51 protein-coding genes, 1 tRNA gene and 1 rRNA gene are annotated in these 57,671 nt (G+C 34.6%); 49 read left to right on the forward strand and 4 right to left on the reverse strand.

Going from position 1 to position 57,671, the window contains the following annotated elements:
• The 22 genes from QVA17_RS02635 to QVA17_RS02740 form a co-directional block, all read left to right on the forward strand.
• Window positions 1-392 (forward strand): 23S ribosomal RNA (locus tag QVA17_RS02635); the annotation flags it as partial.
• A 273-nt stretch (window positions 393-665) separates the two neighbouring features.
• On the forward strand, window positions 666-1,562 hold the full coding sequence (locus QVA17_RS02640; protein WP_027431767.1) for a chemotaxis protein: 897 nt from the start codon (window positions 666-668) through the stop codon (window positions 1,560-1,562).
• A 247-nt stretch (window positions 1,563-1,809) separates the two neighbouring features.
• Window positions 1,810-3,888, forward strand: coding sequence for a hypothetical protein (locus tag QVA17_RS02645; RefSeq protein ID WP_287386260.1), 2,079 nt, complete (start codon window positions 1,810-1,812; stop codon window positions 3,886-3,888).
• A complete protein-coding gene (gene hisH, locus QVA17_RS02650; protein WP_027431768.1) occupies window positions 3,885-4,490 on the forward strand; it encodes an imidazole glycerol phosphate synthase subunit HisH in 606 nt (201 codons plus the stop codon). Before QVA17_RS02645 ends, hisH begins: the two co-directional genes overlap by 4 nt.
• Window positions 4,491-4,540: 50 nt before the next feature.
• On the forward strand, window positions 4,541-5,299 hold the full coding sequence (hisF, locus tag QVA17_RS02655) for an imidazole glycerol phosphate synthase subunit HisF (RefSeq protein WP_027431769.1): 759 nt from the start codon (window positions 4,541-4,543) through the stop codon (window positions 5,297-5,299).
• Window positions 5,300-5,540: 241 nt separating this feature from the next.
• Window positions 5,541-6,218 carry a uracil-DNA glycosylase gene (locus tag QVA17_RS02660; protein WP_027431770.1) on the forward strand — a complete coding sequence of 226 codons (678 nt, stop codon included), beginning with the start codon at window positions 5,541-5,543 and terminating at the stop codon, window positions 6,216-6,218.
• Window positions 6,219-6,278: 60 nt separating this feature from the next.
• Complete coding sequence (locus QVA17_RS02665; RefSeq protein ID WP_027431771.1) at window positions 6,279-6,755, forward strand: COG2426 family protein; 477 nt, start codon at window positions 6,279-6,281, stop codon at window positions 6,753-6,755.
• A gap of 284 nt (window positions 6,756-7,039) precedes the next feature.
• Window positions 7,040-7,111, forward strand: a tRNA-Glu gene (locus tag QVA17_RS02670).
• 181 nt (window positions 7,112-7,292) lie between these two features.
• On the forward strand, window positions 7,293-7,760 hold the full coding sequence (gene rimP / locus QVA17_RS02675; RefSeq protein ID WP_027431772.1) for a ribosome maturation factor RimP: 468 nt from the start codon (window positions 7,293-7,295) through the stop codon (window positions 7,758-7,760).
• Between the two features lie 23 nt (window positions 7,761-7,783).
• Window positions 7,784-8,947 (forward strand): transcription termination factor NusA, encoded by a 1,164-nt coding sequence (gene nusA, locus QVA17_RS02680; RefSeq protein ID WP_034246216.1) that lies wholly within the window; start codon window positions 7,784-7,786, stop codon window positions 8,945-8,947.
• A gap of 44 nt (window positions 8,948-8,991) precedes the next feature.
• Window positions 8,992-9,267 carry an RNase P modulator RnpM gene (rnpM, locus tag QVA17_RS02685; protein WP_027431773.1) on the forward strand — a complete coding sequence of 92 codons (276 nt, stop codon included), beginning with the start codon at window positions 8,992-8,994 and terminating at the stop codon, window positions 9,265-9,267.
• A gap of 13 nt (window positions 9,268-9,280) precedes the next feature.
• A complete protein-coding gene (locus tag QVA17_RS02690; protein WP_027431774.1) occupies window positions 9,281-9,580 on the forward strand; it encodes a L7Ae/L30e/S12e/Gadd45 family ribosomal protein in 300 nt (99 codons plus the stop codon).
• Window positions 9,581-9,595: 15 nt separating this feature from the next.
• Window positions 9,596-12,406 carry a translation initiation factor IF-2 gene (gene infB, locus QVA17_RS02695; protein ID WP_287386267.1) on the forward strand — a complete coding sequence of 937 codons (2,811 nt, stop codon included), beginning with the start codon at window positions 9,596-9,598 and terminating at the stop codon, window positions 12,404-12,406.
• Window positions 12,407-12,505: 99 nt separating this feature from the next.
• A complete protein-coding gene (rbfA, locus tag QVA17_RS02700; protein ID WP_027431776.1) occupies window positions 12,506-12,883 on the forward strand; it encodes a 30S ribosome-binding factor RbfA in 378 nt (125 codons plus the stop codon).
• 23 nt (window positions 12,884-12,906) lie between these two features.
• On the forward strand, window positions 12,907-13,863 hold the full coding sequence (locus tag QVA17_RS02705; protein ID WP_287386268.1) for a DHH family phosphoesterase: 957 nt from the start codon (window positions 12,907-12,909) through the stop codon (window positions 13,861-13,863).
• An 18-nt stretch (window positions 13,864-13,881) separates the two neighbouring features.
• Window positions 13,882-14,814 carry a tRNA pseudouridine(55) synthase TruB gene (gene truB, locus QVA17_RS02710; protein ID WP_027431778.1) on the forward strand — a complete coding sequence of 311 codons (933 nt, stop codon included), beginning with the start codon at window positions 13,882-13,884 and terminating at the stop codon, window positions 14,812-14,814.
• Between the two features lie 26 nt (window positions 14,815-14,840).
• A complete protein-coding gene (locus QVA17_RS02715; protein WP_074521082.1) occupies window positions 14,841-15,767 on the forward strand; it encodes a bifunctional riboflavin kinase/FAD synthetase in 927 nt (308 codons plus the stop codon).
• Window positions 15,768-15,900: 133 nt separating this feature from the next.
• Window positions 15,901-16,167 carry a 30S ribosomal protein S15 gene (gene rpsO, locus QVA17_RS02720; protein ID WP_027431780.1) on the forward strand — a complete coding sequence of 89 codons (267 nt, stop codon included), beginning with the start codon at window positions 15,901-15,903 and terminating at the stop codon, window positions 16,165-16,167.
• A gap of 315 nt (window positions 16,168-16,482) precedes the next feature.
• The gene (locus QVA17_RS02725; RefSeq protein WP_287386271.1) at window positions 16,483-18,567 is read left to right on the forward strand and encodes a polyribonucleotide nucleotidyltransferase; all 2,085 of its coding nucleotides are present in this window, start codon (window positions 16,483-16,485) and stop codon (window positions 18,565-18,567) included.
• A gap of 103 nt (window positions 18,568-18,670) precedes the next feature.
• A complete protein-coding gene (locus tag QVA17_RS02730; protein WP_027431782.1) occupies window positions 18,671-19,090 on the forward strand; it encodes an HIT family protein in 420 nt (139 codons plus the stop codon).
• A gap of 81 nt (window positions 19,091-19,171) precedes the next feature.
• Entirely contained in the window at window positions 19,172-19,915 is a 744-nt protein-coding gene (locus tag QVA17_RS02735; protein WP_027431783.1) for a YebC/PmpR family DNA-binding transcriptional regulator, read from the forward strand.
• A gap of 78 nt (window positions 19,916-19,993) precedes the next feature.
• Window positions 19,994-20,689 carry a PilZ domain-containing protein gene (locus tag QVA17_RS02740; protein ID WP_287386274.1) on the forward strand — a complete coding sequence of 232 codons (696 nt, stop codon included), beginning with the start codon at window positions 19,994-19,996 and terminating at the stop codon, window positions 20,687-20,689.
• Window positions 20,690-20,864: 175 nt separating this feature from the next.
• On the opposite strand, the gene uxaC is transcribed toward QVA17_RS02740, so the two are convergent.
• A complete protein-coding gene (uxaC, locus tag QVA17_RS02745) occupies window positions 20,865-22,283 on the reverse strand; it encodes a glucuronate isomerase (RefSeq protein WP_027431785.1) in 1,419 nt (472 codons plus the stop codon).
• A gap of 322 nt (window positions 22,284-22,605) precedes the next feature.
• Here uxaC and QVA17_RS02750 point away from each other — a divergent pair, with 322 nt between their 5' ends.
• The 13 genes from QVA17_RS02750 (at window position 22,606) to QVA17_RS02810 (ending at window position 35,563) form a co-directional block, all read left to right on the forward strand.
• Entirely contained in the window at window positions 22,606-24,105 is a 1,500-nt protein-coding gene (locus tag QVA17_RS02750; protein ID WP_330635149.1) for a tagaturonate reductase, read from the forward strand.
• Between the two features lie 135 nt (window positions 24,106-24,240).
• Entirely contained in the window at window positions 24,241-25,728 is a 1,488-nt protein-coding gene (locus tag QVA17_RS02755; protein ID WP_287386276.1) for a UxaA family hydrolase, read from the forward strand.
• 149 nt (window positions 25,729-25,877) lie between these two features.
• Window positions 25,878-26,585, forward strand: a complete 708-nt coding sequence (locus QVA17_RS02760) for a LytR/AlgR family response regulator transcription factor (protein WP_287386278.1) — start codon at window positions 25,878-25,880, stop codon at window positions 26,583-26,585.
• Complete coding sequence (locus tag QVA17_RS02765) at window positions 26,564-27,796, forward strand: sensor histidine kinase (protein ID WP_287386279.1); 1,233 nt, start codon at window positions 26,564-26,566, stop codon at window positions 27,794-27,796. Before QVA17_RS02760 ends, QVA17_RS02765 begins: the two co-directional genes overlap by 22 nt.
• Before the next feature lie 112 nt (window positions 27,797-27,908).
• Entirely contained in the window at window positions 27,909-28,340 is a 432-nt protein-coding gene (locus QVA17_RS02770; RefSeq protein WP_287386281.1) for a hypothetical protein, read from the forward strand.
• A gap of 36 nt (window positions 28,341-28,376) precedes the next feature.
• Window positions 28,377-29,141 carry a hypothetical protein gene (locus tag QVA17_RS02775; RefSeq protein ID WP_287386282.1) on the forward strand — a complete coding sequence of 255 codons (765 nt, stop codon included), beginning with the start codon at window positions 28,377-28,379 and terminating at the stop codon, window positions 29,139-29,141.
• 18 nt (window positions 29,142-29,159) lie between these two features.
• Complete coding sequence (locus QVA17_RS02780) at window positions 29,160-30,011, forward strand: hypothetical protein (RefSeq protein WP_287386283.1); 852 nt, start codon at window positions 29,160-29,162, stop codon at window positions 30,009-30,011.
• 1 nt (window position 30,012) lies between these two features.
• Window positions 30,013-30,612: a hypothetical protein gene (locus QVA17_RS02785; RefSeq protein WP_287386285.1), complete on the forward strand. Its 600-nt coding sequence runs from the start codon at window positions 30,013-30,015 to the stop codon at window positions 30,610-30,612.
• A 12-nt stretch (window positions 30,613-30,624) separates the two neighbouring features.
• Window positions 30,625-31,257 carry an ATP-binding cassette domain-containing protein gene (locus QVA17_RS02790; protein ID WP_287386286.1) on the forward strand — a complete coding sequence of 211 codons (633 nt, stop codon included), beginning with the start codon at window positions 30,625-30,627 and terminating at the stop codon, window positions 31,255-31,257.
• 300 nt (window positions 31,258-31,557) lie between these two features.
• Window positions 31,558-32,025: a hypothetical protein gene (locus QVA17_RS02795; protein WP_287386287.1), complete on the forward strand. Its 468-nt coding sequence runs from the start codon at window positions 31,558-31,560 to the stop codon at window positions 32,023-32,025.
• Between the two features lie 32 nt (window positions 32,026-32,057).
• Window positions 32,058-32,834: a hypothetical protein gene (locus tag QVA17_RS02800; protein ID WP_287386289.1), complete on the forward strand. Its 777-nt coding sequence runs from the start codon at window positions 32,058-32,060 to the stop codon at window positions 32,832-32,834.
• Window positions 32,835-32,868: 34 nt separating this feature from the next.
• Window positions 32,869-33,669, forward strand: a complete 801-nt coding sequence (locus tag QVA17_RS02805; RefSeq protein ID WP_287386290.1) for a hypothetical protein — start codon at window positions 32,869-32,871, stop codon at window positions 33,667-33,669.
• A gap of 175 nt (window positions 33,670-33,844) precedes the next feature.
• Window positions 33,845-35,563 (forward strand): carbon starvation CstA family protein, encoded by a 1,719-nt coding sequence (locus QVA17_RS02810; RefSeq protein WP_287386291.1) that lies wholly within the window; start codon window positions 33,845-33,847, stop codon window positions 35,561-35,563.
• A gap of 409 nt (window positions 35,564-35,972) precedes the next feature.
• On the opposite strand, the gene QVA17_RS02815 is transcribed toward QVA17_RS02810, so the two are convergent.
• Entirely contained in the window at window positions 35,973-36,932 is a 960-nt protein-coding gene (locus QVA17_RS02815) for a bifunctional 4-hydroxy-2-oxoglutarate aldolase/2-dehydro-3-deoxy-phosphogluconate aldolase (RefSeq protein ID WP_287386293.1), read from the reverse strand.
• A gap of 237 nt (window positions 36,933-37,169) precedes the next feature.
• On the opposite strand from QVA17_RS02815, the gene QVA17_RS02820 reads away from it, so the two are divergent.
• From QVA17_RS02820 to gltA, 5 genes are all read left to right on the forward strand, one after another.
• On the forward strand, window positions 37,170-38,267 hold the full coding sequence (locus tag QVA17_RS02820; protein WP_027431800.1) for a sugar kinase: 1,098 nt from the start codon (window positions 37,170-37,172) through the stop codon (window positions 38,265-38,267).
• A 278-nt stretch (window positions 38,268-38,545) separates the two neighbouring features.
• Window positions 38,546-42,436 (forward strand): Ig-like domain-containing protein, encoded by a 3,891-nt coding sequence (locus tag QVA17_RS02825; protein WP_287386296.1) that lies wholly within the window; start codon window positions 38,546-38,548, stop codon window positions 42,434-42,436.
• 212 nt (window positions 42,437-42,648) lie between these two features.
• On the forward strand, window positions 42,649-44,265 hold the full coding sequence (locus QVA17_RS02830; RefSeq protein WP_287386298.1) for a chitobiase/beta-hexosaminidase C-terminal domain-containing protein: 1,617 nt from the start codon (window positions 42,649-42,651) through the stop codon (window positions 44,263-44,265).
• A gap of 366 nt (window positions 44,266-44,631) precedes the next feature.
• Window positions 44,632-45,522, forward strand: a complete 891-nt coding sequence (locus tag QVA17_RS02835) for a sulfide/dihydroorotate dehydrogenase-like FAD/NAD-binding protein (protein ID WP_027431802.1) — start codon at window positions 44,632-44,634, stop codon at window positions 45,520-45,522.
• Window positions 45,523-45,564: 42 nt separating this feature from the next.
• Window positions 45,565-46,950 carry an NADPH-dependent glutamate synthase gene (gene gltA, locus QVA17_RS02840; RefSeq protein WP_027431803.1) on the forward strand — a complete coding sequence of 462 codons (1,386 nt, stop codon included), beginning with the start codon at window positions 45,565-45,567 and terminating at the stop codon, window positions 46,948-46,950.
• 800 nt (window positions 46,951-47,750) lie between these two features.
• On the opposite strand, the gene QVA17_RS02845 is transcribed toward gltA, so the two are convergent.
• Together QVA17_RS02845 and QVA17_RS02850 are read right to left on the reverse strand one after the other, a co-directional pair.
• On the reverse strand, window positions 47,751-48,410 hold the full coding sequence (locus QVA17_RS02845) for a thiamine diphosphokinase (RefSeq protein WP_287386299.1): 660 nt from the start codon (window positions 48,408-48,410) through the stop codon (window positions 47,751-47,753).
• 32 nt (window positions 48,411-48,442) lie between these two features.
• On the reverse strand, window positions 48,443-49,426 hold the full coding sequence (locus tag QVA17_RS02850) for a C39 family peptidase (protein ID WP_287386301.1): 984 nt from the start codon (window positions 49,424-49,426) through the stop codon (window positions 48,443-48,445).
• Window positions 49,427-49,633: 207 nt separating this feature from the next.
• Between QVA17_RS02850 and QVA17_RS02855 the strand changes: the two genes are divergently transcribed.
• The 9 genes from QVA17_RS02855 to QVA17_RS02895 all read left to right on the forward strand — a co-directional run bounded on the left by QVA17_RS02855 (window position 49,634) and on the right by QVA17_RS02895 (window position 57,664).
• Window positions 49,634-50,491, forward strand: coding sequence for a hypothetical protein (locus tag QVA17_RS02855; RefSeq protein WP_287386303.1), 858 nt, complete (start codon window positions 49,634-49,636; stop codon window positions 50,489-50,491).
• Window positions 50,492-50,749: 258 nt separating this feature from the next.
• Complete coding sequence (locus QVA17_RS02860; RefSeq protein ID WP_287386305.1) at window positions 50,750-52,198, forward strand: acyl-CoA carboxylase subunit beta; 1,449 nt, start codon at window positions 50,750-50,752, stop codon at window positions 52,196-52,198.
• Between the two features lie 18 nt (window positions 52,199-52,216).
• Window positions 52,217-53,056 (forward strand): OadG family transporter subunit, encoded by an 840-nt coding sequence (locus QVA17_RS02865; RefSeq protein ID WP_287386306.1) that lies wholly within the window; start codon window positions 52,217-52,219, stop codon window positions 53,054-53,056.
• 53 nt (window positions 53,057-53,109) lie between these two features.
• Window positions 53,110-53,475: a biotin/lipoyl-containing protein gene (locus QVA17_RS02870; RefSeq protein ID WP_074521106.1), complete on the forward strand. Its 366-nt coding sequence runs from the start codon at window positions 53,110-53,112 to the stop codon at window positions 53,473-53,475.
• 24 nt (window positions 53,476-53,499) lie between these two features.
• Entirely contained in the window at window positions 53,500-54,651 is a 1,152-nt protein-coding gene (locus QVA17_RS02875) for a sodium ion-translocating decarboxylase subunit beta (protein ID WP_103951974.1), read from the forward strand.
• Window positions 54,652-54,668: 17 nt separating this feature from the next.
• On the forward strand, window positions 54,669-56,102 hold the full coding sequence (locus tag QVA17_RS02880; protein ID WP_027431809.1) for an oxaloacetate decarboxylase subunit alpha: 1,434 nt from the start codon (window positions 54,669-54,671) through the stop codon (window positions 56,100-56,102).
• A gap of 231 nt (window positions 56,103-56,333) precedes the next feature.
• Window positions 56,334-56,663, forward strand: a complete 330-nt coding sequence (locus QVA17_RS02885) for a hypothetical protein (protein WP_287386308.1) — start codon at window positions 56,334-56,336, stop codon at window positions 56,661-56,663.
• A 200-nt stretch (window positions 56,664-56,863) separates the two neighbouring features.
• On the forward strand, window positions 56,864-57,130 hold the full coding sequence (locus tag QVA17_RS02890) for a hypothetical protein (RefSeq protein ID WP_287386310.1): 267 nt from the start codon (window positions 56,864-56,866) through the stop codon (window positions 57,128-57,130).
• Window positions 57,131-57,226: 96 nt separating this feature from the next.
• The gene (locus QVA17_RS02895) at window positions 57,227-57,664 is read left to right on the forward strand and encodes a hypothetical protein (protein WP_287386311.1); all 438 of its coding nucleotides are present in this window, start codon (window positions 57,227-57,229) and stop codon (window positions 57,662-57,664) included.
• Window positions 57,665-57,671: the final 7 nt, after the last annotated feature.

A 57,671-nucleotide genomic window follows, 5' to 3' on the forward strand; every position in this document is an offset into this window, starting at 1 on the left:
TCGGCTCATCGCATCCTGGGGCTGTAGTAGGTCCCAAGGGTTGGGCTGTTCGCCCATTAAAGCGGTACGCGAGCTGGGTTCAGAACGTCGTGAGACAGTTCGGTCCCTATCCGGCGTGGGCGTAGGATATTTGAGAGGAGCTGCCCTTAGTACGAGAGGACCGGGGTGGACTGACCTCTGGTGTATCGGTTGCATTACCAAGTGCATGGCCGAGTAGCCAAGTCGGGACGGGATAAACGCTGAAGGCATCTAAGCGTGAAGCCCCCCTCAAGATGAGATATCCCATACGAATGTAGTAAGACCCCTTGAAGACGACGAGGTTGATAGGCAAAAGGTGGAAGCGTGGTGACATGTGGAGCTGATTTGTACTAATAGGTCGAGGGCTTAACCAAGTAAGGTTAAGGTTTGGATAGAGAGTGAGAAATCACTGAACAAAACGAGGGTTATTCTTTAAGGATAATCAAACGGATGAATATATTTAATGTGCAGTTTTGAATAAACAAGAACTTAAAGCTTAGAGTTTTTCTCTAAGCTTTTTTTTTCTATAGGTAATTCCAAGAACTATATTGAAAGTAAAAAAATTATATATTTCGATTGAAAAATATATATTGTTTTGTTATAATATTTACATAAGTTGATCGTGAAACAATATGGAGGAATTAAATATGGAAACTAACATTTTACTAGATAGTGGAACTAACGAGCTAGAAGTATTAGAATTTATCGTTGGTGGAAATCATTATGGAATTAATGTTGCTAAGATAAAGGAAATCGTTCCATTTAATACTGTTACACCAGTTCCAAACTCGCATCCTTGTGTAGAAGGAATTTTTATGCCAAGAGATCTTATGATTACTGTTGTAGATTTGGCAAAGGTAATTAATAGAGAACCTTCAGTGGATCAGAACAGAGATATGTTTATTATTACAAACTTTAACAAGTTGAATGTAGCTTTCCACGTTCATGCAGTTTGTGGTATTCATAGAGTTTCATGGGCAGACATTATTACTCCAGATGCAACAATTAGTAATGAAGATTCCGGCGTTGCAACTGGTATTGTAAAGATTGATGGTCAATTGATTGTTATCCTCGATTTTGAAAGAATCGTATCAGAAATCAGTCCAGAGACTGGTTTAAAGGTTTCAGATATTTCAAAGCTCGAAGGAAGAGCAAGAAACGAATCTCATATTGTTATTGCAGAGGATTCTCCACTTCTTATTAAGCTTATTTCTGATTCTCTTACAAAGTCAGGTTATAGTAACCTTACACTTTGTAATAATGGTCAGGAAGCTTGGGATTATTTGTGCTCAGCTAAGGCTGGAGAAACCGATTTGGATATAGACATTATTATCACTGACTTAGAGATGCCACTTATGGATGGCCATAGACTTACTAAGTTAGTAAAGACAGATGAAGTTTTAAAGTCCATACCGATTATCATTTTCTCTTCTCTTATCAATGAACAGATGAGAATTAAGGGCGAATCTTTAGGAGCTGATGTTCAGCTTTCAAAACCAGAGATTGGTCGATTAGTTGAAGAGATTGATAAGCTTTTAAGATGATTTTTTCTCATTTTTTACACTTCCTCTTATGGTGCCGCTCTTACAGAGCGGCACTATTTTTTTAAGGAAAATCCATAAATTCCTTTAAAAAGGTTAATATTTCTAAAAATTTTTCCGATATATTTATAGGTAAAATATTCTAACATATATTTTTAACTTAGACTTTAGAATTAATATTCTTGTTGATAAATACTATATATGTTAAAATATTATTATATAAAAGAACGTGACAAGGTGGTGAATACATTTGCCAAATAATGACGAGGACTACCTAAATAAATTGCTTCAATCAGTTGGTGCTGATGAAAATTTAGCCAAGGGAAAGAAGGCTTCTAAGGCTAATTTGTCTGCTGATGAATTAGAGGAGGAACGCTTATCTAGAGAAGTTAGAAACGCAGTAGACAGGAACAATGCGTCTAACAAGGATGAGAGTATTGAGGCTTTTAATGAGGAGGATGCTAATTCTATAGATTCTATAAATCCTGAGGATTTTGCAGATCTTGAGGGCTTAGCTGAAGATGATGAATTAGAAAATGAATTAAATGATGATTTTGATGATGCGGATTTGTCTGAAGATGACGAGTCGGCGTCTTTGATTGATGCTCTGGGAGATATTATGGATGGCTATAATGATTCAGGGCTTGATTTAAATTTTGAAGATGAGGCAAATGCAGTCACAGACGATGATGATAATGATGAAGAATTAGACGCAGACGATAAAGACTATGAGGATGAAATCAGTATAGAAGAATCTGAGGACGCAGATGGTGACGAGGCTGCAGATGATGAAACTGATGGTGATGATGACGAGGTTGCAGATGATGAAACTGATGGTGATGATGACGAGGCTGCAGATGATGAGGCTAGTGGCGATGGTGCTGATTTATCTAGTCTTGAGGATATAATGGCTGAGACTGAGGAGATTGATGAGGAAGAGGCAATTGATCCGGAGGCTGTTAAGGATAATGTAAGCGAAGATGATGGACTAAGCGAGGAGGAGAAGGATTTAAAGGCAGACGAGGAAATTGACAAATTGCTTAGTGAAACGGATTTAGATGAGGGCATGGATTTAGCATCTAATGATTTGGCTAATGATTTGGCTGGAGAATTTGCCGATGGTGAATTGTCAGATAATGAAATAGAGCGTCTTGTAAATATGGACTTGGACAACATTATTGAGGATGCTACTTCAGATAGTATGTCGGTTGAGGATTTATTTGCAGAGGACGACGAAGAGACTAGAGAAGATGGCGATGAGGCAGAGGATAAAAAGAAAGAGAAAAAGGAAAAGAAGAAAAAAGAAAAGAAGGCGAAGAAGTCAAAGGATGAGGTTGAGCTTGACGACTTAATTGAAGAGACTCCTAAAAAGCCAGGTTTTCTTGCAAAGCTTAAGGACATTTTCTTTGAGAGTTTGGAAGATGAAGACTTAGAAGAAGAGGATGAGACTAGAGGTAAGTCTAAGAGAAGGACTGATGAAAATGGTAGAATCTTAGACGAGATTGATGGTGAGGCTGGAGAAGATGGCGCACCAAAGAAGGGCTTCTTTGCAAAGTTTAAGTATAGACTTGCGCAGTGGAAGCAAAAGCAGGCAGAAGAGGAGGCCCAAGAAGAGGAGCAACAGGCTATTGCTGATGAAGAGGCTAAAAAGGCCAAGGAAGAGAAAAAGGCGGCAGCAAAAGAGGCCAAGGAGGCTAAAAAGGCTGCGGAGAAGGAAAAACCTAAAAAGGAAAAGAAAGAAAAGCCTAAAAAGGAACCCAAGCCAAAGAAACCTAAGAAACCAAAGCCTGAACCAAAGCCAGAGGATATCCTAAAAATTAAACCTGTTTCCATGATTATGTTTATTTTATTTGTCGCAGGTGTTATAGTACTATTATTAGTTCTTATTAATGCTGTTAACTATGACTACAGTTCTAGTACTGCAAAGAACTATTTTAACAAGGGCGATTATGCAGCGGCATATGAGGCACTTGACGGTTTAAGTTTGAACGAATCAGACACGACTTTATATGAACAGGCAAAGACAATCCTCTATGTTGAGAGACAGTATGAGGCTTATACTCTTTATTTGCAAATGAATGACAATACGGAAGCACTTAATTCCTTAATTAAGGGAGTTATAGCTTATGATAAATATTGTGACACGGCGGGTGCACTTGGGGTTTCAGACGAGTTTGAAGCAGCTTACGAAGAAATTCTAAATGCCCTTGAAGATACATTTTCAATAGGAGAAAATAAGGCCGAATCATTAGCCGAGATGTATAGTTCAGACTTTACCGAGTATTACTTCGTAATAATAGAATACGGGAAAGCGGCAGGTACTGAATGATTGCAATAATTGATTATGATGCAGGAAATTTAAAAAGCGTAGAGAAAGCGCTACTCTCCCTTAATCAGGAGGTTTTGGTTACTAGAGATAAAGATGCAATTTTGCAGGCGGATAAGGTTATTTTGCCAGGTGTTGGCTCTTTTGGCGATGCCATGAATAATCTTGATAAGTTTGATTTAATTGACCCTATTAAAAAATGTGTTGACAATAAGACACCATTTCTTGGGATTTGCTTAGGACTTCAGCTTTTGTTTGAGTCAAGCGATGAATCTGTTGGGGTTGAAGGATTAAATATTTTGCCTGGAAAAATTCTTAGAATACCTCCAAAAGAGGATTTCAAGATCCCTCACATGGGCTGGAATTCTTTAAATGTTAAAGAGGATGCAAAGTTATTTAAGGGATTAACTAAAAATCCTTATGTATATTTTGTCCATTCTTATTATTTACAGGCAGCAAATGAAGACATTGTAGCTGCAACAACTGAGTACACAACTACAATTCATGCAAGTGTGGAGGCTGGAAATGTATTTGCATGTCAGTTCCATCCAGAAAAAAGTAGTAGTGTAGGCTTAAAGATTTTGGAAAATTTTGCAAATTTATAGGCTAATTTCGTGTGGTAAATGTAAATTGAGAAAATGAATGGAGAAGGTATATGTTTACAAAGAGAATTATTCCTTGCCTTGATTGTAAGGATGGCAGAGTTGTTAAGGGCACTAATTTCGTGGATTTGGTGGATGCCGGTGATCCAGTTTTAGTTGCTTCTATGTATGATAAGTCGGGAGCCGATGAGTTGGTTTTCCTTGATATAACTGCTTCTAGCGATGGAAGAAATACAACAGTTGATTTGGTTAGAAAGGTGGCTGAAAAGGTATTTATCCCATTTACAGTTGGCGGCGGTATTAGAACTGTGGAGGATTTTAAGGTTTTACTTCGTGAGGGTGCTGATAAGATTTCTATTAATTCGGCAGCTATTATGAATCCTAACTTAATTTCCGAGGCAGCTTATAAGTTTGGTAGCCAGTGCGTGGTTGTGGCAATTGATGCTAAGCGTGTAGAAGATGGCCATTGGAGCATTTATAAAAATGGCGGTCGTGTGGACATGGGCATTGATGCTGTTGAGTGGGCTATGAAGGCTGAAAAGCTTGGCGCTGGTGAGATTTTACTAACAAGTATGGACTGTGATGGCACAAAGGCTGGTTATGACTGCGAGCTTACTAAGGCTATTTCTTCAAATGTATCTATTCCAGTAATTGCATCTGGTGGTGCAGGAAAGATGGAAGATTTTAAGGATGCCTTTACAAAGGGTGGGGCAGATGCAGCACTTGCAGCTTCACTATTCCACTTTAAGGAGCTTGAAATCAAGGACTTAAAGGAATATTTGGCTAAGGAAAATATTCCTATGAGATTGTAGTTTTGAAGAAAAACGACATGTAGAATAATATGTAGTTTTGAAGAAAAACGACATGTAGAATAATATGGATTTTTGAATAAAAAAGACATGAATATATGATATATAAACTACCTAGAGATTATTATTAATTTAATTTCTAGGTAGTTTTTTTATGGCTTTTCTTTGCCAAAAGGAGAGTGGGCGAGTATAATTGTTTCTTGTTTGGATTTTATTGATGAATTAAAGAAAGAGAGACATTTTTATGGAAAAGTTTACTAATTCCTGGGCGACTAGTCTTAGCGCTGAGTTTGAGAAGGACTACTTTAAAAAGCTAGAGGGATTTATTGATGAAGAATACAGTAGTAAGGAGGTTTTTCCAAAGAAGGAGGACCTTTTTACAGCACTTAATTTAACGGCTTTAGAGGATGTGAAAGTGGTGATTTTTGGGCAAGATCCATATCATGAAGAAAACCAGGCCCATGGTTTAGCATTTTCAGTACCCTTATCTCAAAAGAAGATTCCACCTTCATTAAAGAATATCTATAAGGAATTAAATAAGGAGTGCGGCTGCTACATTCCTAATAACGGCAACTTAAAGAAATGGGCAAGCCAAGGGGTACTTTTACTAAATACAGTGCTTACAGTTAGGGCACATGAGGCCAATTCCCACAAGGGTAAGGGCTGGGAGTGCTTTACAGATGAGATTATAAAGACCTTAAATAACGAGGATAGACCTATTGTTTACATGCTTTGGGGCAATAATGCTAAGGAGAAACTTGAGATGCTAAATAATCCAAAGCAGCTAGTTTTAACTGCGGCTCATCCAAGTCCACTCTCTGCAAGAAGGGGATTTTTTGACTGCGGACATTTCAAAAAAACTAATGAATTTTTAATTAACAATGGATTGTCGCCTATTGACTGGCAAATTGAAAATGTGTAAACTAGGCTAGGTCTTGCAATAATAGCAAGAATAGAGAGAATGAAATATTTTGGAGGAAATATGTTTAAAAAGTATATGATTATATTTTTAGTTTCAATGGTTCCTTTAGTAGAGCTTAGAGGTGCTATTCCTATTTCACAGGGAATGCAGCTTCCACTACTTCAGTCTTACATTGTATGCATGATAGCTAATATGTTACCTATGCCTATTATTTATCTTTTTGCAAGACGTGTGCTTGAGTGGGGTAAGGATAAGAAGGTCATTGGAAAGTTCTTTACTTTCTGTCTTGAGAAGGGACATAAAGGTGGAGAGAAGTTAAAAGAGAAGGCTGGTAATGGCTTATTCCTTGCATTAGTTTTATTTGTTGGTATTCCAATCCCTGGAACAGGGGCTTGGACAGGAACTCTTGCAGCTTCAATTCTTGACTTTGGTTTTAAGAAGAGTGTACTTGCAGTATTCCTTGGAGTTTTACTTGCAGGATGTATTATGAGTTTAGTAAGTGCAGGTTTATTTGGTGCAATCTTTAGTTTTGCATAGAATTTAATTAGACTAAACTTTAAATTAAATATAGAAGAATATATTAAAACACAAGATTTAGTAGTATTAATTAATTAAGGCTACAAAATCTTGTGTTTTTCTTTATTTTTATGAAAATGTGAGAATTCAGTGTTTATGCGGCTTTGAGACGGGTACGAATTAAGAAAGCTAGAAAAAATCTAATTTTTTCAAAAAAATTTCAAAAAAGTACTTGCAATTATGTCGCAACTAGTGTATATTATCAAAGTACCGCGCGGCACTAAAGAGTGCGACGGACAAGATATGGCTCGTTGGTCAAGAGGCTAAGACGCTGCCCTCTCACGGCAGAATCAGGGGTTCGATTCCCCTACGAGCTATTCTGTATTATTAGTACTTAGAAGTGAGTGGACTTATAATAGTCCACTCACTTTAGTTTTATGTTTAAATAATATAGAAGCACAGGAATTTATTTATTTTGTGTTAAAAGCATATTTATAGTATAATAACTTTGTGCGTGTTACTAAAATTGAATATTTTAAAGAAAGGCAGAGACATTAAATGGGTAAAAGAGAAAGTTACGAAGAAAAAACTGAAATGCTTATTAAACCTATTATCGATGCTAACAAGGTTGAACTTTTTGACGTTGAATTCGTCAAAGAAGGTAGCGATTGGTACTTAAGAGTTTTCATTGATAAGGAAGGCGGAGTTACTATTGAGGATTGCCAAAATGTAAGTAGAGCCTTTAATGAAATCTTAGATAAGGAAGATTACATTGACTCTGAGTACATTTTTGAGGTTAGTTCTCCAGGTCTTACAAGACCACTTAAAAAAGAACGTGATTATGAGAAAAGTATTGGCCGTTTAATTGAAATTAAACTTTATAGTGCGGTAGATGGTGTTAAGGAAGCAGAAGGGATTTTAAAGTCATTTGACAAGGACACTATTACAATTGAAATTAACGGACAAGATAAGAATATAGAAAGAAAGAACCTATCTATGATTAGATGGGCTTACGTAGAAGAGTAAATTTTTATTTAATGGAGGATAAGATGAATAAAGAATTAATCGCAGCTCTTGAGTTGTTAGAAAAGGAAAATGGAATTAGCAAGGAAATTATGTTTACTGCTATTGAGAAGTCTCTTATGGATGAATATAAGGCTGAGTTTGATAAGGCAGATAATGGTCACGTTGTTTTAGATAGAGTAACAGGTGACTTCCATATTTATGCTGATAAGCTTGTTGTTGAGAAGTTAACAGAGGTTGACGGTGATGACGAGAATAAGAAGATTAAGGAAAGAAGAATTTATAGCAAGGAAATTACACTTGATAATGCAAGAAAGGTTGATCCTAAGGCAGAAATCGGCGATGTAATTACTATTGAAGTAAAGTCTGAAGAATTCTCAAGAAAGGCTGCTAAGAATGCTAAGAACGTTATCGTTCAGACAATTAGAGAGCAGGAGAAGAATTCTATCTTTAAGGAATATAAGGCTAAGGAGAAGGAAATAATTACTGGTGTTATTCAGAGAATCGCTGAGAATGGTGATATGACTGTTGATATCGGAAGAATCCAGACAATCCTTAAGGCTGAAGAAGTTAATGTTGGAAGAAAGTTAAAGGTTGGCGATAGAATTAAGCTTTACGTTCTTTCAGTTGTTAATAGAGAAAAGAGCGGAATTTCAGTTAGAGTTTCTAGAAAGTCTCCAGAACTTGTAAAGAAGTTATTTGAAGAAGAAGCTGCTGAAATTAAGGACGGCGTAGTTGAAATTATGGGTATCGCTAGAGAAGCTGGTTCAAGAACTAAGATTTCTGTTAGAGCTAATGTGCCTAACGTAGATCCAGTTGGTGCTTGTGTTGGTATTAGCGGTGGCCGTGTTAGAAATATTGTTAACGAACTTGGTGATGAGCAGATCGATATTATTGAATGGGATGATAACTCAGCTCAGTATATTGTTAATGCACTTAGTCCAGCTAAGGTTGTTGCTGCAGAAGCTGATGACGATGCTAAGAAGGCTAAGATTGTTGTTTCAGAACAGCAGTTATCACTTGCTATTGGTAAGTCTGGTCAGAACGTTAGACTTGCAGCTAAGTTAACAGGCTATGGTATTGATATTAAGAGCGAAGCTGATGATGAAGCTCTTTATAATGAAGAAGACGATAGCGATTTTGAAGATTTAGATTTTGAGGCAGATATTGAAGTTGAAGAGACTCCTTAATACCTTGAAAATATTTTAAAAACTTATCTGATTGGAGTGATTTAATGCCGGGAACTAAAAAGATTCCACAAAGACAATGCATTGGGTGTGGTCAGATGAAAGATAAGAAAGATCTTATCAGGATTCTAAAGAGCCCAGAGAATGAAATTATAGTAGATACTACTGGTAAGAAGAATGGCAGGGGCGCATACATTTGCAATAATCCTGAATGTCTTAATAAGGCTATCAAGCAAAGGGGCTTAGAAAGATCCTTTAAGATGGCAATTGATAGTAGTGTTTATGATGAATTAAAGAAGGAGTTTGAGAAACTTGGACAATAAAAAAATTATATCCATGTTAGGATTAGCTCAGAAAGCAGGAAAGGTAGTTAGTGGTGAATTTTCTACAGAGAAGGCCGTTAAGTCTAAGAAGGCTTTTATGGTTATCGTTGCAGATGATTCTTCAGATAATACTAAGAAAATGTTTTCAAATATGTGTGAATTCTATAAGGTTCCTATATATTTCTTTTCCGAAAAGGAAGCTATTGGTCATGCAATAGGAAAGGAATTTAGAGCATCACTTGCGATTCTAGATGAAGGATTTAAAAATAAATTAGAAGAATATTTTAAACAAGGTATAGACAGTAATGAATAAGGAGGTCATTGTTTAATGAGAGTACACGAATTAGCAAAAGAATTAGGTATAAAAAGCAATGAAATTATAGAAATGTTATCGAATAGCGAGAAGTCTTATAAGACTGTGAGCGGCTTAACTGATGACGAAATCCAGAAGGTTAAGGGTAAGTTTAAGCCAGGAAAACCTGAAGCTAAAACTGAGGCTAAGCCTGAAGAGAAGAAAGAAAAGCACATTTCTCAGGTTGTTTTCCCACAGAATAGCAACAGAGATGGTGATTATAAGGCTAAGTTAAATCAGAAGAAGGATCAGATTTCTCCAAAGGGTGATTCAAGAGATTCTTCTGATAGAGATAACAGAAATAGAGATAATCGTGACAACCGTGATAGAAACGGAAACCGCGATAATCGTGATAGAAACGGTAACAGAGACAACCGTGATAATAGAGATAGAAATGGTTATAACAGAGACAACCGCGATAGAAATGGTAACCGCGATAATAGAGACAATCGCGACAACCGTGATAGAAACGGAAACCGCGATAACCGTGATAGAAATAATGGCGGTTACAACAGAGATAATCGCGATAACCGTGATAGAAACAATGGTGGTTACAACAGAGATAACCGCGATAATAGAGATAGAAACGGTAACAGAGACAACCGTGACAGAAATAACGGTGGCTTTAATAGAGATAACCGCGATAGAAATGGCGGTGGCTTTAATAGAGATAACCGTGATAGAAATAATGGTGGCTTTAATAGAGACCGTGACAGAAACAATGGCGGCTTTAACAGAGACCGCGATAGAAACGGTGGCGGCTTTAATAAGGATAAGGACTCAGATAATAATGGAAGAAACTTCAATCAGAGAAGAAATGATAGAAGAGATTCAGCTCCAAAGGATGATTTCTTATTTGAGCAGAAGCCAGATGCAAGAAGAGCAGATCAAAGATATAATTCTAAGAAGAATAATGACAAGAATGATAGAAGAAAAGATAGAGACTCAAGAGAGAATCTTAAGTTTGCAAGCGGCTTAAACAAGAAGCCTAATAAGCCAAATAAGCCAGCGCCAAAGAAGGAAGAAGAAGATACAATCAAGACACTTACTCTTCCAGATTCACTTACAATTAAGGAACTTGCAGATAAGATGAAGGTTCAGCCATCTGCAGTTGTTAAGAAGCTCTTTATGCAGGGTAAGGTTGTTACAATTAATCAGGAAATCGATTTTGAAACAGCTGAAGAAATCGCATTAGAGTTTAACTGTATTTGTGAACATGAAGAGGTTATTGATGTTATTGCAGAACTTCTTAAGGAAGAAGAAGAGGCAGCAGATACACTTGTAACTAGACCACCAGTAGTTTGTGTAATGGGTCACGTAGATCATGGTAAGACATCCCTCCTTGATGCTATTAGAGAAACACATGTAACTTCTAAGGAATCAGGTGGTATTACTCAGAAGATTGGTGCTTATAGAGTTGATGTAAATGGTAACACAATTACATTCCTTGATACACCAGGTCATGAAGCCTTCACTGCAATGCGTATGCGTGGTGCTCAGGCTACTGATATTGCAATTTTAGTTGTAGCTGCTGATGATGGTGTTATGCCACAGACAATCGAAGCTATTAACCATGCTAAGGCTGCTAATGTTGAAATTATTGTTGCTGTTAATAAGATTGATAAGCCAAATGCTAACATTGAAAAGGTTAAGCAGGAACTCACAGAATATGGTCTTATCGCTGAAGATTGGGGCGGTTCAACAATTTTCTGCCCAGTATCAGCTCATACTAAGGAAGGTATTGATAACCTCCTTGAAATGATCTTACTTACAGCTGAAATTATTGAACTTAAGGCTAATCCAAACCGTAAGGCAAGAGGTATTGTTATTGAAGCTGAGCTTGATAAGGGACGTGGTCCTGTAGCAACTGTTTTAGTACAGAAGGGTACTTTAAGAGTTGGCGATTCAGTAGCTGCTGGTTCTTGCTATGGTAAGGTTAGAGCTATGATTGATGATACAGGTAGAAGAGTTAAGGAAGCTGGTCCATCTACTCCTGTAGAGATTCAGGGTCTTAATGATGTACCTAATGCTGGTGAAATTATTATGGCTATGGATTCTGATAAGGAAGCAAGAAATGTTGCTGAAACATTTATTGCAGAAAGCAAGAAGAAGTTATTAGATGATACAAAGCATAAGGTATCACTTGATGCTTTATTTGAGCAGATTCAGGCTGGTAACATGAAGGAACTTAATATTATTATTAAGGCCGATGTTCAGGGTTCTGTTGAAGCTGTTAAGCAGTCACTTGTTAAGTTATCTAACGAAGAAGTAGTAGTTAAGGTAATTCATGGTGGCGTTGGTAATGTAAATGAATCCGATGTAGTTTTAGCTTCTGCATCTAATGCAATTATCATTGCCTTTAATGTTAAGCCTGATAACCAGGCAAGAATTTTAGCTGACCGTGAAAAGGTTGACTTAAGAACATATAGCGTTATCTACAATGCTATTGAAGATGTTGAGTCTGCTCTTAAGGGTATGCTTGAGCCTATCTATGAAGAGAAGATTATTGGTCATGCTGAAATTAGACAGATCTTTAAGGCTTCTGGTGTAGGTAATATTGCTGGTACATTAGTAACAGAGGGTAGAATCACAAGAGAATCTACTGTAAGACTTACAAGAGAAGGCGAAAAGATTTACGAAGGACCAATTGCTTCACTTAAGCACTTCAAGGATGAAGTTAAGGAAGTTAAGGCTGGTACTGAATGTGGTATCGTACTTGAAAACTTTAATGACATTAGAGAAGGCGATGAAATCGAAGCAAGTATTATGGTTGAAATACCAAGATAATAAATGTAACTTATATATAAGAAAGCCTCTAAATTTAGGGGCTTTCTATCTTGATTATAGTGAATGTTTATGATACATTTGCAAAAAAGAGGAATTGCTATGAGAAAGAATAGTTCGAAGAATATTAGAATTAATTCAGAGGTCTTAAGAGAATTAAGCAATATCATTAGAAAAGATATTAAGGATCCAAGAATTAATCCAATGACATCAGTAGTTTCAGTTGATGTAGCTCCTGATTTAAAAACATGCAAGGCATATATTAGTGTCCTTGGTGATGAGCAGTCACAAAAAGATACTCTAGCTGGTCTTGTTAGCGCTGAAGGCTATATTAGACGTCAGCTTGCTAGAACAGTTAATTTAAGAAATACACCAGAAATTAAGTTTGTAATTGACCAGTCAATTGAATATGGTGTTAAGATGTCTAAATTAATAGATGATGTTACTAAGGCAGATGCAGAGTCACACAAGGAAGATTAGTAGTTGCTAATAGGAGGTTATTTATGAATATTTTAGATGAATTAAAAGACGCGAAAATAGTTGGAATTACCGGACATGTACGACCAGATGGCGACTGCGTTGGTTCTACTATGGGACTTTATAATTTCCTAAAAGTAAATAGACCTGATTTAGATGTAAGAATTTTCTTACAAAAGCCAGGTGATGAGTTTAACTACATTCCTAGAATAGATGAAATTAGACAAGAGACAGATGTTAATCTTGTTTGTGACGCATTTGTAGTACTTGATTGTAGTTCGCTTGATAGAATTGAGCCTTTTGCAGAGCTTTTTTGTAATGCAAAAAAGACAATTTGTTTAGATCATCATATTAGTAATAAGGATTTTGCTGATGTAAACTTAGTTGAGCCAGACTGGAGTTCTACAAGCGAGGTTTTATATACAACTCTTGATGAGGAAAAAATTGATAAGGATGTGGCAACATGCATCTACACTGGTATTATTCATGATACAGGTGTGTTTAAGTATAGCTGCACATCTAAGCAGACAATGGCTATTGCTGGAAAATGTATGGAAAAGGGTATTGATTACTCAGACATCATTGACAATAGCTTCTATGCAAAGACTTATATTCAAAACCAGATTCTAGGTAGAGCATTACTTGAAAGTGTGTTATTTTACGATGGTAAATGCATTTTCTCAAGTATCTCAAGAGAGATTATGGACTTTTACGGAGTTGATGGTAAGAGTCTAGGTGGAATTGTTGAACAATTAAGACTTACAGAGGGCGTTGAAGTGGCCATCTTTATGTATGAAATTGGCGAGGGCGAATATAAGGTTTCTCTTCGTTCAAAAAAAATTATAGATGTGGCAAAGATTGCTGCTAAATTTGATGGTGGCGGTCATGTTAGAGCTGCTGGCTTTAGTATTAAGGGCACAGTTCATGGCATCATTAATCAGATTGGTGCTCTTATTGAAGAGCAAGTAAAGCAATTATCATAATTTAAGTTAGGGATTGATATTATGAATGGGATTATTAATGTATACAAGGAGCAAGGCTTTACATCCCATGATGTGGTAGCTAAGCTGAGGGGCATTTTAAAATTTAAGAAAATTGGACACACAGGAACTCTAGATCCTGACGCAGTAGGTGTTTTACCGGTTTGTCTTGGAAAGGGCACAAAGATTTGTAGCATGATTACAGATTGGGATAAGACTTATGAGGCTGTAATGCTTCTTGGTACAATCACTGATACTGCAGATATTTCAGGAAATGTGTTAAAGTCTAGTGAGGTTAATCTTACTGAGGCTGATGTTCTTGAGGCTTGCGAAAGTTTTATTGGTGAATATATGCAGGTTCCACCGATGTATTCAGCACTTAAGGTCAAGGGAAAGAAGCTTTATGACTACGCAAGAAGTGGAATTGAAGTGGAAAGAAAGGCTAGAAAGGTCGTAATTAAGAGCTTACATGTCAATGATATTGACTTAGAAGGTAAGCAAAAGTTTGTTACTATGACTGTAGAATGTTCTAAGGGAACTTATATTAGAACTTTATGCGAGGATATTGGTAATAAGCTTGGTTGCGGCGCTTGCATGTATAAGCTTACAAGAAAGAGAGTCGGTCAGTTTTGCATTGATGATACATTAACTCTTAATCAGATATCAGCTCTAGTTTTAAAGGGTGAATTTGAGAGTGTTGTGAAGGCTATTGATGATATGTTTCCACAATACCCTAAGTTAGAGGTTACAGTAGAAGGGGACAAGTTATTACATAACGGTAATAAGATAGATTTAGAATATAAAGAGCAATTTATAAAGCAGTTTGAAGGAATTGATTTTGTTGAGGGAGACAAGCTTCGTCTCTATGATTCAAATGGCATTTTTGTAGGAGTTTACAGAGTTTGTGAAGGTCTTTTAACTCCAATTCAGATGTTTTATGATGCTAATGAATAATATAAAAAAGGGAGGTGTGGCCAGTAATGGAATATATAAATGGGCTAACTGACGTGAGATTGCCTAAGGCGAGTGCAGTTACACTTGGTAAGTTTGATGGATTGCATATTGGGCATAGAAAGCTCATTAATTTAGTTAAAGAAAAAGCTAAAGAAGAAGATCTACTCTCAGTTTTATTTACTTTTGATAGTATTCCATTAAGTTTATTGCCACAAAGAAATCAGCATTTTCTTACAACAAATTCTGAAAGAAAAGCAATCTGTGATAAGTTAGGCATAGACTGCTTGGTCGAGTATCCATTTACAAAGGAATTTATGAATATGGATGCTAGGGAGTTTGTAAAAAAGATTATCGTAGATGACTTAAGAGCTAAGGTAGTCGTGGTAGGTACTGATTATGGCTTTGGCAAAGGAAGAAGCGGTGATGTTAATCTTTTAAAGGAGCTTGGTGACGAGCTTGGTTTTGAAACAATTATTGTTGAAAAGGAGAAGTATCAAGGACAGGAAGTTAGTAGCACTTATATTAGAGAAGAGCTAGCCCTTGGTCATATGGAAACAGTAAATGTGCTTCTTAATAGACCTTTTTCTATTACAGGAGTTGTATCATTTGGAAAACAACTAGGCAGAACTATTGAAATGCCAACAGTTAATATATATCCAACAGAGTCAAAACTATTACCACCTAAAGGGGTTTATGCCTCTAAGATATTAATCGATGGAAATGAATATTTTGGCGTAACTAATCTAGGAACTAGACCTACTGTTAATGACAGTATGGAGATTAGCGTAGAGACTAATATTTTTGACTTCAATGAAGATGTTTATGGTAAGAAGATAGAAGTTATGTTGATGCATTTTTTAAGAGCAGAAATTAAATTTGACAGCGTAGATAGCTTAAAAAAGCAAATGGAAGCGGATAAAGAATTTGCTAAAAATATGTTCTTAATAAATTAAGCTAGTTTAGTAAATTAACTTGCAAAGATAGTAATGGTATGGTAATATACCAAGGTACTAGCCACAACTCAGGAATCGGAAACTCCGACCTATTGCTTAGTTGTTGGCGTTTAAATTAAAGGAGGATACAAGTATGATATCTAAGGAAAAGAAAGCAGAAATTATTGCAGCTTACGGAAGACAGCCTGGTGATACAGGATCTCCAGAAGTTCAGATCGCAATCTTAACAGAAAGAATTGCTGAATTAACAGAACATTTAAAGGTTAACCAGAAGGATCATCATTCAAGAAGAGGTCTTTTAAAGATGGTTGGTAAGAGAAGAGCTTTACTTGCTTACCTTAAGAAGAATGATATTGAAGGTTACAGAAACCTTATCGAGCGTTTAGGCTTAAGAAAGTAATTTATAATGCTTTTTTTAGGGGGCGGAGTTTATCTTCGCTCCTTTTTATACGCCAATTTTTCACTAGGAATTTAAGAATTGAAACTTCTTTTCATTAAATTCTTAAATTATAATATGGTAAAGAGTGTTTAATTGTTGTATAATAATAATGTTTATGTGTATGTGCAATTAGGTTATTCCGAGACCACTGAAAAGCTTATTAAGACATTTTTAATGAGCTTTTTAGTTGTTTCGGCACCTATTTGCTCATATGGTAGGGCTTTGGCCTAGATTATTTACCAATTATTTAAGCCCATAGGGCGGATAGGAGATTATATGTTTAAGCAGTATACTTTAGAGCTTGCTGGCCGTACACTTAGAGTTGATATTGGCCGTGTTGCAGCTCAGGCTAATGGTGCAGCATTAATGCACTACGGTGATACAGTTGTCTTATCTACAGCAACTGCGTCAAAGGAACCAAGAGAGGGAATTGATTTCTTCCCACTTTCTGTAGAATATGAAGAGAAGATGTATGCAGCTGGTAAGATTCCAGGCGGCTTCAATAAGAGAGAGGGTAAGGCTTCAGAGAATGCTATTCTTACTTCAAGAGTAATTGATAGACCTATGAGACCTCTTTTCCCTAAGGATTACCGTAATGATGTTACATTAAACAACATGGTAATGTCTGTTGATACAGAATGTAGACCAGAGCTTTTAGCTATGCTTGGTTCTGCAATTGCTACATCAATTTCAGATATTCCATTTGATGGTCCTTGTGCTACAACTCAGATCGGTTTAATTGACGGTGAATTTGTTGTTAACCCTACACAGGCTCAGTGGCAGGAAGGCGACCTTCAGTTAACAGTTGCTTCAACAAAGCAGAAGGTTATTATGATCGAAGCTGGTGCTAATGTAGTTCCAGAAGAGAAGATGATTGAAGCTATTTACATGGCTCATGATATTAACCAGACAATCATTGCATTTATCGATAAGATTGTTGCAGAGGTTGGTAAGGAAAAGCATACTTATGTTTCATGCGCAGTTCCTCAGGAAATGTTTGATGAAATGAAGAAGATTGTAACTCCAGAAGAGATGGAAGTTGCAGTATTTACTGATGATAAGCAGACAAGAGAGAAGAATGTTGATGCTATCACAGAAAAGTTAAAGGAAGCTTTTGCTGAAAATGAAGAATGGTTAGCAGTACTTGGTGAAGCAGTTTACCAGTATGAGAAGAAGACTGTTCGTAAGATGATCTTAAAGGATCACAAGAGACCTGATGGTCGTGCAATCAACCAGATCAGACCTCTTGCTGCAGAAGTTGATATTATTCCTAGAGTTCATGGTTCTGCTATGTTTACTAGAGGACAGACACAGATTTGTGACGTTGTTACATTAGCTCCATTATCAGAAGCTCAGAAGGTTGATGGTCTTGATGAGAATGTTACAACAAAGAGATATATTCACCATTACAATTTCCCTTCATACTCAGTTGGTGAGACAAAGCCATCTAGAGGTCCAGGACGTAGAGAAATTGGACATGGTGCCTTAGCTGAAAGAGCTTTAATTCCAGTTCTTCCATCTGAGACAGAGTTCCCATATGCTATTCGTGCCGTTTCTGAAACATTTGAATCAAATGGTTCTACATCAATGGCATCAACATGTGCAAGCTGTATGTCACTTATGGCAGCAGGTGTACCTCTTAAGGCTATGGTAGCTGGTATTTCTTGTGGTTTAGTTACAGGAGATACAGATGATGATTATGTAGTACTTACTGATATCCAGGGTCTTGAAGATTTCTTCGGTGATATGGACTTTAAGGTAACAGGTACAACAGAAGGTATTACAGCTATTCAGATGGATATTAAGATTCATGGTCTTACACGTCCAATCGTTGAAGAAGCTATTAGAAGAACTAGAGAAGCTAGACTCTTCATTATGGATACATGTATGAAGCCTGCTATTGCTGAACCTAGAAAGACTGTTGGAGAATATGCTCCAAAGATTATCCAGACTCAGATTGATCCAGCTAAGATTGGTGAAGTTGTTGGTCAGCGTGGTAAGGTTATTAACGCAATCATCGATGAATGTGGCGTTAAGATTGATATTACAGATGACGGCTTTGTTTCAGTTTGTGGCGTAGAGCAGGCTGGTATGGATAAGGCTATGAAGTATATTAAGACTATCGTTGAGGACTTCAAGGAAGGTGCAATCTATGAAGGTAAGGTTGTAAGCATTAAGGAATTTGGTGCATTCGTTGAATTCGCTCCTGGTAAGGAAGGCCTTGTTCATATTTCTAAGATTTCTAATGAAAGAGTTAACATGGTTGAAGATGTTCTTACACTTGGTGATCAGGTTAAGTGTAAGTGCATGGGTAAGGATAAGTTAGGAAGACTTAGCTTCTCAATTAAGGATGCTCAGTAATTTAACTGATTTAATTTGACTAGAATAATTTTAAGGAATGTCTGCAATTAAGGCATTCCTTAAGTTTGTGTAAAGAGACTAATATTAAGAATGGAGAATTATTATGATAGATAATAATTGCGCATATTGCGTTGAGGGTGAACTTGTTGCAAAGTTCGGTATTAAGATTTGTGAATTAGAGACATCAAAGGTTTATTTATTTAAAGAACAGTCACATCCAGGTAGATGTATCGTTGCTCATAAGAAGCATGTAGGTGATATGAACGAACTTACAGCTGAGGAAAGAGCTGCTTATTTTGAGGATGTTGCTAGAGTAGCACGTGCTATTATGAAGGCATTCAACCCAGACAAGGTAAATTACGGTGCTTATGGTGATACAGGTCATCACCTTCATTTCCATTTAACACCTAAGTATAAGGATGAATTTGAATGGGGTGGTACATTTGAAATGAACCCACAAAAGACATTCTTAACAGATGACAAATATGATGAAATGATCGCTAAGATTAAGGCTAATCTTTAATTTAGATTATGCTTAAAGTTGGCTTGTTTTGTTATTATTTATAAATGCTACAAAGTTATTTTTAAAGGAGTTATAATATATATGTCAGGACATTCAAAATTTGCAAACATTGCCCATAAGAAGGCTGCAAATGATGCTGCTAAGGGTAAGATTTTTACTAGACTTGGTAAGGAAATTATGGTCGCAGTTAAAGAGGGCGGTCCAGATCCTAATAATAATAGCAAGTTAAGACAGGTTATTACAAAGTGTAAGGCAGCTAACATGCCTAATGATACAATTGATAGAGCTGTAAAGAAGGCTGCTTCTACAGATATGTCAAACTTCGAATCTGTTACTTATGAAGGTTATGGCCCTAACGGTACAGCTATTATCGTTGAAGCTTTAACAGATAACCGTAATAGAGCTGCTTCAAACATTCGTAATGCTTTCACAAAGGGCGGCGGAAATGTTGGTACACCAGGTTGTGTATCTTTCATGTTTGATAACAAGGGACAGATTATTGTTCTTAAGGAAGATTATGATAAGACTGCAGATGATTTAATGGAAATCGTATTAGATGCAGGCGCAGATGATTTAGTTGAAGAAGAAGAGTACTTTGAAATTTTAACAGCACCAGAAGATTTTGATGCAGTTTCAACAGCACTTTCAGATGCAGACATTAAGATGTCTTCTGCAGAAGTTACAATGATTCCTCAGACAACAGTAGATTTAACAACAGATGAGGATTTAAAGAAGATGAGAATTATTCTTAAGCTTCTTGATGAAGAGGATGATGTACAGAACGTATATCACAACTGGAATGAACCAGAAGAAGATGAAGAATAATTGCTAATTTGCTTTCTATAATATAAGTCATTTAATAACAACGGGAGAGAAATAATAATAAGGAGTTGTTGTTGTATAATGATTTTTACAGAGCTTAAGATTAATACTAATCTTAATATTATAGTTAAACAAAAAAGCGAAGAACTACAATTCCATTCTAAAGTTGTTAGTGTTTTAAATGATAAGGTACTTATTGATGCTATAAGGATGGATGGAAAGGCTGTAAAGCTTAGTTCAAGTCCTAATATAAGAATAGATATAATGGCATGCCCAGCTGGTGAAGCACCATATATGTTTACTGATGTTTTGGTGAAAATGACACGACATAACGGTCGTTTAGCATACCAAGTGACAGCTTTAAAAAGAGGTAAGAAGGTTAATAGAAGAGCAGCTGAGAGAATTTTCTTAGGTGTTAAAGGTAATATTCAGCTAGGAATCAATAAGAGTAATTTTGATGTGGTTGTTAAGGATATAAGCCAGACTGGTTTTTCTTTTGCGGCCTCTAGAAATTTAATTGATGCAGTGGATATGCCCGTTAAGCTTCGTTTTAAAGACGATTATGATATGATTGATATTGTTGGAAGAATTGTTAGAAAGACAGTTCTTGATGACAAGAAGGTTATATATGGTTGCCAATTGCTTATAAATAAGGATAGCTATCAAAGATACGTTCTTAATAAAGAAAAGGTCTACACAGAGAAAATGAAGGCTAGTAAGAATGGATATTTTAGTCCAGCTAAACGTAATTTGATGCGAGCTTTAAAAGAAAGATAATAAGAATATAGATAAGATGAATTATAGTTAATACTATGATTCATCTTATTTTTTATTTGGATTAATCTTAGATTAGATCTTTCCATAAAAAATAAATCTGACAAATAGGCAAGAAATAAGGGAAACGAAAAATTCGTTTCCCTTATTATAGTTATTAGTAAAATCTAATTGATAATTACTTAATGAATCTGTCAAAACCAAAGTATCTAACAGCGTTATTGTATGAGATACCTTCAACAATCTTCTTAAGAGACTTATCATCTGCTGGGTATTCACCATTCTCAACCCATCCACCAATAAGTTCACACATAATTCTTCTGAAGTATTCATGTCTTGTGTAAGATAAGAAACTTCTTGAATCTGTAAGCATACCGATGAAGTTACCAAGAAGGCTTAAGTTAGCAAGTGATGTCATCTGGTTCATCATACCAACCTTGTGATCATTGAACCACCAAGCAGAACCCTGCTGAATCTTACCAGCAGCTGTTGAATCCTGGAAGCATCCAATAACTGTACCGATAATAGCGTTCATGTTAGGGTTAAGTGAGTAGATGATTGTCTTAGGAAGCTCTTCTGTAGCTGAAAGTGCATTTAAGAATGCAGCCATTTCTGCTGAGCAGTCATAAGAGTTGATGCAATCATAACCTGTATCTGGTCCTAACTGAGAGTATCTTAACTTGTTGTTATCACGGATTGTACCGTAATGTAACTGCATAACCCAACCAAGTCTATTGTATTCCTTAGCAAGAGTAACCATGAAGGCTGTCTTAAACTTATCTCTTTCAAGATCAGTTAATTCATTGCCTGCAAATCTCTTAGCAAAGATTTCTTCGATTTCAGCGTCTGTATAAGGCTTGTACATAACGTATTCAAGAGCGTGATCAGATACGCAGCATCCCATAGAATCAAAGAATGCCATTCTATCCTTTAATGCTTCTACTAATGTCTTGAATGAGTTAACCTTAATACCAGATCTTTCTGATAAGCTAGCCATGTAATCAAGATATTCTGGCTTTTCAATGTTCATAGCCTTATCAGGTCTCCAAGCTGGTAAAACCTTAATATCGCTACATGTAGGATCTTCAGCGATAACCTTATGCCATTCAAGAGTATCGATAGGGTCATCTGTTGTACAGATTAACTTAACGTTAGACTGACGAATAAGTCCACGTACAGTCATTGAAGATTCCTGTAACTTAGCATTACAAATGTTCCAAACTTCTTCAGCTGTATCACCATTTAATACACCAGTGTAACCAAAATATCTCTGAAGCTCTAAATGAGACCAGTGGTAAAGTGGGTTACCGATAGCAAGCTCAAGTGTTTCTGCCCACTTCTGGAACTTTTCGCGGTCGCTTGCATCTCCTGTGATATATTTCTCATCTACGCCGTTAGTACGCATCTGTCTCCACTTATAGTGGTCACCACCAAGCCAAACCTGTGTGATGTTCTCGAATTTTCTATCTTCAGCAATTTCTCTAGGGTTGATATGACAGTGATAATCAACGATAGGCATCTTGTCAGCGAAATCGTGGAAAAGATGCTGAGCTGTTGGTGTAGATAATAAAAAGTCTTTATCCATGAATTGTTTCATAATCCATAGTCCTCCTAAAATATAATAAGAAATCCTCTGTAAAAATGTTTCGTTTACAGCACTTCTTTAAAGATACAAAACTACAGAACAAAAATCAAGGTTTACCAACGAAAAAGCCAATAAAAATACAAAATACAAGATATTTTTGAACAAATTTACTAAAAGGTATACTTAAAAATAAGTAGTTAAATGTAAAAATTTTTGTTAATTTAATATCAATTGAAAATACTGTTGATAATTGCAAATCACAATGATATTATATCTAAAGTAAGCCGTATTTAGGGGCAAAAATGGGACTGTTCCCATAAAAAGAAGGAGATTTATGATGCAAAGATTAAATAAGAGTATTACACATGCAGTTGACAGACCTGTTAAGGTTATGCAGTTTGGTGAAGGAAACTTCCTTAGAGCATTCGTAGACTATATCTTCGATGTTACTAACGAGAAGACAGATTTCAACGGTGGTGTTGTTATTGTTAAGCCTATTGAATTCGGAAACCTTGACAGATTCCATGATCAGGAGTGCCAGTATACACTTCAGTTAAGAGGTTATGAGAATGGTCAGCCTAAGGAAATTACTCGTCAGATTACTTCAGTAGTAGATGCAGTTGCAGCTATTGAAGACTATGAGAAGTTTATGGAATATGGAACAAGCGAAACACTTAGATTCATCGTTTCTAACACAACAGAAGCTGGTATTGTATTTGACGCTACAGATGATTTCAATGCTTGCCCTCCTAAGACATATCCTGGTAAGTTAACAAAGTTATTATTTGAAAGATATAAGAAGTTTAATGGAGCTGCTGATAAGGGTCTTATCCTTCTTCCATGTGAACTTATTGCCGATAACGGTATAGAATTAAAGAAGTGCATTATGCAGTTTATCGATCTTTGGAAGTTAGAAGATGGATTTAAGACATGGGTTAACGAATGCTGTTCATTCTGTCCTACACTTGTAGATAGAATCGTTCCTGGTTACCCAAGAGAAGATGCTGAAGCACTTTGCAAGGAGTGGGGTTATGAAGATCAGTTAATCGATAGAGCTGAAACATTCGGTTTATGGGTTGTTGAAGCTGATACTAATATCACACTTGATCAGTTAAAGAAGGAACTTCCATTTGAAGAAGCTGGACTTAACGTAGTATTCACAAAGGATCATCATCCATACAAGGAAAGAAAGGTTAGAATCTTAAATGGTTCTCATACAAGCTTCGTACTTGCTTCATTCCTTGCTGGTAACAATATCGTAAGAGAGTCTATGGACGATCCTACAATCAGAAAGTACATGGAAGAAACTCTTTATAACGAAGTTATTCCTACACTTTCATTATCTAAGGAAGACTGTGAAGAATTTACAAAGGCTGTTATCGATAGATTCCTTAACCCATTTGTAAAGCATCAGTTACTTGATATCTCACTTAACTCAGTATCTAAGTGGGAAGCTAGATGTTTACCTTCATTCTTAGGTTATGTTAATAAGTTCAATAAGTTACCTAAGTACTTAACATTCTCTATCGCAGCACTTATGAGCTTCTATACATCACAGACTGAAGCTGAATTCAATGGTGGTATTGTATTACAGGGCGATAGAAACGGTGAGAAGTATAACATCCGTGATGACAAGGCTGTTCTTGATTTCTTCAAGGAAAACTCAGCTAAGTCTGCAGCAGAATTTACACATGCTTACCTTTCTAACACAGCATTCTTTGGCGGAGAAGATTTAACTAAGGTTGCTGGTCTTGAAGAAGCTATTACTAACTACATTGATGACATCAGAAACAGAGGCATGAGAGCAGTTGTTACTGATTTAGTTAATGCTTAATTTAGCAAAAAGTTATACTTTTAGTATTGTGAGAATAAATATTATATAATAATATAAAAGAGCGGGTGATAGTACTCATCCGCTCTTATTTAAAGAAAAAAAGAGAGAATATAAATTATTTAAAGGGAGGATATTATGCAGGATTTTATTAAGATTAATAAAGACGATAATGTCTGTGTTGCCTTAAAGCCAATCGCTAAGGGAACAACTGTAAATGTTGCTGGTGAAAATATTACAACAGTTGAAGATATTCCACAGGGACATAAATTTGCTATTAAGCCTGTTAAGAAGGGAGATTCTGTAATTAAGTATGGTTTCAGAATCGGTATTGCTCAGGCTGATGTTGAAGTAGGTGCATGGATTCATACACATAACTTAAAGACAGGTCTTGGAGAATTACTTGAATATAAGTATGAACCAACAGGACAGGTTGATAAGTTTGATGAAGAAAAGGCATATTTTGACGGTTATGTTAGAGAGAATGGCAAGGTTGGTGTAAGAAATGAAGTATGGATTATTCCAACTGTAGGTTGTGTAAATTCAATTGCTAGAGCAATTGAAGCTAAGGCTAAGCTTCGTAAGCCAGAAGGTGTAGATGAAGTCGTAGCATTTACTCATCCATATGGATGTTCTCAGGTTACAGAAGATCAGGAGAATACAAGAACTGTACTTGCTGATTTAATTAACCATCCAAACGCAGGTGCTGTATTAGTACTTGGTCTTGGTTGCGAGAACTCAAGAATTGAAGTTTTAAAGAACTATATCGGTGAATATAATCCTGAGAGAGTTAAGTTCTTACAGGTTCAGGATGTAGACTATGAGCAGGATGATGCTGATAGAATCTTAGATGAACTTATGGCTTATGCTTCTCAGTTTAAGAGAGAAAAGGTTGATGCTAAGGAACTTATCATTGGTATGAAGTGTGGTGGTTCTGATGGTTTATCAGGTATTACAGCTAACCCTACAGTAGGTCAGTTCTCAGATATGTTAGTTGCTAAGGGTGGTACAACTATCCTTACAGAAGTCCCAGAAATGTTTGGTGCTGAAACAATTCTTATGAATCGTTGCGAGAATGAAGAACTCTTTAATAAGACTGTACACTTAATTAACGATTTTAAGGAATACTTCATTAAGAACGGTCAGGAAATTTATGAGAATCCATCTCCAGGAAATAAGGATGGTGGTATTACAACACTTGAGGATAAGTCACTTGGTTGTACACAGAAGTCTGGTTCTTCACTTGTAAAGGGTGTATTAGCTTATGGTGAACCAGTTAATACTAAGGGCCTTAACCTTTTATCAGCTCCAGGTAACGATTTAGTTGCAGCAACAGCTCTTGCAGCTTCAGGTGCTCAGATCGTATTATTTACAACAGGACGTGGTACACCATTTGCATCACCAGTTCCTACTGTAAAGATTGCAACAAATTCAAGACTTGCTAATAAGAAGAGCAACTGGATTGACTTTAACTGCGGAAGAATCGTAGCTGATGATGTTCCAATGGAAACAGTATCTAAGGAATTATTCCAGTATGTATTAGATGTTGCCTCTGGTAAGAAGGTAAAGGCTGAAGAAGAAGGCTTCCATGACTTCGCTATCTTTAAGCAGGGTGTTACATTATAATTAAAAAATACTTTAAAATTTAATATGATATAAAAAGCTATCAAGATTTGTAATTTGAATCTTGATAGCTTTTTTTATAAATGCTTGAATTTATAAAATATATTTGCGATAATTAAAATATATATATTAGTTTAATATGGGGGACTTAGATGAGACTAGCTGTGTGTGATGATGAAAGATCATTTATAGATGAATTTAGTTCAATAATGGAACAATTGAAACTAAAGTTAAATGATATATATGATATAGATTATTTTACAGAAGCTTCTGAATTAATAAGTGAATTAAAGAATGGGGAGAAGTATGATTTAATATGTTTGGATATTTGTATGCCAGATCATACAGGACTAGAAATTGGAAAATTTATTAGGGATATTTTAAAAGATGATGCATGTCAGCTTGTGTTTATTTCTTCAGAGACTCAATATGCTCTTGAACTTTTTAAACTTAGACCGATGGATTTTATTATAAAACCTATTACAAAAGAAAAACTATCATCAGTTATAGAAATTGCTGAAAGATTAATTAATAATAATCATAGAATTTTTGAATACAGTTTTAATTCTATGAATTTTAAAATTGCTTTGAGTAGCATTATGTATTTTTCAAGCGAAGCAAGAAAAATAGTAATTCATACAAAAGATGAAAATTATGAATTTTATGATAACTTGAAAAGAATTGAAAATGAATTGGATAAATATAATTTTTTTAGGATTCATCAATCATTTATTGTTAATGCGGTTTATATTAGCAGAGTTAAATCAAACGAAATAATTCTTTTGAATAATGAAGTATTACCAGTAAGTAGAAGCAGAAAGGATGAAGTAAAAAAATTATGTTTTATGAATTATCTTTAAATCTATTATTCTTCTTAGTACAATTTAATATTTTATATGAAATCCTAGAGTTTTCCTTTAATTTAAGATTAGATATAAAGAGAGATTTTTTAAGAATATTTACAACTATTGTTATCGGGTTAAATGTAATTCTTTATTATAGAAAGCTTGCAATGATGGTAATTGCAAGCGTATTTGTATTAATAATACTAAGTATTCAGGATTATAAGTATTTGAGAGATTATTGGAAAAAAATCGTATTGTATGCTATATATTTTACTTTAATTCATATTGTTGTATTTGTTATAAATGGCATGACTATAGATACTTTTTATTATCTTTATATAGTAATTATTGAGTATGCTTTGTTAAAAATTATTATTTATATTCAATCAGAAAAATATAATTCTTATGAGTGTTTTTCTTTTGTGATAACATCAGTTATAGTAATATCTTCTGCGTTTTTTATTGATACAAAAATAATTAATCAATCACAAGAAAAAACTATTTTATTTATTCTTTTACTATTTTCATATTTTATTTTTTATCTTTTGCATAAAAAAGAACTTAGAAAAAATGATATTAGTTTATTGAATGATAATCTAAAAAGTTATAGAAGACAATTAGATGATATAAAGAAATCTAATAGTTATTTAAAATCTGTAAAACATGATTTAAATAATCATTTGTTGATTATAAAAAAATTAGCAGGAGATAATGATAAATTAAAAAAATATTTGAATAATATAGACGCTATTGTTGATTGTAATAATTCCTATCTAGACACTGGTAATCTAGAAATAGATATGATAATAAACAGTAAATTATCGATTATGAAGGAGAATGATATTGATTTTAATTATGAAGTAATTATACCTAATGATTTGAATATTAATTCCTTTGATTTTGTTATTATTTTGGCTAATTTGTTAGACAATGCCATCACGGCTTCTATTGAATGTGAGAAACCAGCTATAGATATTATAATTAGATATCAAATGGGTTTGATATATATAGAAGTAAAAAACAGTTGTGTAATATCGAATGACTTTACTTATGATTTATTAAAAGAATCAGATTTACATTTTTTTAAAACCAGTAAAAAGAATAGTATTGAACATGGAATTGGTCTGAAAAATGTATACTACACCGTAAAAAAATACAATGGTTCAATGTCAGTAGAAAGATATAGTGATAAATTTACTACTAGGATTTATATGGAGGATATCTAAATATGTAAAAAATTACATGAAAGAGGATGTTTTTTACATATTGAGAATGTTAAAAGAAAAATATGATATTTTTTTTATAGATAAATTCTGGCTAATGTATAGGAGGTTTTTTATGACACGAAGAATAAAAAATATCATATTATTCATGTTAGTTTTTTCTTTAATGATAATGATAACAAACTATGTTAATGCAAGTTATCATATTGTTGGCTTTGAAGTAACAACGCATGGTTATTATGGTGAAGATCAGGATTTTTGTGAAATGTTTGATGAAAAAATTACAGATGATTATATGGAAGTATATGTTTCTAGTGATAATGATTCGCTTTCAAAACTTGATTTTAGAGCAATGGGAGCAAATACAAGATTTCCTAAAAGTCCAGTAGATTGTTCAGATGGACATGTTTATAGATTAGGAAAAGGCGAGTACACAGATAAAATGATTAATTATGTGTATGAAAATAGATATAAATATGCAGGTATTAAAGCACAAGCGGTTGATGATGCACTTGTTACTTTAAAAGGGATTTATATATCTAATTAAAATAATTAGCCAGAATTTATATTTATAGAGGTTGGTATGAATAAAATAGTTAGAATATCATTAATAATTATCTTAATTATTTCTGTATTAGTTTTTGTATTTAATACTTTTGAAAAGTATTTTAAGGAAGATTCAAATGTGAATGAGATAAATCAAGAAAACATTGAACTAAACTTGGATAATAATAATTCGATTGTTGATTATTATAGCGATCCTGTGAAAGATATGGGAGAAAAAAACTATAAGGCTTATCAAGAAAAACTAATGGGGGAAGATGTTTATGTTTGTTATAGCTTAGAAAGCCCGGAGGAAAAAGGCTATTCGGATTATAAGTACTATCCAGTTAGAATTAATATAACAGATTATGAGATAGTGGATAGTTATGATGGGAAAATAGATGAAAAGTGGGTTGATATCTCGGATTATGATAAGTTTATGTTGGTTAACATTGAAATAACAAATCTTTATGATAAAGATAGATTATATGTATTACCATTTAATGATGTTGTGCATTATTTGGAAGGTACTGAATTAGATCGTTATTCTTTGATAGCATATAATTTTGAAGATAATAGGCCATATTTTTATAGGAAAGATATTAAGGAAAGTATGAAATTTAATGGTAAATATTATTACGGAGAAATATTATTGAAAGCTAATGAAACTGTCAAATTGCAAGCTGTAATGGCTTATAGAGGTGGAGATTATAATTTTAGTATTGGAGAGTGGGTATTAGAAAATAGACTTTTTGGTGAACGTGCTAATTCTAATTACAAGATTTATTTATATAAACAGAAGTAGATAATAGGGAGGCTTATTATGAGAGGGATTATGAAAATAGAATTAAAAAGAGCGTTTATAAATACAAAGTTTTATATTGTAGTATTTGTAAGCACTATTTTTGCAATAGGCTCTTTTTTTACGACTCCAGGATTTAAAATAGCAAAGAACTGGTTTTTATATATGAATGGAGATTTGGATGCTAGTTATATAATAGAAAAATGCGATTATAGTGATGTTGCGATAGAAATATGGATGCCTAATTATGGTGCTTCAAGCAAATTCTATTTTTTATGGTTAATAATTCTTCCTCTTTTATGCATAATCCCATATGGCATTACATATATAGAGGATAAAAGTAGCGGATTAATTAATCAATATATTATTAAGATAGGTAAAGGAAAGTATTACGTTTCTAAGTTTATTACGTTGTTTATATCTGGTGGGACAATAGCAACTCTTCCTTTATTTATAAACCTAATTATATGCAGTATGGCACTTCCATTTGGTCTACCAGTAAGATCAACACAGTTTTACCCGGTAAAAGAGTACAACCTTTTTAGCAATCTTTATTATCAAAATATAGTTGTTTATCTAATGCTATATTTTTTGATTTACTTTGTAGTATACGGTTTGATAACATGTTTGGCATTATCCTTTGTTTATTTTGAGGAAAACAAATATATGCTTTTGCTTGTACCATTTATTATTTATTTTTCAGAACACGTTATTATTTCATTTGGATTTAATCGATATGATACATCATTATTACTTGCTACAAACATAATTAATCTAAGATATGAAAATCTTTTGTTTTACTTGCTACAAATAATAGTTCTTTTCTTATTTGATGTTTTGTTTTTCTTTAGAATTAGAAGGGATGTAATTTAGTATGAAAAAGGTATTGAAGATAATAGTTGTTATTATTTGCTTCTTGGTTATTGCAAGAATTGCATATGTAAATATAGCTTATCCGGCAGCTGATATTAAAATAATAGACGAAGATGAAATATTTGATTTAAAAAATTTCAGCTTAAGGCTGAAGGAGTATAATATTTATTCAAAAGAAGAATGGAAACAAAAATTAGAAAATGAAAACATCGAATTAGAAGAAGAAAAATACAATGTAATTTATAATATGAATCTAAAAAATGATTCTAATTATGATTATATTGTAACTTATGATCCCTCTAATGATTATAAAGTACTAGTAGTTGACTTAGAGATAAGCAATTTAACAGAGGAAGTGCAAAAGATGAATATTAACAGTAATTTTTCTGTATTAACAAGTTTGAATAAACAAGGTATCAAAGTTAATAATTATTATAGTGGTTTTCTAAATTCTGATGATTATTTAGCTGAGTATAAACCAAAAGAGACAAGAGAGGTAGAATTGGTTTATATTACTAATGAAAAAAATGAAAACTTTGTTTTAGAAGTTACTAAATTGGGGAGAAATCAAAGAATGACTTTAAATAATAAAAAGAAATAGGAGAGTTTAAATATGAAAATAACTATTAATAATGTTAGTAAGAAGATAAAACAAAGAGAAGTTTTAAAACATATTAATTTGGAGTTTGAAAGTGGCAAAATATATGGCTTAAAGGGTGTAAATGGTAGTGGAAAGACAATGCTGATGAGATTAGTTTGCGGATTGATTTTACCTACAAAAGGTGAGGTATTAATAGATGATAAAAAATTGGGAAAAGATATATCATTTCCAGAAAGTGTAGGCTTGCTATTAGAATATCCCGCTTTTGTTAATAGTTATACGGGTTTAAAAAATTTAAAAATGATTGCAAGCCTAAAAGGAATTATATCTGATGAAGATATTAAACAAACTCTAATAAAAGTAGGATTAGATCCTAATGATACGAGGAAATTTAAAAGCTATTCTTTAGGAATGAAGCAGAAACTAGGAATTGCCTGTGCGATAATGGAAAACCCAGAATTATTAATTTTAGATGAACCATTTAACGCACTAGATGAAAAGAGTGTATTGATGGTTGAAAAAATTATAAAGGAATATAAAAACGATAAGAGAATAATTATTATATCATGCCATGAGAAAGAGGAATTAGAAAAGTTGTCAGATGAAATAATAAATATAAGTGAAGGAGAATTGATTAATAATTAAATGACGAAAATAAAGAGTTTTATTGAGTTAAATAAAAAAGAATTAATATGTGTTTTTTTAGCAAGTCTCTTTTTTTCAATCATCAATAGTTTATATGCAGATCATATATTAAATAATTGGATAAAAACCCATAATATAGGAGTAAAGATATCTGGAATAGATTTCTTAATCATTGGTAATTTAACATTAACCAATACTCTTATAATATATCCGACAGTTTTAGGGATAATAATACTTAATTATATTCAAAAAAAAGAATGCTATTTGATATTAGTTAGGACAGTGTCGAGACTAGATCTAATGGCTAATAATATGATTAACAGCTATATTTTAATGCTATTATATATGTGTGTTGTGATGATAGAGTCATTAATTTTTGGTTACTTTAATAGCGAAAATATGATTAATTATAATTTAAAAGATAGTTACTTTTTTATAAAAAATGGAATCGTAATTTTAAAAGGAACAAGTTTATTTAATTTAATTGTTCTCATAACATTAGCTTTAATGTTGATGCTTCTAGAAATAAATCTTATACATTTTTTGTATTTAACGATTAAAAATAAGATTATTGTCTTAGTGATTTATATTATAGCTGCAGGGTTAGTTTTATCATCATTATCTAAAAACGGTTTTGTTGGAAATGGAGATTATAGCTTTTATCTTTTAAGTAATAAGGTACATATAATGATATTTACTGCGGTAATAGCATTATTTATATTAATGATAAATTCTTTAATTTATGCTAAGAAAGATTTTTATAATTAAAAGTGTGTTTTTAATAAAAGGATGTTTATAAAATGAAAAAAAGAATTCTATTTATATTGTCTTTAACAGTATTTATTACAATAAATGCCTTATTTAGGTTCTTTATTGATGAAAAAGTAAATGAAGTTAATAGTTGTCTTATTGATGGAATTTTTACTTGGTCTGTTAACAGATTTCTAATTCTTGGATTAATACCAATGATGGTATATTGGTATTTTATTGAAGAATTAAATCAAGATAATAATATTAATATAATAATAAGAAGAAAAGATAGATTCGAAATTTGGCTAGAGGAGTCTAGAAAAATATTATCATTATGTCTTTTTTCATTTTTATTCGATATATTCATAAGCTTTTTATTCAGTATTGTTTTTAATGGAATAAATAGTAATTATTCTAAACTATCTGGAGATGCATTTTTAAAACACAGTTATTTAGGAATTACCTGTTTTGAAAAACTAAATACTACAGTTTGTCCTAAATTGAATATTGTAAATGTTGTAGTTTTTATTGTAATAAATTTGCTTCAGATATTTTTGTTGGTAATAGTTGCAAATGCAGTTAGATGGTTAATATCGACCGTAGTATCATATGTGTGCCTTTTTGGATTTTGTGGATTAATTGGTGTGAATTTTGCAGCTAAATTTTATGGATTGTCGGATTTAGGAATAAAGAGCTCAAATGGTGATTATTATTATGAAATATTAAAAAAAGATATATATTTACAAAAAATATTTGTTGAAATTGCATTTATTTCTATAGTTTTTTTAATAGTAAAAATTTTTATAAATAGGAAAAATTTTATTTAAATAAAAAATATAGTGATTACTTAGAGGTGATTAGATGTTAACTTTGGTAAAATACGAAATAGTTCAGATGAATAAAAGAAAGGATAAGTATATCCTTTTTTTGATTTTAATAATTATGGCTGCATATTATATGAAGATGAAAGTGACTTCATATATGATGGTATTTTATCCAGAGAGTTTTAAAGGGGTTGGAGTACTAGATATTATATTATATATCTTTTCTGGAGCGAGTAAAAGCTTTTTGATTTTTAGCAAAAACGTAGAGCTTCCTATTAGTTATTTGATTTATTTTGTTTATATGAGTGTTATGACTTATTGCATTTTCGATGGAAAAAATGACAATAATATTGTCTTAAAAATTGGTTCAAAGAAGAAATGGCTATTTAGCAAGTTAATTATTTCATTTATAAATCTATTACTTTATTATTTTATGGTATTGGTTGTGACTATGTTTATAACCAAATTTAACTTTGATTATAATGAAATTGCAGACATGTCAATTTTAAAATTAGATTATTATAATACTAGATATATAGATATTTATTTACTTCTATTATGTTCTTTTTTAACATCATTAGCAATTATGATGATACAGATATTTTTAGTTATTACAGTAAATGAAATTGTAGCATTAATAGCAACTTTCTCTATTTATGTGTTCTCTATGTTTAATTGTACTTATTTATTTATAGCAAATGCCACAATGCTAACAAGATCAAATCTATTTTTGAAATCAGGTTTGGAATTTAATTCTTTTATTTTGATAGATTTCGTTATAATAATAGTTTTCTTAGTATTAACAATAATGATGTTAAATAAAAAAGATTTTTATTAACTGTAATAATAAAAAATAAAAAAGTTCTTGACTTTAAAGCGATAAAGTCGTAACCTTATTAATAACTTGTATGACAATATTAGGGAGTTGTCATACAACGAAACACTTTACTTAATTTATTGCTGTGTGTCTTGTGATATTTAAGAAGTGGAGAATATAAGGGAGGAAAATGTATATGAACAGTCTAGTAATTCTAGCTATTGCAGTTGTTGCTCTTTTGCTTGGTTATACTCTTTATGGTAGATTCCTTGCAAAGAAGTGGGGCATTGATCCTAAGAAAAAAACACCTGCATATGAGTATGAAGACGGAAAAGATTACGTACCATCTTCAAAGTTAACAGTTTTTGCACATCAATTTTCATCAATCGCAGGAGCAGGCCCTGTGCAGGGACCAATACTTGCTGCAATGTTTGGATGGGTTCCAGTACTAATTTGGCTACTAGTAGGAGGAATCTTCTTTGGTGCAGTACAAGATTTTGGTGCACTTTATGCATCAGTAAAAAATGAGGGTAAGTCAATTGGACTTATTATTGAAAAATATATTGGAAAAGTAGGTAGAAGATTCTTCTCATTATTTGAATGGCTCTTTACATTACTTGTAATTGCAGCATTTACATCAATGGTATCATCTACATTTAATGGCTTTAAGACAACTACAGAAGGAACTGTTAAAAACTTCAACGGTGCTTCTGCAGCTACAATTTCAATGCTATTTATCTTTGTGGCTATTGCCTTTGGTATCTTTAATAAATTTGTAAAAATAAGACAAGAAGCAGTAAAGTCAGTTATTGCTGTTGTACTTGTAGTTGCAATGTTTGCAGTAGGTATGCAGTTACCAATTTACCTTAATGCAAGTCAGTGGAATTTAGTAATTATGGTATATCTTTTTGCGGCAGCAGTAATGCCAATGTGGTTACTCATGCAGCCAAGAGATTATCTTACAACATTTATGTTAGTAGCAATGGTTCTATCAGCATTCGTTGGTGTAATTATTGCACATCCTAGCATGAATCTTAATAGCTTTAATGGCTTTACAGTTACTTCAGCATCGGGATCTGTAAGCTATTTATTCCCTACACTTTTTGTAACTATTGCTTGTGGCGCTGTTTCAGGTTTCCACAGCCTTGTATCTTCAGGAACTTCTTCAAAGACAGTATCTAATGAAAAGGATACGCTCTTTGTAGGTTATGGCGCTATGATTCTTGAAACACTACTTGGTGTTATTTCACTTATTATCGTAGGTGCAGTAGCAGTAAATGGTGGCGTTCCAGCAGGCCTTACACCATTCCAGATTTTCTCTGCAGGTGTTGCAGGCTTCCTTGAAAAGTTTGGAATTCCTAATACCGTTGCAAATGTATTTATGACAATGTGCGTTTCAGCTCTTGCTCTTACAAGTCTTGACTCAGTTGCAAGAATTGGACGTATGGCATTCCAGGAATTATTCCAGACAGAGAATGAGAATAAGTCAGTGCTTGAAAAGATTTGTACTAACCAGTATTTTGCAACAGTAATTACACTTGTAGTTGGTTATTTGCTTTGCCTTGGTGGTTATGAAAATGTATGGGCTCTCTTTGGTTCTGCAAATCAGATGTTAGCTGCTTTAGTACTTATTGGTATTGCAGTATTCTTAAAGGCTACAGGAAGAAAGCATAAGATGTTACTTCCTCCAATGCTTATTATGTTTGCAGTAACATTTAGCGCAATCATTTTAAATGTAAAGGGAAATATTGAAAGCTTTGTTAATGGAAAGGGAACTTTCCTTGTAAATGGTTTACAGCTTATTGTAGCTGCTTTCCTTATTGTACTTGGCGTATTAGTATTAGTAACTTGCCTTAAGACTTTAATTAAGACAAAGAGCGAAACAGATACAAAGAGCGAGCAAAACGCTGCTTAATATGTAGCAATTGTTTACAATTGCTACACGTGTGCGAGCCAGCGGCCTAGGCCGCATCCAATGCGAGCACTTCATGACAGTGTGCGAGCTAGCGGCCTAGGCCGCATCCAATGCGAGCACTTCATGACAGTGTGCGAGCTAGCGGCCTAGGCCGCATCTCATGCGAGCACCTCACGAAAGTGTGCGAGCCAGCGGCAAGGCCGCATCTAATGCGAGCACTTCACGACAGTGTGCGAGCTAGCGGCAAGGCCGCACCTTATGCGAGCACCACGAATCTAATAATAAGAAAAAAGCTTATAAAAAAGAAAAAGCTTGTGAATTATGATAAATATAATTCACAAGCTTTTTTATGTATTAAATTTACCTAGTAATCAATGGGCCTAGATAACATTTTTACAAAAATAATAAATTACTTTGTTGCAAGATGAATTGCGTATCCGCCAAATTCACCTTCAAGGTAAATAGCCTTAAATACGCCGTCCTTAACAACTCTAGAAGCTTCTTCAAACTTAAAGCCTCTCTTTTCTAAGTGGTAAACAGCTCTATCCATGTAGTTTGTAGAAATAGCAATATGACCATGAGTACCACGACCTGGCTTCTTCATGATTTCAAATGCTGTATCTGAGAAGATTGAGCTATTGCCGTTCTTAGGTTCGAAGTTAAATACCTTCTTAAATGTATCAGCAAGTTCAAATGCCTCTTCTTCGTTTGGCATATTAACACCAACATGCTTAATCTTTAAGTCAAGCATTGTATCAACAGCTTCACGTGTAAGTCTTGTGATTTCTTCGAAGTTACCAGCAGCAACTAAGTCCTTCTTAACCATCCAAGAACCACCGCAGCAAACGATCTTCTTAAAGTCAAGGTAAGACTTTAAGTTAGAAGCGTTAATACCACCTGTTGGCATAAACTTCATCTGTGTATATGGAGCTGACATAGCCTTAATCATAGCAAGACCACCTGCAGCTTCAGCAGGGAAGAATTTAACAACATCTAAGCCAAGTTCAATAGCAACTTCAACATCTGAAGGATTGCTTGTACCTGGGATGATAGGATATCCCTTATCGATACAGTGCTTAACAACCTTAGGATTAAGACCTGGAGATACGATAAACTTAGCACCAGCGTTCATAGCTCTATCAGCCTGCTCTGGTGTAAGTACTGTACCAGCACCAACGATCATTTCTGGGAATTCCTTAGCCATGATCTTAATAGATTCTTCTGCAGCTTCAGTTCTGAATGTAACTTCTGCACATGGAAGTCCACCATCAATTAAAGCCTTTGCAAGTGGCTTGGCATCCTTAGCATCGTCAAGTGCAATAACTGGAACGATACCAATAAGACCAAGTTCTTCAATAACCTTATTCATAATAATCTCCTCTCGTTTTAAAACGCAATTTATGGTTAATAAAACTAAATTAACCCCATAAATTATAGGTTTCTAGCCATTTTTTGTCAAACAAAAGAAGGGCTAAATATTAATTTTTTATTGCGAAAATTTATAATTTTTACAGTATGTTCATAAATTGCTAAAAAACTCTAGATAATTAAACTTGTTTGTGGTAAAATCTTTTAGTATTTATAAATCTTTGGGAGGTAATTAATAATGGAACTTAATTTAAGACCAGCTGAAGAATGCGCATTTGACGCTGTTTCATTAGGTGAAGTAATGCTTCGTCTTGATCCAGGTGAAGGTCGTATCCGTACAGCAAGAAACTTTAGAGCATGGGAAGGCGGCGGAGAATATAACGTAGTACGTGGTCTTCGTAGATGTTTTGGCCTTAAGACAGCTGTATTAACAGCTTTCGCAGATAACGAAGTTGGTAAGCTTATGGAAGACTTCATCCTTCAGGGTGGCGTTGATACATCACTTATCTGCTGGAAGAAGACTGATGGTATCGGTCGTCTTTGCCGTAACGGTATCAACTTTACAGAAAGAGGATTTGGTATCCGTGGTGCTGTAGGTTGTTCAGATAGAGCTAACACAGCTATTTCTCAGGCTAAGCCAGAGGATTTTGATTTTGATTATATCTTTGGTACACTTGGTGTTCGTTGGTTACATACAGGCGGTATCTATGCTGCATTATCAGAGCAGTCATGTGAAACTGTACTTGCTGCAATCAAGACAGCTAAGAAGTATGGTACAATCGTATCTTACGATCTTAACTACCGTCCATCTATGTGGTCAGCTATCGGTGGCTTAGAGAAGGCTCAGGAAGTTAACAAGGAAATCGCTAAGTATGTTGATGTTATGATCGGTAACGAAGAAGACTTCACAGCTTGCTTAGGTTTCGAAATCGAAGGTAACGACGCTAACCTTAAGTCTCTTAACATCGAAGGTTACAAGAAGATGATCAACGAAGCAGTTAAGACATATCCTAACTTCAAGGCAGTAGCTACAACACTTAGAACAGTTAAGACAGCTACAGTTAACGATTGGTCAGCACTTTGCTGGGCTGGTGGAGAAATCTACAAGGCTAAGCAGTATGACGGTCTTGAAATCATGGATAGAGTTGGTGGCGGTGATTCATTCGCTTCAGGTCTTATCTATGGTCTTATGACAACAGGTGATGCAGAAACAGCTGTTAACTACGGTGCAGCTCACGGTGCATTAGCTATGACAACACCTGGTGATACAACAATGGCTTCTAAGAAGGAAGTTGAAGCTATCATGGGTGGCGCTGGCGCTAGAGTTCAGAGATAATTTAACACTTTTTGAGTGTTTTTTAGGGCATCTTTATAGATGCCCTTTTTTTTATGCATTTAAGGAAAATGTATTGCCAAACACAAAGAATAAGACTTCCAAGTCTTTTAACATTTTCATAAAAATAAATCTAAACCAGGGGTTAACTTTCCTAAAATTTAGCCGATAACTTATATGAAGTGGATAAAAAGCCACTTTATTTATGCATGATATTTAACTTAGAATATAGATTTTTATTAGAAGGGGTAAGGGATTTAACCATCTAGTTAGGAGGTAGTATGAAGAAGTTTATGAGACTTAGAATGAAATGGAAGCTAACAATAGGAGCAATGTTAGCTGTAGTTTTAGTGTGGGGAGCAATCTACATTGCAATTGGTGATACAAGTGTAAATCTCTCATTAAATGTGTCTACTCTCTCTATAACTGAAGGATCAACTTCAACTGCCCTATATACATCTACATTTTCAGGAACAGATGACAATTATGTAGATGCAACAGATTCCTCTCTTAATGGTCTAGCAAGCGTTAATAGACTTGTTTGGACTAGTTCTAATTCTGGAGTAGTTGCTTTAGTAGATGATGATGGCGACTACGTGAATACAGTAGAAAAAACTATTAGACCAACTCTTTATGGAGCTAGTGCAGGTAAAGCAACAGTAACAGTTTCTTATCATTCAAGGACTTATGATGAAAATGGTAGCATTGCCACAGATACTGTTGTTAAATCCGCTTCTGCCTCTGTAAATGTACCTATAGAAGTAGAATTTTATGTTACTCGAGGCGGTACAGATGTTACAAATGAAAACTACTATGAAATTGGCGATATTATTACTATTACAAGTAATACTTCAACTTCTAATCCTTTATTTATATCAACAACTTATGATACTAGTGGAAATGTGACAAGTGACGGAATAGTAGAACTAGTATCTTCAACTTATAATTCAGCAAGCCTTAAAGTAGTGGGTGGTGGTAAAACTGTAATTACTGCAAGAACTACTGATGGAGAGGGCGTGGAGGCACTATCTAAAAACTTTACTTGTGTGGGTGAAGTGAAATTCCTAGAAGGTTCTACTTATGCTAATAGCCAAGGACACTATATTCAAACTTTAAGTTCTGGTCAGAAGTATATGATTTTAGATGATACTGATTTTGAGAGCTTTACTTATGAGACTGTGCCTTCAAATGTAACAACACCTACAAGTTCTGGGGTGGAATATAAAATTGATGATACAAGCATTGCAACAGTTACTGCAGGAGATGTTTGTGGCGTGGCAGCAGGAGTTACTAAGCTTTCTGCAGGTGTAACGGTTACTGATGTAAATGGAAATAGTACCTGGCTTACTTATGACACAGTAAATATTGTTGTTCCTTTTAAGAAGCAAGGAGAAGAGACTACTACTTTAAATGTGGAGGATCAACTACAGCTATATACTAGTGGTGTGTCAAGTGAGGTAACCTGGTCTACTTCAAATACCTCTGTGCTTCAGGTAGATGCCTCTACAGGACTTGTAACAGCAACGGGCGCTGGAACTGCAATTATTTATGCTACAAGGACTCAGGATGAGTTATATACAACCTATAATCAGACCTATCAGTTATTATATACAATTACAGTAATTGACGATTTTGGACTAAGTACCACAACAGCCACTTTAAATATAGGGGATTCCTTTGATTTAAAGGCCTTAGTAACTAATGAAGTAACTAAGGAGGATATTACTTATACAATCACCAATCAGGCAAATGATGCAGGGGTTGTGCCTACAGGTGATATTGTAACAGTAGTACAATCCGATGATGGTCTTACATTTACAGTAACAGGTGCCTCTGCCGGAACGACTCATATTAAGGTTATTCAAAATATTAATGGCGTCATTAAATCTGACACCTGCGTAGTTTACGTAACAACTCCAGTTGAGGGCATTTCTATTAATCCTTCAACTATAGATATTCCAATTGGCACAACCTCTACAGTGCAATTAGAATTTACACCGGAGAGCCCAACTAACAATACAGTTTATTGGTTTACTTCAGATAGTAGTGTAGCAACTGTAACAGGAACTAGCTATACAGCAGATATTACCGGCGTAAAGGGTGGAACATGTACTATTTCAGTAATTTCACAAGATGGCCTTTATATGGCAAGCTGTACTGTTAATGTAACCGTTGCAGTAACAGGCGTTAGCCTTAATGCAACTAGTGTGTCTACTAATCTTTCGGTAGGACAGTATCAATTAGTAGCAACAGTAACACCTTCTAATTCTGATGGTGTTAATAAAAATGTAACTTGGACATCATCAAATACTAGCGTAGCAACAGTAGATGAGAACGGTTTAGTAACATTTGTATCCTCAGGAAATGTAACTATTGTCTGCCAGACAGTAGAGGGTGGTTATCTTGCTATGTGTAATATTACAATTGCGATTCCTGTGGAATCTATTACTCTAAATCATACAGATGAGATTCTCTCTATTGGAGATACTTTAACTATATCCGCCACAGTTCTTCCACAGACTGCAACAAATAGAGAAGTTAGCTGGTCTTCTACTAATACGAGTGTTGCAACTGTAGATGAAAGGGGCGTTGTAACAGCAGTAGCTAGTGGTAGTGCCACAATCCTTTGTCAGTCAACGGATGGAACAGCCCTAGTTGAAACCTGTGCAATTTATGTAAAACAGCCAATTACTTCTATTGAACTTACTACTACAGAAATTACAGTAAGAAAGGGACAGGTATTCTGGCTTTATGCAACAGTCCTTCCTGAAAATGCAGATAATAAGACACTTACTTGGACAAGTGCGAATTCAAATCTTGTTACTGTAGATTCAGATGGTAAGGTAACTGCCGTAGAGGCAACAGATGGCGCTGCCATTACAATTACATGTACCAACGACGACACAGGCCTTTATGCAACCTGTAAGGTAACTGTAACTCAGCCAGTAACTGGAATTACACTTAATTCATCTTATCAGGAATTATGGGTAGGATCAAAGTACGCCATCATTCCAACTATTGAACCAACTGATGCGGAAAATAAAAAAGTTACTTATCTTTCAAGTGATGAATCAGTAGCAAAAGTAGATGAAAATGGCGTAGTTACAGCAGTGGCGGGTGGCTCTTGTGTAATTGAGGTTACAACAGAGGAATGCTCCCTTACGGCGGCTTGTAACATCGTAGTATTTGAATATGTATCAACGGTAAGTTTAGATCAAAGCGAATTTTATATAAACGTAGGAGATAAGAAGAAAATCAATGTCACAGTGGGGGCCGACACAGCCACTACAAAGACGGTTTCTTGGACCTCATCTAATGATTCATATTGTAGTGTGGATTCTAATGGCTATATAACTGCTATTAGTCCTGGAAATGTAACTATTACAGCAACGGCAATTGATGGTAGTAGCGTTAGCGCAAGTTGTGTGGTACATGTGGTAAATCCTGTAACGGGAATTAGTGTAAGCCCTTCTACTTCAAGGATTTTAGTGGGAGACTCTGTCATTTTGTCAGCAGGTATTAGTCCTTCTAATGCAACTGTACAAAATGTTACATGGACAAGTTCAGATACAAGTATTGCTACAGTAGATGAACAAGGCGAAGTTATTGGTGTGGCAGCAGGTAAGGTAAAAATCACTGCTACTTCAACAGATGGTAATGGCGTAAAAGGCGTAGCATGGGTTTATGTCACAACCCCAATAAATATAACATCATTAAAGATTAACTCCTCTAGCATTTATATGTTAAATGGTAAATCAAGACAGCTAAGCGTTATTGTAAGACCTGTAACAAATACAGATGCCTATAGCTGGTATTCATCAGATACCGGTATTGTAACAGTTAATCAAAATGGCCTTATAACAACGGTAGGACCAGGAACTGCAGAAGTTTACGTAATGAGTGAAGGATCATCAGTTGAGGCGAAATGTACAGTTCACTCACTAGCTCTTAGCTCAACCTCTATAACTTTAGAGCAGTACGATAGCTATTATTTAACAGTTATAGGAAATGATGAAGGCAATACTGTTACTTGGAGAAGTACAAACCCAAGAGTTGCAACAGTAAATGATGATGGAACAATTGTTGCAAGAAAGGCAGGAACTTGTACAATCAAGGCCATAGTAGACAACAAAACCCTAAATTGTGTAGTTCGTGTAACAAATTTTAGATAGTTTAAGCATACTTTATTTGAAGGACACAATTTAGACACAATTTAAAATTAGTATAATAGACAGATAGCAAAGTTAATTCTTTCTATCTCCCCCTCATATTTTTATTTTTTAAGGAGATGCTTGCACACGCATCTCCTTTTTTTACGCCCTGTCTTGCGAAAATCCCCCATTTATGCTAAACTTAAAAAGTTAAATTCATTGGAGGAATTATTATGTCAGACAATAATAATAAGAATTTTGATAATGACTTAAATGCTAAGACACAGGTCATTAACAACAATAGGGTAAGGGAAGAAATTAATGATTTAGAAGCCACTAAGCAGATTAATAGTGGTGAGATAAATAAGATTTTGAGTGAGAATGGCAAGAATATTGCTGATAATATAAAGGCCCTTGATAGTAACAATCAAAGATCAATTGATGAAGAGATAGAAGATTCTATTAAGAAGATGGTAGCAGAGGAAACTTCTGTTGCTAGGGCTTACATGGATTTAGGTAAAACGGAGAGCTTAAAGTATCAGCCAGATATTAAGTTAGTTGATGATGTGGATGATACTAAGATAATTAATCCTGATGATACAGTAGTTGTGCCAGAGGATAAGAAGAAAAAGCTAGATAAGAAAACTAAGTATACAATTATTGCGATTGCAGCAACAGTAGTTATTTTACTAGCTGTAATTATTAGCGTGGCAATTATTAATAACAATTCTACTAAGAAAAGCTATAGCTATAATTACGATAAAGGTATGGAATACTATAATGATGGTGATTACTCTAAGGCCACAAGTTATTTAAAGACAGCAAGCCTTACATCAAAGGGTAAGACAAATCTTGAACTTAAGATGGCTCTTTATGAGTGCTATTATAAGCTTGAAGATTATGATAGTGCCATTGAAACTTTAAAAGACATTTTATCTTATGATGATGAATATAATAAGGCGATTACAGCCCTTGCAAAGCTTTATGCAAAGCTAGAGGATGGCGAATCTCTTACAGAACTTATTAATAAATATAAAGATACTTCTATGAAGAAGTATATAGAAAGTTATATTGTAAATGCACCTACAGCAAATAAAGAAGCTGGTGAGTATGATGAAGACATTGAGCTAACTCTTGAATCTTCAGATTCTAATACTACAATCTATTACACAGTTGATGGCAGTGAGCCTACAACTAAGAGCACACAATATGACGGAACAGCTATTAAGATAAGCACAGGAACTACAACAATTAAGGCAATTGCCGTTGATAATATTGGAGTTGTAAGTGATACCTTCAGCGCTGAATACATTTTAGTATATGGAAAACCAGATTCACCAGATATTTCGCCAAGTTCCGGCACATATGCACAGGGACAGGTTTTCTCTATAACTAATATTCCAGAGGGCGCTACAGCTTACTACACACTTGATGGCTCAACACCAACAACTTCAAGCACTGTCTACACTGATGAGGTAGAGCTTCCAGTTGGAAATATTGTGGTTTCAGCAATTATTGTTAGCGAACATGAGCAGACAAGCTCAGTGACAAAGAGAAATTACGTGATAAGCGCCAGTGCTTCATATACTAGAGCGGAGTGCCTTTCATTTTTACAGGACAAGCTAGTAAATAAGGGTGTACTTACATCCTCAACTAAGCTAGCCAATGGCAATGCTGCCGACTTTAGCTATGTTTCGAATACACAGGTAGATAGCATATCTATGTATATTTTCAAATTAATAGACAAGCAGACTTCACAGGTGATTGGCACTTACGGAGTTTCTATTAATTATGGTACTGTCTACATTATTTCAGGCTCTGAAGGCAGCTATAGTTCTAGCGTACTTTAGTTTTGTAAGAATAGTTTTGAATAAAAAGGACATGAAAGATTTTTGAAAGAATGAGACATTTTCTTTTGAAAGAATGAGACATTTTCCCTTTGAAAATGTAAAGCCAAATAAAGTTTAAATTAGACCATGAGTTTTACTAAATCATACATTTAATTAATGTTTGACCTTTGGTAATTCTTATGGTCTTTTTGTTTAAAAGTTTGCTAACTAGACAAAGGTTTTTTATTAAAATGGAACAAAAAAATAGTTGATTTCATTTGACACAAACTTAACAATTAGTTAAAATTATAAATGGTAGTAAATGAGAAGTTTTATCAACTTTCCATTGAGCTTATTATGAGAAAATTTAGGAAAGGGGTACAAATTATGTACAAGATTCTTAAGGCAGAAAATATAGCGGATAAGATTTATCTAATGGATGTAGAAGCTCCAAGAGTGGCATCCCATTGTGAACCTGGCCAGTTCGTAATTGTAAAGATGGATGAGAAGGGAGAAAGAATACCTCTTACAATTTGTGATTACGATAGAGAAAAGGGTACAATTACAATCGTATTCCAGACAGTTGGTGCATCTACAGAGAAGATGGCTAAATTAAAGGCAGGAGATTCTTTCCAGGATTTTGTAGGTCCACTTGGCCGCCCATCTGAAATGGTTGAGGAAGATTTAGAAGAATTAAAGAAAAAGAAGATCGTATTTGTAGCAGGTGGTGTTGGTACTGCGCCTGTATTCCCACAGGTTAAGTGGTTATATGCTCATGGTATTGAGTGTGATGTTATCGTTGGTGCTAAGAATAAGGATTTAATCATCTTAGAGGACGAGTTAAGAGCAATTGCAGGGGACAATTTATACATCACAACAGATGACGGTAGCTATGTTAGAAAAGGTATGGGTACTGACGTATTAAAGGATTTAGTTAACAATCAGGGTAAGAAGTATGATAGATGTATTGCTATTGGACCACTTATCATGATGAAATTCGTATGTCTCCTTACAAAGGAATTAGGAATTCCTACAATAGTTTCTATGAACCCAATTATGGTAGATGGAACAGGTATGTGTGGCGCATGTCGTCTTCAGGTTGGAGATGAGATTAAATTTGCTTGTGTTGATGGACCAGAATTTGATGGCCATTTAGTAGATTTTGATCAGGCAATGAAGAGACAGCAGACATATAAGACAGAAGAAGGAAGAGCAATGCTTAAGCTTCAGGAGGGTGATACACACCACGGTGGCTGTGGCAATTGCGGTAACGACTAATTTGTCAGATTGATATAGAAACACTATTATTGGAGGTTAAATATGGACGTAATGAAGAAAGTTCCAGTTAGAGAGCAAGATCCTAACGTTAGAAATAAGAATTTTGATGAAGTATGTCTTGGCTATAATTTAGAAGAAGCTAAGGCTGAGGCAAGCAGATGCTTAAACTGTAAGAATGCTAGATGTATCCAGGGTTGTCCTGTATCAATTAACATTCCTAAGTTTATTGCAGAAGTTAAGGAAGGCAATATTGCAGAAGCTTATAACGTAATTAGTGAATCTTCTGCCCTTCCAGCTGTTTGTGGACGTGTTTGCCCACAGGAATCACAGTGCGAAGGCGTTTGTGTAAGAGGTATTAAGGGCGAGTCAGTTTCAATCGGTAAGTTAGAGAGATTTGTAGCTGACTGGGCTAGAGAAAATGGCATCACACCTAAGGGTGCAGATAAGAAAAACGGCAAGAAGGTAGCTGTTATTGGTTCAGGTCCTTCAGGCCTTACATGTGCTGGTGACCTTGCAAAGCTTGGTTATGATGTAACAATTTTTGAAGCTCTTCATGAAGCCGGCGGCGTTTTAGTTTATGGTATTCCAGAATTCCGTTTACCAAAGCAGACTGTTGTGGCAGCAGAAGTTGAGAATGTTAAGAAGCTTGGCGTTAAGATTGAAACTAACGTAGTTATTGGTCGTTCAATGACAATTGATCAGTTATTAAACGATGAAGGCTTCGATGCAGTTTACATCGGTTCCGGTGCTGGTCTTCCAAGATTTATGGGTATCCCTGGTGAAAATGCTAACGAAGTATTCTCAGCTAACGAATACCTTACAAGAAGTAACTTAATGAAGGCTTTCGATGATGAATATGATACTCCAATTGCTAGATTTAAGAAGGTTGCAGTAGTTGGTGGCGGTAACGTTGCTATGGATGCTGCAAGAACAGCTCTTAGACTTGGCGCTGAAGTACATGTAATTTATAGACGTTCCCTTGAAGAACTTCCAGCAAGAGCTGAAGAAGTACATCATGCTAAGGAAGAGGGAATCATCTTTGACTTATTACAGAACCCAACAGAGATCCTTACAGATGATAAGGGTAATGTAACAGGTATCAAGGTTATTAAGATGGAACTTGGCGAGCCAGATGAATCAGGCAGAAGAAGACCAATCGAAATCCCAGGGTCAGAATATGAGATGGATGTAGATGCAGTTATCATGTCTCTTGGTACATCTCCAAACCCACTTATTTCTTCAACAACTAAGGGCCTTGAGATTAATAAGAGAAAATGTATCGTAGCCGAAGAAGAAACAGGTAAGACTTCAAAGACAGCTGTTTATGCTGGTGGTGATGCCGTAACAGGCGCAGCTACAGTAATCCTTGCAATGGGTGCTGGTAAGGCAGGCGCAAAGGGTATCCACGAATTTTTATCAAACAACTAGATCATAATTGTAGGCGCAATTTATATATGAGAGGTGTGGCGAAAGCCGCACCTCTTTTTGTTTGAGAAGTAGGGGAGTTGAAAGCAAGTGAGTGCGGCCTCTGAGTTGGAAAAAAACCTTTTGGGGCCTCTCCTAGAAATTAAATAAAGCAAGTGGGAAAGGCCACTATGCTAAAAAACTCCTATCAGAGACCTCTTTTAGAATCTTACGGGCTCCATGTGCCTAGAAACCCTAATTACCATGAGAAAAAGCACATAATAGAGCTCATAGGAAGAAATCAAGGAGACTTATAGGAAGTGAATTGTGCCTGTAAATTAGTAAAATTTCCTATTTAAGCACAGAAATCTAAAAAACTTCCGGCAGCTATAAAATTTCCTGTGACTTTTTTTCTAGCAAGCAGCAATTAGGGCACAGGATTCAAATAATAATAGGAGAGTGAAGAAAAAAATTGTGCTTAAATCCCGCAATATTGCAATTTATAGGCACAATGAGCCTAAAGAAATTAGAATTGAAAGATTTAGTGTGTGGCTATTTTTAGTTAATATTGATAAGTTGGTCACTCCCCACTAATCCCTGATTACCACTAGTGGCTAAACTCCGGAAATTCATCACAAAAAGGCACACCACCGCCCCCAAATTATACACCTACGGCCTACTAAAGTCTCCCGCTAGCGCCACACCTCACATCCCAGCAATTAAAAAAGCTTAGAGCTTTTAAAACCCTCAAGGTTTCAAAGCTCTAAGCTTCCTTAATTCCAATTATCTATTTCCTTTAATTTACGGTCTTATTACACTCCCCACTAATCCCTAGCTTCCACAACAATGGCAATGCCTTCATGAACTGTAATCACGCCTTCATCTGCACTTATCTCATTACTTTGAGTAAGACTAAGACCTGTCTTTACCTCACACTTTTCAAGAGGATAGTAAAAACCTTCTAAGCTAATTAACATCTTATCGCCTAAAGGCTGGAGTGAGACGTAATCGCCGTATTGTTCTGATTTTCTAATGATGTGTTTTTCTCCCTCAGCCACTAAATAAATCTTATTGTGAGGGTCCACAATCTCAGCACTTATATCTAAATCTAGCAAAGCCTTAAGATTTCCGATGGATGTAAGGCTGTGATCAAGTCTGCTGCCTGTGGCTCCAAGAATTGTAATATGTCTTGGAGATAGCTTAATTGCTGTAATTAAAGCTAGGTGAGTGTCAGTGTAGTCCTTTTCTCTTGGATAAGTCTTAATATCAAAACCCTTAAAATACTCTAAAACCTCAGGGTCTACAGAGTCATAGTCTCCAAGAATAAAGTTTGGCACAAGACCTAAATTCTTTATGTGTGAAAGACCGCTATCAGCGGCAATAATATAGTCGTAATTTTTATCCTTTAAAAAGGATTTAGCCCAGTCAATATCTAGACTTCCGCCAGTTACTATTAAAAGTTTGTCTATGTAGTCAGTTTGCATTAAAGTGTCCTCTTTTGCTAAATATTTTCCAACTAATAAACTAACACAGCCTGACTATCTTGTTCAACCCATCTTTGTAAAAATGTTTTTAAACTGTAACTTTCAATAGCTCCTGTAAGTGGATCAGCAAGGTATGCAATATCAGCACTAACATCATAGCCTACTAAAACTAGACAGTGTTCATTACCACGCCAAATTACAGTATTTCCTTCAGAATCTGTCCAGCTTGAAGAACCATATCTTGTAGCGGTCATACCCATAGTGCCCCAAACAATTACAGGATAACCTTGCGAAACATAATTAAGTAATTCGCTATATGAACAATAAGATATATTTATTGCATTTGCTCCAAAACTTGTGGCACAATCTACGATTACTGGTGAATAGCAACCGTAAGAACTTGAAGAAAATGGACTTCCTACGAAATTTACATAAGGATTAGACCCAAGTGAACCTGTGTTTAAATAATTGCTTGCAAGTTCTGTGTTTGTTATTTCATAACCGTAGTAATTTAAAACCATAGTTAAGCTAGTAACTTCGCAGCCTGTTGGAAGCTCTGGATTTTGATTGATAACACTAAAGTTTTCAATATAAGCACTAGCTGTTTGATCAAGGTTATTATATGCTTCTTCATCAAAAGTAAAGCTTGAAATACTAGCTCTATAAGCAAGTGAATTTGTTGAACTAGAAGATGATGAGGAAGTTGAAGCTTCACTGGCTATTGTGCTTGTAATGATTTCAGCTTGAGTTTGGCTATTTGAATTTGAACTTGTGGTTTCTTCAATAGTTTCTTCGTTATTATCTTCATCACTGGATGTAGATTCTACATTTGCTGCTTTTAAAGATACTACGTTTTTTCTAAAGTATGTAGCGTCTTCATAAACAGTTTGTGTAGAATGATCAAGAGATTCGTCTTTATCACTAGTACATGCTAAGAGATTACTCGAGAAAAATAAAAGTGACAAAGCAAGACAAAAGCTTATCTTGGCTTTTCTTAAAAATAATTTTTTATGCATATGTATTTCCTTTCTTCTCCCCCGAGTTGACTTTCGATATATTATTTGAAAACAAAATTATTTGCAAGTATTTTTTAAAATAGTTCGTAAAGAATTCACAAAATTTATAATTTTCTTAATTTTTTCACAAATAAAGGCTATAATATAGTTTGTTCTAAATGAAGTATCACATTTAAAACGTAAAAATTATATGAAAGGTAAATTAAGATGTTTGATTTAAAATTAAAAAAACAATCTGAGAATGAACAGTTGGTTATTTCAACAGGTAGCACATATAAGGCTAAGGAATACGAAGCACTTGCCTATCTTGAAAAGGAAGATAGCGCAAGTCGTTTAGTAGAGATTCTAGAATATTCTAAGATTTCTGATTGTAAATACGAGTTTAATGAGATTAGTGGTCTATATGAAGTTTACGTAAGTCCAACAAGCTACGAGCTTGCTAATAACATTTATAAAAAAGTTCTTGAAGATAAATTACTTGAAGACGTTAAAATGGCAGAGGAAGAAAAAAAGATAGAAAAAGAAGAAGCTAAAGAGCTAGAAGAGGAAAAACAAGAGGAAATATCTGAATTAAATACTCAAAAGGCTTTTAGAGAGCCAACTCTTTATGATAGCAAGGAAGAAAAGTATAAAGATAATTTATCTTCAGCTTTTACTTTCCTTTTTTGTGGAGTTGTAGGTCTTATAGTAGTTTTATTAAATGATCTTGGAGTGTTTAAACTTATAGAAAAAGATTCATCTTCTTTTATTACGGTTAATGTAATCCTTATATTGATGTTTGCAGTCTTTTGTGGAATTGGCGTATGGTCTTTAATTTATTCAAAGAAGTTAAAGCTTGAAGCTAAAGAGGAGAAGGAATTAATTACTAAGGTTAATGAATATCTTGAGGAAAATGTATTTATTGAGGATATTGATAAAGAAGTGGATGATAGTATTCCAGAAGAAATCAAATTTTTTAGTAGAGTAGATTTTGTAAAAAATTTACTTAATGAGGAATTCAGTGATTATGATGAAGAACTTCTAAATCAGATTTCTGAAAAGTATATTGAGAAATTATATGCTTAATTTTTAATTCAGTCGGAGAAATCCCACACCTCTAAGCGTTAGTGTAGGTGGGGTTATGACAAACTATTGATAAATTAAATACAAATTTTTCTATAACAAATTATCAAAACAAAAGCTAGGTAAAATCTTATGAAAATTAAGATTTTATCTAGCTTTTCTTTGTGCAAAAAGTCTTGTTTTTAGGTCAAGTTTATTATAAAATATATTTTAGTTATGTAATACATTTACTAAACATATTATTTGGAGGAGGCTAGAAAAATGAGCAATACTACAAATGCATTATCAAGAATTCAATCAATTCTTGATGATAGTAGCTTTGTTGAAATTGGTGGTTTGGTTACTGCTAGATCTACAGATTTTAACATTCAGGAAAAGAAAGCTCCATCAGACGGTGTTATCACAGGTTATGGAGCAATTAATGGCAATCCGGTTTACATTTATAGCCAGGATGCATCAGTACTTAATGGTACTGTCGGGGAAATGCATGCAAGAAAGATTGTCAATCTTATGAATTTAGCATTAAAGACAGGTGCTCCAGTTATTGGATTACTTGATTGTGCAGGAATTAGATTACAGGAGGCACAGGATGCTCTTTATAGTCTTGGTAGAATTTATACTAAGATGAGCGAGTGCTCAGGTATTATTCCACAGATTACAGCCGTATATGGTAATTGCGGCGGCGGTTTAGCAATTCTTGCTAAGCTTTCAGATTTCACATTTATGCTAGAGGATGGCGGAAAGTTATTTGTTAATAGCCCTAACGTTATAGCAGGCAACTACGAAGAGAAGTTAGATAGTGCATCTGCTAAGTTCCAGGCTGAGGCAGGAGTTGTAGATTTTGTTGGCAATGAAGAAGAGATTGCCAATGGAATTAGAGATTTAATTTCAATTTTACCTGCTAATTACGAAGAGGGACAGTTAGTGGATATTTCTTCTAACGATAACTTAAATAGAACTTGTCCATCAGCTCTATCTAATGTCAATGATCCAGCCCTAGTTTTGGCTGAGAGTTCAGATGACAATTTCCTAATTGAAGTAAAGAAGTGCCACGCACCAGAGATGTTTACAGGTTTTATTAGACTTGATGGGGTAACGGTAGGTGCTGTTGCTAACAGACTTTCTTTATATGATGAAAATGGAAAAGAGACAGCTAAGTTTAACAAGGCCCTTACAGTTAATGGTACTAAGAAGGCAGCAGATTTTGTTAAGTTTTGTAATGCCCTTGAAATTCCAATTGTAACTTTAACTAATGTTTCTGGCTTTGATGCAAGTCTTGAGGCAGAAAAGGAGATGGCAGCAGCTGTTGCTAGACTTACCTATGAATTTGCCAATGCAGATGTACCAAAGGTTAACTTAGTAGTTGGTGATTCTTATGGAAGTGCTTATATTGCTATGAATTCAAAGGCTCTTGGCGCTGACTTTGTATATGCTTACGAAGGCGTTTTAGTAGGTACTATGGATTCAAATCAGGCAGTAAAGATTATTTACTCAGATGAAATCTCTAAGGCAGAAGATCCTAATAAGGAAATCGCAGATAAGGTATCTGAATTTGAAGAGACAAACAATTCAGTACTTGCAGCTGCAAAGAGAGGCTATGTAGATACTATTATTGCTCCAGAATATACAAGACAATATTTATGTGCAGCTATTGAAATGCTTTATGGAAAGCAAGAATTAAGAGCTGATAAAAAACATGGCACAATTTAAAAGAATGGAGAATCTTTTATGAATAAGAAACATTTAAAAAGAGTTCTATCATTAATTTGTATGTTGCTTTTTAGTATCTCTTTAACTGCTTGTTCTTTTAATAGTAATGAAACAATAGATACAACTGATGTAAAGCAAGAATCTAAGCAACAATTTGTTGATACTTACGAGAATTCTATTAAGCTTTGGGTCGTTGATTTCCTTGAGTATCTAGATAAGACAAGTGCTAGTGATTTAGTTGAAGATGCTAATAATAACATTACACTTTATGACAAGACAGAGACAAGATATATAATTAACTACTATGGCTTTAATGATGCCACAATTCAGCTCTATAATAGCTGGAATGCTACAAGAGATGAGCTAGGTGCTTTAAAGTCTATAGACTTAGCTTCTATTGATATTGAGGTAAGTGAAGAAACTGGAGATTTATGTGTTATTAGTGTAGAGGCTGCTTACGAGAAGAATGACAAGGTTGTATTTGAGTTTACAATCGATGAAAACTACTACGTTTCAGGTGCAGCTATTAATCCTACATATACTACAGCTCAAAAGTTGGCTAAGGCAGGAATGAATACTTTAATCGGTATGGGAACAGTATTTGTTGTATTAATATTTATTTCCTTTATTATTTCACTCTTTAAGTACATTAATAAGTTCCAGAATAGAAAGACTAATAAAGAAGTCGCTCCTGAAACTAATAAGGCTTTAGATGAAAATGTAACTAATACCGAAGCAGAAGAAAACTTAGTTGATGATTATGAGCTTGTGGCAGTTATTTCAGCAGCTATAGCTGCCTATGAGGGCGAGGCTAGTTCAAACGGCTTAGTAGTTCGTTCTATTAGACGAGTAAGATAATATAGCGATACATTTTAAAAAAAATAATAATCTAGATATGGAGGATTAGATTAATGAAGAATTATACAATTACAGTTAATGGTAATGTTTATGAGGTTAGTGTAGAAGAAAATGGTGCAGGAGTAAGCACAGCTAGTCAGGCTAGTACAACTAAGGCAGCAGCTCCAAAGGCAGTGGCTAAGCCAGCTAGTACAGGGGCAGCAGGTGCTATTAAGGTAAATGCACCAATGCCTGGTAAGATTTTAAAGCTTAATGTTAAGGCTGGAGATTCAGTAAAGAAGGGTGATGTACTTATGGTACTTGAAGCTATGAAGATGGAGAATGAGATTCAGGCACCACAGGATGGCGTAGTTGCATCAGTTAATGTAGCTGCATCTGAGTCAGTTGAATCAGGTCAGTTATTAGCTTCTTTAAATTAAGAATAGTTTCTTGGAGGGATTTCAATGAGTTATATTATAAGCACACTAGGAAACCTCGTACACCAGACAGCCTTCTTTGGACTTACATGGGGCAATTACATAATGGTTTTGGTTGCGTTGTTTTTTATGTATTTAGCTATAAAAAAAGAATATGAACCTCTCCTACTTGTACCAATTTCCTTTGGTATGTTACTTGTAAATCTCTATCCAGATATTATGCTTGCTATAGAGGATTCAAGTAATGGCGTAGGCGGTTTATTACATTACTTTTATTTGTTAGATGAATGGAGCATCTTACCTTCTTTAATTTTCCTTGGAGTTGGTGCTATGACAGATTTTGGTCCTTTGATTGCTAATCCTAAGAGCTTCTTACTTGGAGCTGCAGCCCAGTTTGGTATTTTTGCAGCTTACATAATGGCTATCTTTATGGGATTCCCAGATAAGGCCGCAGCAGCAATTTCTATTATTGGTGGCGCAGATGGTCCTACATCAATTTTCCTTGCAGGTAAGTTAGGTCAGACAAAATATATGGGTCCAATTGCAGTTGCAGCATATTCATATATGTCACTTGTACCTATTATTCAGCCACCAATTATGAAACTACTTACAACTAAGAAGGAAAGAGCTATTAAGATGGAACAGCTTCGTCCTGTATCTAAGCTTGAAAAGATTCTATTCCCAATTATTGTAACTATCGTAGTTGTAATGATTTTGCCTACAACAGCACCACTTGTTGGTATGTTAATGCTAGGTAATTTATTTAGAGAATCAGGTGTTGTAAAGCAGTTATCTGAAACAGCATCTAATGCTTTAATGTATATTGTTGTAATTATTCTTGGTACATCAGTTGGTGCCACAACTAGTGCAGAGGCCTTTTTAAACCTTGACACTTTAAAGATTGTTGGTCTTGGCCTTATTGCCTTTATGTTTGGTACGGCAGCAGGAGTATTATTTGGTAAGTTAATGTGCTTCTTTACTCATGGCAAGGTTAATCCACTTATTGGTTCAGCTGGTGTATCAGCAGTTCCAATGGCAGCTAGAGTTTCACAAAAGGAAGGCGCAAAAGCAGATCCAAGTAACTTCTTACTTATGCATGCTATGGGACCTAATGTAGCAGGTGTTATAGGTACAGCAGTTGCAGCAGGAACTTTTATGGCAATGTTTGGCATATATTAAAATTGGAGGGATAAAAAATGGCAGAAGAAATTAAAAAGCCTCTTAAGATTACAGAAACAGTCTTAAGAGATGCTCATCAGTCACTTATTGCAACAAGAATGACAACAGAGCAGATGCTACCAATTATAGATAAAATGGATAAGGTTGGATACCATGCAGTAGAATGTTGGGGCGGTGCTACATTTGATGCATCACTTCGTTTCTTAAAGGAAGATCCATGGGAAAGACTAAGAAAGCTAAGAGATGGCTTTAAGAATACTAAGTTACAGATGCTTTTTAGAGGACAGAATATCTTAGGTTATAATCACTATGCTGATGATGTAGTTGAATATTTTGTTCAAAAATCAATTGCTAACGGTATTGATATTATTAGAATTTTTGATTGCTTTAATGATTTAAGAAATTTACAAACAGCAGTTAATGCAGTTAAGTTAGTTAAGAAGGAAAATCCTAAGGCACATGCTCAAATCGCTCTTTCATATACCCTTGGTGATGCTTATACACTAGAGTACTGGGAAAAGACTGCCAAGGCTATTGAAGAGATGGGTGCAGATTCTATCTGTATAAAGGATATGGCAGGCTTGCTTGTTCCATATGAGGCTACAAAGCTTGTTAAGGCTCTAAAGGCAGGTTCAAATTTACCTATTGAAATGCATACTCATTATACTTCAGGTGTAGCTTCAATGACATATCTTAAGTCAGTTGAGGCTGGAGCTGATATTATTGATACAGCTATGTCACCATTCTCAATGGGTACTAGCCAGCCAGCAACTGAGGTTATGGTAGAAACCTTTAAGGGAACACCTTATGATACAGGATTAGATCAAAAGTTACTTGCAGAAATCGCTGCTTACTTCCAGCCAATGAGAGAAGAAGCTCTTAAGTCTGGTCTTATGAACACTAAGGTATTAGGTGTTAATATTAAGACTTTACTTTATCAGGTACCTGGTGGTATGTTATCTAACCTTGTATCACAGCTTAAGGAAGCTGGAGCAGAAGATAAGTATCAGGCTGTATTAGAGGAAATTCCAAGAGTTCGTAAGGATTATGGTGAACCACCTCTTGTTACACCTTCATCACAGATTGTAGGTACACAGGCTGTACTAAACGTCCTACAGGGTGAAAGATATAAGATGATTACTAAGGAGTCAAAAAAGGTATTAGCAGGTGAATTTGGTAAGACAATTAAGCCATTTAATGAAGAGGTTCAAAAGAAGGCTATTGGCGATAAGGAGCCAATTACTTGTAGACCAGCAGACTTAATTGAGCCACAGCTTGAAAAGTATCGTAATGACCCTATTGTAAAGCAATATGCAAGACAGGATGAAGACGTATTAAGTTACGCCCTCTTCCCACAGGTAGCTACTGAATTCTTTAAGTATAGAGAAGCTCAGGAATCAAAAGTGGATTCTAAGAAGGTGGATAGTGAGAATAAGGCATATCCAGTGTAGTATCGTAATTAAATACTGATGTTTAGAAGGAGCACTTTTATAAGTGCTCCTTTTTATGATTTTTAAATTATATATTTGTTAAGAAAATGTTGATATATTTGAAAGAAATGTATATTATTAATATAGATTGTGTTTATAAAATTATTTTTATTATAAATAGAGAAAGGGGGTAGCAATCTTTAAGACTATTGTATAAGAAAATTATCAATAACTAGTATATTGGAGGTTTTTATGAAGGGAAAGAAATTTATAAAATTAGGCGTAGTTTCTTTACTGGCAGTTTTTATATCCTTAACGAGTATATATGCTGTTAAAGCAACTACTAATTCGCTTAATGAAAGTAAAAATAATAATACCTTATACAAGCAAACAGAAGAAGGGACTAAAGAAGCAAATAAAGCAGATTTAGAAACTGGAGATAAGGTAATTTACAATGATTTATCTGGATATTACCTTGATTGTGAAACTTCTGGGGGAATTACATTTTCAAGAGAAGAAGTAGAAAATTCAGATGTTACATACATCTTTTCGTATTTACCAGAAAGCTTATTTGAAGAATAGCTATAAAAATAAATTATAGAATTACGCTAGAGTAAGTAAATATGTAGTTTTAAGGAAAGGGCAAGAGTAAATTTCTTGTCCTTTTTGTTAATTTTTTGTAAAGTCACTTGTAATTTATATATTGCTACTGTATTATATCAACTAATATGTAAGTTGTGAAAACGTTTACATATAAAAATTTAAGAAAAAAGGTGAATATAATGAGAGTAGAATTTTCAAATGGTAATGGTAAGAGAGTATTTATTTCCGAAGTTAACAATGTAGATGATGCTATTTCAGATATGTCAGATTATATGGAAAATCATAGATTTAATGCAATGCACATGAAGGCTAGACAGCTTGATAACGAATGGAAGATTGACGTTGGTAGCTGGACAGAATTTTTCTATGTATCTGATTATAATGAAAGGGATGTAGATGAATTAAAGTCTGCATTAGAAGAGTTTAATAAGTATTTACAGTTCTAAATATTCTAACAGTTTATATTGGTTAGCGAACGAATATATGCTATTATTAAATTAGGAAACATAGATGATTGAGACGTATTATTGAGGAAATTTATTATGATAAAGGTTTGTGGTAAATGTAATAGTATGTTTGAGGATTATTTTGATAAATATAATATGTGTCCTAATTGTAGAGAAGATGAAGAGAATTTACTAAGGCAGATAAAAGATTATTTATGGGATAATCCTGGAACCACAGAGAAGAAATTAAAGGAGCTTTTTGATGTTAGCCATAACCAGTTAATGGAATGGCTTAGAGAAGAGCGCTTAGAAATTACTCCGGATTCTGACATTGTTCTTAGATGCGAGCGATGTGGAAGTATGATCTTTACAGGCAAATATTGTGAGGATTGTAATAATAAGATTAAGACTACTGTTAATGAAATTAATAACAGTATGAACAAGGATAAAGAAGAAAAGAAGATAAGAGTGATGTCTATTAATAGAGCAAAGCTTAAAGAAAGTAAGATGCGCTTTATGAAGTCTGATAAATAGATGGATA

Origin of the sequence: Lachnospira sp. (assembly GCF_016290755.1) — a bacterium.
Classification (GTDB): domain Bacteria; phylum Bacillota; class Clostridia; order Lachnospirales; family Lachnospiraceae; genus Lachnospira; species Lachnospira multipara.

Bases quoted from the DNA above. Each gene is read 5' to 3' on its own strand.
- QVA17_RS02855 (WP_287386303.1), top strand. From the start codon at position 49,634: ATGTTTGATTTAAAATTAAAAAAACAATCTGAGAATGAACAGTTGGTT.
- nusA (WP_034246216.1), top strand. From the start codon at position 7,784: ATGAATAAAGAATTAATCGCAGCTCTTGAGTTGTTAGAAAAGGAAAAT.
- QVA17_RS02810 (WP_287386291.1), top strand. From the start codon at position 33,845: ATGAACAGTCTAGTAATTCTAGCTATTGCAGTTGTTGCTCTTTTGCTT.
- QVA17_RS02820 (WP_027431800.1), top strand. From the start codon at position 37,170: ATGGAACTTAATTTAAGACCAGCTGAAGAATGCGCATTTGACGCTGTT.
- QVA17_RS02640 (WP_027431767.1), top strand. From the start codon at position 666: ATGGAAACTAACATTTTACTAGATAGTGGAACTAACGAGCTAGAAGTA.
- QVA17_RS02750 (WP_330635149.1), top strand. From the start codon at position 22,606: ATGATGCAAAGATTAAATAAGAGTATTACACATGCAGTTGACAGACCT.
- QVA17_RS02755 (WP_287386276.1), top strand. From the start codon at position 24,241: ATGCAGGATTTTATTAAGATTAATAAAGACGATAATGTCTGTGTTGCC.
- rbfA (WP_027431776.1), top strand. From the start codon at position 12,506: ATGAGAAAGAATAGTTCGAAGAATATTAGAATTAATTCAGAGGTCTTA.
- rimP (WP_027431772.1), top strand. From the start codon at position 7,293: ATGGGTAAAAGAGAAAGTTACGAAGAAAAAACTGAAATGCTTATTAAA.
- QVA17_RS02705 (WP_287386268.1), top strand. From the start codon at position 12,907: ATGAATATTTTAGATGAATTAAAAGACGCGAAAATAGTTGGAATTACC.
- QVA17_RS02760 (WP_287386278.1), top strand. From the start codon at position 25,878: ATGAGACTAGCTGTGTGTGATGATGAAAGATCATTTATAGATGAATTT.
- hisH (WP_027431768.1), top strand. From the start codon at position 3,885: ATGATTGCAATAATTGATTATGATGCAGGAAATTTAAAAAGCGTAGAG.
- QVA17_RS02815 (WP_287386293.1), bottom strand. From the start codon at position 36,932: ATGAATAAGGTTATTGAAGAACTTGGTCTTATTGGTATCGTTCCAGTT.
- QVA17_RS02780 (WP_287386283.1), top strand. From the start codon at position 29,160: ATGAGAGGGATTATGAAAATAGAATTAAAAAGAGCGTTTATAAATACA.
- QVA17_RS02890 (WP_287386310.1), top strand. From the start codon at position 56,864: ATGAGAGTAGAATTTTCAAATGGTAATGGTAAGAGAGTATTTATTTCC.
- hisF (WP_027431769.1), top strand. From the start codon at position 4,541: ATGTTTACAAAGAGAATTATTCCTTGCCTTGATTGTAAGGATGGCAGA.
- QVA17_RS02660 (WP_027431770.1), top strand. From the start codon at position 5,541: ATGGAAAAGTTTACTAATTCCTGGGCGACTAGTCTTAGCGCTGAGTTT.
- QVA17_RS02665 (WP_027431771.1), top strand. From the start codon at position 6,279: ATGTTTAAAAAGTATATGATTATATTTTTAGTTTCAATGGTTCCTTTA.
- QVA17_RS02795 (WP_287386287.1), top strand. From the start codon at position 31,558: ATGGCTAATAATATGATTAACAGCTATATTTTAATGCTATTATATATG.
- QVA17_RS02875 (WP_103951974.1), top strand. From the start codon at position 53,500: ATGAGTTATATTATAAGCACACTAGGAAACCTCGTACACCAGACAGCC.
- QVA17_RS02790 (WP_287386286.1), top strand. From the start codon at position 30,625: ATGAAAATAACTATTAATAATGTTAGTAAGAAGATAAAACAAAGAGAA.
- gltA (WP_027431803.1), top strand. From the start codon at position 45,565: ATGGACGTAATGAAGAAAGTTCCAGTTAGAGAGCAAGATCCTAACGTT.
- uxaC (WP_027431785.1), bottom strand. From the start codon at position 22,283: ATGAAACAATTCATGGATAAAGACTTTTTATTATCTACACCAACAGCT.
- QVA17_RS02740 (WP_287386274.1), top strand. From the start codon at position 19,994: ATGATTTTTACAGAGCTTAAGATTAATACTAATCTTAATATTATAGTT.
- QVA17_RS02765 (WP_287386279.1), top strand. From the start codon at position 26,564: ATGTTTTATGAATTATCTTTAAATCTATTATTCTTCTTAGTACAATTT.
- QVA17_RS02865 (WP_287386306.1), top strand. From the start codon at position 52,217: ATGAATAAGAAACATTTAAAAAGAGTTCTATCATTAATTTGTATGTTG.
- QVA17_RS02885 (WP_287386308.1), top strand. From the start codon at position 56,334: ATGAAGGGAAAGAAATTTATAAAATTAGGCGTAGTTTCTTTACTGGCA.
- QVA17_RS02770 (WP_287386281.1), top strand. From the start codon at position 27,909: ATGACACGAAGAATAAAAAATATCATATTATTCATGTTAGTTTTTTCT.
- rpsO (WP_027431780.1), top strand. From the start codon at position 15,901: ATGATATCTAAGGAAAAGAAAGCAGAAATTATTGCAGCTTACGGAAGA.
- QVA17_RS02800 (WP_287386289.1), top strand. From the start codon at position 32,058: ATGAAAAAAAGAATTCTATTTATATTGTCTTTAACAGTATTTATTACA.
- QVA17_RS02870 (WP_074521106.1), top strand. From the start codon at position 53,110: ATGAAGAATTATACAATTACAGTTAATGGTAATGTTTATGAGGTTAGT.
- QVA17_RS02835 (WP_027431802.1), top strand. From the start codon at position 44,632: ATGTACAAGATTCTTAAGGCAGAAAATATAGCGGATAAGATTTATCTA.
- QVA17_RS02730 (WP_027431782.1), top strand. From the start codon at position 18,671: ATGATAGATAATAATTGCGCATATTGCGTTGAGGGTGAACTTGTTGCA.
- QVA17_RS02805 (WP_287386290.1), top strand. From the start codon at position 32,869: ATGTTAACTTTGGTAAAATACGAAATAGTTCAGATGAATAAAAGAAAG.
- QVA17_RS02735 (WP_027431783.1), top strand. From the start codon at position 19,172: ATGTCAGGACATTCAAAATTTGCAAACATTGCCCATAAGAAGGCTGCA.
- QVA17_RS02715 (WP_074521082.1), top strand. From the start codon at position 14,841: ATGGAATATATAAATGGGCTAACTGACGTGAGATTGCCTAAGGCGAGT.
- QVA17_RS02825 (WP_287386296.1), top strand. From the start codon at position 38,546: ATGAAGAAGTTTATGAGACTTAGAATGAAATGGAAGCTAACAATAGGA.
- QVA17_RS02690 (WP_027431774.1), top strand. From the start codon at position 9,281: ATGTTAGGATTAGCTCAGAAAGCAGGAAAGGTAGTTAGTGGTGAATTT.
- QVA17_RS02830 (WP_287386298.1), top strand. From the start codon at position 42,649: ATGTCAGACAATAATAATAAGAATTTTGATAATGACTTAAATGCTAAG.
- QVA17_RS02860 (WP_287386305.1), top strand. From the start codon at position 50,750: ATGAGCAATACTACAAATGCATTATCAAGAATTCAATCAATTCTTGAT.
- QVA17_RS02725 (WP_287386271.1), top strand. From the start codon at position 16,483: ATGTTTAAGCAGTATACTTTAGAGCTTGCTGGCCGTACACTTAGAGTT.
- QVA17_RS02850 (WP_287386301.1), bottom strand. From the start codon at position 49,426: ATGCATAAAAAATTATTTTTAAGAAAAGCCAAGATAAGCTTTTGTCTT.
- rnpM (WP_027431773.1), top strand. From the start codon at position 8,992: ATGCCGGGAACTAAAAAGATTCCACAAAGACAATGCATTGGGTGTGGT.
- QVA17_RS02775 (WP_287386282.1), top strand. From the start codon at position 28,377: ATGAATAAAATAGTTAGAATATCATTAATAATTATCTTAATTATTTCT.
- infB (WP_287386267.1), top strand. From the start codon at position 9,596: ATGAGAGTACACGAATTAGCAAAAGAATTAGGTATAAAAAGCAATGAA.
- QVA17_RS02785 (WP_287386285.1), top strand. From the start codon at position 30,013: ATGAAAAAGGTATTGAAGATAATAGTTGTTATTATTTGCTTCTTGGTT.
- QVA17_RS02845 (WP_287386299.1), bottom strand. From the start codon at position 48,410: ATGCAAACTGACTACATAGACAAACTTTTAATAGTAACTGGCGGAAGT.
- QVA17_RS02895 (WP_287386311.1), top strand. From the start codon at position 57,227: ATGATAAAGGTTTGTGGTAAATGTAATAGTATGTTTGAGGATTATTTT.
- QVA17_RS02880 (WP_027431809.1), top strand. From the start codon at position 54,669: ATGGCAGAAGAAATTAAAAAGCCTCTTAAGATTACAGAAACAGTCTTA.